This is a genomic window from Pseudomonas maioricensis, assembly GCF_022790535.1.
GTDB lineage: Bacteria > Pseudomonadota > Gammaproteobacteria > Pseudomonadales > Pseudomonadaceae > Aquipseudomonas > Aquipseudomonas maioricensis.
Genome location: NZ_LOHG01000012.1, coordinates 6,516 through 64,186, shown reverse-complemented (window position 1 = coordinate 64,186; position 57,671 = coordinate 6,516). Strand labels below are relative to the sequence as shown.

Sequence of the window (57,671 nt, the reverse complement as noted above, 5' to 3'; positions counted from 1 at the left end):
CAATGTTGCATGCCGGGCGCCGAGGGCGTCGCGGTTTTCGATGGCGGTAAGGATTGCCTTGTGACGCGGCAACGCCAGCTCATGCAGGTTAGGGCGCTGATTTGAGTGCTTAAGGGCTTCACGCAAGGCCAGCGAGAGCATGTTGCACAGGTGCGCGAGCAGATCGTTGTGAGTCGCGTCGGCAATCCTGCTGTGGAAGTCCAGGTCAGGCTGCAGCAACGCTTCCGGTGTTGGCGCAGCTTCCATCCGCTGGTAAGCCTCGCCGATTGATGCGATCTCCTCGTCGGTAGCATGTTGCGCGGCCAGGGCTGCGACGGCGGGTTCGATGACGGCGCGGACGCTGGTCAACAAATTGAAGAATTCATTTTGTGGCGTGCACTGCATGATCCAGTGCAACACATCCGGATCGAGCAAATGCCATTCACGACGGGCTTTGACCACAGTGCCGACCCGCGGGCGCGAGTAAACGAGACCTTTGGCCACCAGCACCCGGGTTGCTTCGCGCAACACTGGTCGACTGACAGCGTATTCCTCACATAGCAGGGCTTCAGCAGGCAACTTTTCATCCGGTTTGAAACGTCCGGAAACGATCTGCATGCCCAGCTCCTGGACAATGCGGGCGTGCATGCTTTTGCGGTCGGAAGGCTTTCGGTAATCCATGGGGACGCAAGTCGATCCTGAGCGATGAGTGCGGGGCATCATAGCATCGGCGCTGGGCCGTGGGAGACTGCACCACTGGGTCAGCGCAGAACCTGTGGGAGCAGAGCTTGCTCGCGATAAACGCTAACGCGGTGTGCCTTCTAGCCGCGTCTCATATATCGCGAGCAAGCTCTGCTCCCACAAGGAGTTGCGCCGCCTGTCAGAGCAGCGCTTGATCCATCAATGCGAATGCCTTGGCACTTCCGCCCCGCGCATGCCCACCAGGAAGTCGAAGTCGCAGCCCTGATCAGCCTGCAGCACATGCTTCACATACAGCTCGCGATAGCCACCCACCAACAGTTGTTGCTGTTGCGGCGGCTGCCAGTCGGCCAGTCGGGCGGCGAGTTCGGCGTCGGGAATGTCCAGATGCAGACGGCCGCTGGCACAATCAAGTTCGATCCAGTCGCCTTCCTGCACCACCGCCAATGGGCCACCCGCAGCCGCTTCGGGGGCCACGTGTAAAACCACCGTGCCGTAAGCCGTGCCGCTCATGCGGGCATCGGAAATGCGCACCATGTCAGTTACTCCCTGGGCGAGCAGTTTGGCTGGCAGGCCCATGTTGCCGACTTCGGCCATGCCCGGATAACCCTTGGGGCCGCAGTTTTTCATGACCATGATCGAGTTGGCATCAATGTCCAGATCCGGATCGTTGATCCGCGCCTTGTACATGTCGAAGTTCTCGAACACCACTGCGCGGCCACGGTGTTGCATCAATGAGGCGGTAGCAGCCGAAGGCTTGAGCACTGCACCTAGCGGCGCCAGGTTGCCGCGCAGCACACAAATGCCGCCGTCAGCGCGGATCGGGTTGTCCAGTGCGCGGATCACTTCATCTTCGCCATAGATCGGCGCGTTCTGAGTATTCTCGCGAATAGATTTACCGTTGACGGTCAAGGCGTCCGGATTAGGCAGCAGGCTGGCCTCGTCCATGCGTCGCAATACGGCGGGCAGGCCGCCCGAATAGTAGAACTCTTCCATCAGGAAGCGCCCGGACGGTTGCAGGTCGACGATAGTTGGCATGCCACGGCCGATACGGGTCCAGTCGTCCAGTTCCAGATCCACGCCGATGCGCCCGGCGATGGCTTTCAAATGGATGACGGCGTTGGTCGAGCCGCCGATGGCCGCGTTGACCCGAATGGCGTTTTCGAACGCGGCCTTAGTGAGAATCTTCGACAGACGCAAGTCTTCTTTGACCATCTCTACAGCGCGCATCCCGGACATATGCGCCAACACGTAACGCCGGGAATCCACGGCCGGAATCGCCGCGTTGTGGGGCAGGGAAGTACCGAGGGCTTCGGCCATACAGGCCATGGTCGATGCAGTACCCATGGTGTTGCAGGTACCCGCCGAGCGCGACATGCCGCCTTCTGCCGCGAGGAAGTCGTCGAGGGTGATTTGCCCGCCTTTATACGCCTCATGCATCTGCCAGACCACGGTGCCGGAACCGATGTCCTTGCCTTTGTGCTTGCCATTGAGCATCGGCCCGCCGGTCACGACGATCGCGGGCACGTCGCAGCTGGCCGCGCCCATCAGCAGAGCGGGGGTGGTTTTGTCACAGCCGGTGAGCAGCACCACGCCGTCGATGGGGTTGCCGCGAATCGCTTCTTCGACATCCATGCTGGTCAGGTTGCGGGTGAACATCGCGGTGGGGCGCAGGTTGGATTCGCCGTTGGAGAACACCGGGAATTCCACCGGCCAGCCGCCGGCTTCGATCACACCACGTTTGACGTGTTCGGCAATCTGTCTGAAGTGGGCGTTGCAGGGGGTCAGCTCCGACCAGGTGTTGCAGATGCCGATGATGGGCTTGCCCTGAAACTGGTGATCGGCGATGCCCTGATTCTTCATCCAGCTGCGGTACATGAAGCCGTTTTTGTCGGCAGTACCAAACCATTGGGCAGAACGCAGGGGCTTTTTATCGGAATCAGACATGATCAGGCTCTCTTATTGTAAGACTTAATGGCTTTTATGCTGGTTAAGTTAAGCGTAAATTCGGCTCATTGGAAGAGTTGTTCGCTAAATAGTATTACTATATAGTCGATTTTCAGTGAGGGACGACCGTGGCGGCAGCATGCAAATGCTTCAGGCCAGAGGCGATCTCCACTTCATAACAAGAACAATTGGAGATCGCACACATGAGCCAGGAACTCAGGCTTATTCGCCGCATCACCCTGAAACTGATTCCCTTCCTGATCCTGCTTTACCTGATCGCTTATGTGGACCGCTCCGCCGTGGGCTTCGCCAAGTTGCACATGGGCGCGGACATCGGTATCGGCGATGCGGCCTACGGGCTGGGTGCCGGGCTGTTTTTCATCGGCTACTTCCTGTTCGAAATCCCCAGCAACCTGATGCTTGAACGCTTCGGTGCCCGTCGCTGGTTCGCGCGGATCATGATCACGTGGGGCGCGATCACCATCGGCATGGCCTTCGTGCAGGGGCCGCACAGCTTCTATGTGATGCGCTTTCTGCTGGGTGCGGCGGAGGCGGGCTTCTTTCCGGGCGTGCTGTACTACATCACGCAGTGGTTCCCGGTTCGCCATCGCGGCAAGATTCTCGGGCTGTTTATCCTCTCCCAACCGATTGCGATGATGATCACCGGTCCTGTGTCCGGTGGTTTGCTCGGCATGGACGGCGTGCTCGGTCTGCATGGCTGGCAATGGCTGTTTATCGTCATCGGCACCCCGGCCATCCTGCTGACGTGGCCGGTTCTGCGCTGGTTGCCGGACGGCCCGCAACAAGTCAAATGGATGGACCAGACCGAGAAGGACTGGCTCACCGGCGAGTTGAAAAAGGATCTGGAGGAGTACGGTCAGACGCGTCACGGCAATCCGTTGCACGCCCTGAAGGACAAACGCGTCCTGCTGCTGGCGCTGTTCTACCTACCTGTGACGCTGAGCATTTATGGTCTGGGCCTGTGGCTGCCGACGCTGATCAAACAGTTTGGCGGTACTGATCTGGTCACCGGCTTTGTGTCCTCGGTGCCTTATATCTTCGGCATCATCGGCTTGCTGATCATCCCGCGCAGTTCCGACCGTCTTAACGACCGGTACGGGCACCTTGCCGTCCTTTATGTGCTGGGTGCGATGGGGCTGTTCCTCAGTGCCTGGCTGACCTTGCCTGTCGCGCAACTGGCGGCGTTGTGCCTGGTGGCGTTTGCGTTGTTCTCCTGCACCGCGGTGTTCTGGACCTTGCCGGGCCGCTTCTTTGCGGGTGCCAGTGCTGCGGCGGGGATAGCCCTGATCAACTCGGTGGGCAATCTGGGTGGCTACATCGGTCCGTTCGTGATCGGCGCGCTCAAGGAATACACCGGCAATCTGGCTTCGGGTCTGTACTTCCTGTCCGGTGTGATGGTTTTCGGGCTGGTGTTGACCGGCGTGGTTTACCACTTGCTGGAGCGCAAGCATGTGCTGCCCGCCAGCGATTTCGCCGCCAGTGCCCGCAGCCGTCATGTGTGAATAACTTGACCCTGTAGGAGCTGCCGAAGGCTGCGAAGGCGTTCGATCATGAGACCGATATCGCAGCCTTCGGCAGCTCCTACAGGTAAGTGAACGATCTGAAAAGGAGAAACCCATGAACCTGGTGCAATTCGAACTCAGCAATGGCCAGCGCCGCGTCGGTCTGGTCGACGGTGATCTGATCCGTGAAGTGCAGGGCGCGCAGAGTGTGCGTGATCTGGCGTTATCCGCTATCGACGCCGGGATCGGTCTGGCGCAGCAAGTCGACAAACAGGGCCTTGGCGACAGCCATGATTACGCGCAACTCTTGCAGGACCTGCGCATCCTGCCGCCGCTGGACCATCCCGATCCTTCGCACGTGCTGGTCAGCGGTACCGGTCTGACCCACTTGGGCAGCGCCTCGGCACGGGACAAGATGCACCAGCAGGCGGGCGATGAAGCTTCGATGACTGACACCATGCGCATCTTCAAATGGGGCGTGGAGGGGGGCAAACCAGCAGCCGGGCAGGCGGGTGTACAGCCGGAATGGTTTTACAAAGGCGATGGCAGCATCGTCGTGCGCCCCGGCAAAGCTTTTTCACTGCCGCCGTTCGCCGAAGACGGCGGCGAAGAACCCGAGCTTAGCGGTTTGTATGTGATCGGCAATGACGGTAAGCCGTATCGGCTGGGTTTCGCCATCGGCAATGAATACTCCGACCATGTCATGGAACGTCGTAATTACCTCTATCTAGCCCACTCGAAGTTGCGCGCCTGTTCCTTTGGCCCCGAGCTGCGCATTGGCGAGCTGCCGCAGAACCTGGCCGGGACCAGTCGGGTGCTGCGTGACGGTGAAGTGCTCTGGGAGAAGGAATTCCTCAGTGGTGAAGCCAACATGTGTCACAGCCTGGAAAACCTTGAATACCATCACTTCAAATACAGCCTGTTCCTGCGTCCGGGAGACGTGCATGTGCATTTCTTCGGCACCGCGACCCTGTCCTTTGCCGATGGCGTGCGCACCCAGCCGGGGGATCAGTTTCAGATCAGCCAGGCGGAGTTTGGCAAACCACTGGTGAACGGGATCGAGAAGACCGAAGCCGCGTTTTTGCCGGGCGGGATTGGGCAGTTGTGATGATCATCCATAGGAATGCGATTTAACCCTGTGGGAGCTGAGCTTGCTCGCGATACATGAGACGAGTCTAGAAGATACACCGCGTTATCGTTTATCGTCGGAATACCGCCCAGACCAAGCCTCGCTCCCACAGGGTTTGCTTGGCAGGATCAAATCGCATTTCAGTTCGACACCCACCAATAACAACAAGGAGGTGCGTACATGACCACCCACACTGCGCCAGTCGAATCGTTCGATGCGGACGCTTTCGAGGACAAGATCTACCGCAAGGTGAACTGGCGGATCATCCCGCTGTTCATTGTCTGCTTCCTGTTTGCCTATCTGGATCGCGTCAACATCAGCTTTGCCAAACTGCAGATGCAGAGCGATCTGGGTTTCAGCGAAACAGTCTATGGCCTTGGTGCCAGTCTGTTTTTCGTCGGTTACTTTCTTTTCGAAGTCCCCAGCAACATGCTCCTGCACAAGATCGGCGCCCGGGTATGGATTGCGCGGATCATGGTTACGTGGGGCATCACTTCCGCGTGCATGATGTTCGTGCAGACCGAGTTCTGGTTTTACACCCTGCGTTTTCTGATTGGTGTGATGGAGGCGGGCTTTGTGCCTGGCGTGCTGTACTTCTTCACCCAGTGGTACCCGAGTAACCGCCGCGCGCGGGTCAATTCCTACTTCAAGAGTTCCATCTGCCTGTGCGGTATCGTCGGCGGGCCGATTGCCGGGCTGATCCTCAACCACTTCGACGGTGTGCTGGGCATGCCGGGCTGGCGCTGGCTGTTCCTGCTGGAAGGCCTGCCGTCGGTATTGCTCGGCATCGTAGTGTTCTGGTTTGTCTGCGACCGCATTGAAGATGCCAAATGGCTGAACGACGCCGAGAAAAAAGTCGTTCTGGCGCGCATGGCCCGGGAAGTCCAGCCCGAGACGCCGCAAAGCTTCAAGGACATCTGGAAACACCCGACCACCTACGTGATGTCGGTGATTTACCTGTGTCTGGTCATGGCACTGACGGGCCTGCTGTTCTGGATGCCGCAACTGATCAAAAGCGCAGGCGTTGCCGACACTATGACCATTGGCTGGCTAACGGTGATTCCCTATGTGGGCGCAGTGGTTGGCAACCTGCTGATCGGTGCCAGCTCTGATCGACACGGTGAACGCCGTTGGCACATGGCAGCTTGCGCATTACTGACGGCGGCGGGCTATCTGGTCTGCGCGTTGCTTCCAGGGCAATTGCTGCCGTTGATGGTCGGCATGACCATGATCATGACGGGCATCATTGCCTGGATGCCGATTTTCTGGACCATTCCGCCGCGTTTCCTCAGTGGTCTGGCGGCAGCAGCGGGTATCGCGCTGATCAACTCCATCGGCCAGTTGGGCGGGATCATCGCGCCGTTCATGGTCGGCCGGGTCAAGGACCTGACTGGTGCGGCGACGCCTGCGCTCTACGTGCTGTGCGCGGTTTGCGTCCTGGCCGCTGCGTTGATTATCTGGGGGATTCCGAACCGGTATTACGTGCGCGAGACCACCCACGACAAACCCTCGTCGGCTGCCGTTGAAGCTACTGCTTAAACTTGCAGGTGGTTTTGGCCTATCATTCGCGCTTTTACACAGACGAAGACTGCCATGACCACCACCCCGACGACGATGAGTGCAGCCCTGAAAGACGCTACGATGCTAGAAATTGACGGGCTGCATGCCTGGGATTTCTTTCTGGGCGATTTCCTCACCCTCGAGTGCATGGACGGGCGCGAGCGCAAGACCTGGCGGTTCACCATGGAGCAGGTCAACGCCGCGACATTCGATGAAGCTCAGCAGTGCTGGCTGATCAGCGATGGCACCCATGATTACCGCATGAAGTGCCTCGAAGCGTTCACGCCGACCAAAGAAGACGATGAAGACGTGCAAGAGGATTGATCCGCATAAAACCAATCAGGGCAAAGCAGTGTCTTAGAGGTTGTTCGCGCGTCGATGGCGCCCAATAACAACCTGAAAAAAGAAGGCTCTGCCCATGACTCGTACATTTCTGCCTTGGCTGGCACTGGCCGGCGCAATGAGCGCTTTCCCGATACAGGCGCAAAGCATGACTGAATACGATGTACTGATTGGTTCTTATACCCAGGCCGCCAGCGAAGGTATCTATCGATACCGGTTCAACAGCCAGACTGGCCAGCTGGATGCCAAACCGTTGCAAGTGATCAAGACTGACAATCCGTCCTGGCTGACGCTGTCGAAAGATCAGCGCCACCTGTTCGTCGTCAACGAAAACGGCCCTGACGGCAAAGATGTGGTCGGCAAAGTGAGCAGCTTTGCCATTGATGCCAAGACCCACCAGGTCACGCCGATCAATCAGGTGAAGAGCCAGGGTGACGAGCCGACGCATTCGAGCCTCAGCCCGGACCAGCGTTTTCTTTTCGTTTCCAACTATGCCGTGCAACCCGATCCGGGTGGTGCGCTGGCAGTCATTCCGGTTGGCCAGGACGGCAAGCTGTCCGACGTTGTTCAGGTCAGCAATAATCACGGTGCAAGTAAGGTCAATCCGGAGCGTCAGGCGTCTTCCCATGTGCACTCGGCCATCCCGACGCCGGACGGCAAGTATGTGGTGACCAGTGATCTGGGCGCCGACAAGATGCTGGTGTTCAGCTACGACGGCAAGCGCGCCAAGCCTTTGCAGCCGGCGAAAACGCCAACCGTGCAATTGTCGGCAGGCAGTGGCCCGCGTCATCTGTTGTTCAGTCAGGATGGCAAACACGCCTGGTTAACCCTTGAGATGGTCGCGCAGGTCGCGGTGTTCGATTACCACGACGGTGAGTTCAAGCAGACCCAACTGGTGGATCTGAAGAACAAGGACCAGCAGCAGAAAGTCGGTGCCGGTGGCCTCCACACCTCGCCAAACGGCAAGTACCTCTACGTGGCCAATCGCGGTGAAGCCAACCAGTTGCTGGTATTTGCCATCGACGCGAAAGGGCAGCTCAGCGAAGTGCAGCGTCGCTCGGTTGAAGGCCTGGAGCCTCGTGAGTTCAGTTTCGACCCAAGCGGTCAGTTCATGCTGATCGCCAATCAGAAGAGCAATCAGATTGTGACGGTGAAAGTCGATCCGAAAACCGGTTTGCTCGGCGACACGGTGCAAAAGCTCGACTTTGATTCACCGTCGGACTTCCGTTTCCTGACGGGCAAGTGATTGTCCCGGAGCCTCAACCCCGCTATTTACGCGGGGTTGAGGTTCTATCAATTCAAGTGATATGAGCTAGTGCTACAAAACATTTCGGCTGAGCCGCCCTCGGGGGTAAGTTTGAGTCACGGCCAAGACGGTCAAGACTTGAAACGCAGTAAACAGACTCCGAGGGTTAACGCCATGAACTTCAATATCTTCTCCATCATTGCCGCGTCTGCCATCTCCGCCACTGTTGCATTGCCTGCACAGGCCAGTGTTGATGTCAGCGACAAAAAGAATCACGCCACTCAGACTTACACCCCTAAATACTTGCAGCAGAGTGCTAATTTCTACGCAGCACTGGATCACAAGACTCAACAATGAATAAGCGATTGAATCCATTCCCGGTTAACGAATAGAACATCGATACCCGGGAATGGATTCTTAAAGAAACAATCCTGTTTGATTAAACGCCGCTTTCGCGAGCATGTTCGCTTACCCAGGTTTTTGCGACCTTCTGATCATCGCGTATCAGAGCCATGCAAATTCTGCCAGTGAGCCTGCTCGCGAAAGCGCCGGATGAGTCCCTCTTGGCCCGCGTCTCTCATAGGATGCGGGCTTTTTTTTGCCACGATCTTTTAGGACCTGCCTCGGTGTCCCTGATGCTACGTTGTCGCACAGCAAATACGGGACCTGTAGGAGTGAGCTTGCTCGCGATTCGATTTATCAGTTGAAGATACACCTGGCCCACTAATGCTATCGCGAGCAAGCTCACTCCTACAGAAGGTTATCTATTGAATTGATAAACCGATTCAATAATCAACCCAGCTGATATTCGCTATCTCTAACCATCGTTTTTCAATACTCCGCTTTTTCGCGATCCTGTCGGCCAGGAAACACAACACTGCAACTGACGGAGTTACACCCATGGCCACTGCCATTCTTCATTCAATCAAACAAGGCGCTTATATCGCCATTTCGCTTTATGTGGTTTTTATTGCAGTAGTCACTGTTACCAGCATGAACCCGCAACTGACTTCTCCCTCAACTCAAACCGTAGTTGACCGCGCGGCTTTGAATACTCAGGAGCGTGCATCGTGAGTGGCGGCAAGATGTGGGTGACGGCGGGGCTGGCAGTCATGATCAATGGCAGTTCATTGTTGGGCATTGGCCAGAACTCGGTGGGCGGGGTCGCGCGTAATATCGAATGCCGGTATGAAATCGCTCAGGCTATCGAGTTGTCCAGAGCGCAGAAAGTGCAGGCAGGCACCCGGCCGGACAGGGTTGAGGTGGTTGTATCGGTTTAGGCTTGTTGGAGCGAGGCTTGCCCGCGAAGAACGCTGACGCGGTGTTTCTGTTGAATCCGGGTACCCGTTCGCGGGCAAGCCTGGCTCCAACAAGAACTGTGGTCACTTGGCTATCACTGCTTTAAACAATGCTGACTGAATGAACCGATCCAGCCAGCCACGTAACTTCGGATACGCACTTGTCGCAAACCAATCCGGATCCACTGCGCTGAATTGCCGTATGAATGGCGCGAGCGCGATGTCCGCCAGGCTCACTTGATCCGTTACCAGAAAGTCCCGGTGCTGCAGGCGATTTTCCAGTTTCTGCAAAAACTCCTCACCCAGTTGCCGGTAGTGTTCCTGCGGATGCTCTGGGTGGCGCACGAAGTATTTGTAGCGATCCAGATGCTGTTTGAACACCTGATCGTTTTCTTCGATGAGCGTTTGAATATCCCGACGACCATCACCGTTGTCGATCAATAGCCAGTTATGCGGATCATTGCAGGCCAACGCCCAATGCATGATATCCAGGCTTTGCTCCAATACCTGATCGTCCACTATCAGCACAGGCACCGTGCCTTTAGGCGAGCGTTCGAGCATCTCGGGCGGTTTTGCCTTGAGGCTGACTTCGTGGATTTGCACCAGGCAGCCCGCATACCGCAAAGCCATGCGAGCGCGCATGGCGTATGGGCAGCGGCGGAATGAGTAAAGCACTGCGCTCATCAGTGGCTGACCTCTACGGTACTCAGGCCATTGCCCTGACGCCGCACCTGAATTTGCACGGGAATGCGCTCGTGCATTTCCTGTACGTGGGATATCACGCCGACCTTGCGCCCCTGGGCCTGCAAACCATCCAGCGCATCCATGGCCAGTTGCAGGGATTCCGGGTCGAGGCTGCCGAAGCCTTCGTCGATAAACAATGATTCGATTTTCAAGGTGCTTGATGCCATGGATGCCAGTCCGAGGGCCAGCGCCAGCGAAACGAGAAAGGTCTCGCCACCAGACAGCGAATGCACCGAGCGCAGTTCGTCGCCCATTTCCGTGTCCATCACCAGCAACCCGAGCATGCTGCCGCCGCGCTTGAGACGATAACGTCGCACCAGTTGTTTTAGCTGGGCGTTGGCATGATGGACCAGCAAGTCGAGGTTGTAAGCCTGAGCGATCTTGCGGAATCGATCGCCTTCAGCCGAGCCGATCAACGCTGCCAGGCGAGCCCAGCGCAGGTACTCGCTGTGGGCCTTGGCGATCTGTTCCTGCAGGTCGCGGCTTGCGTTGTTACGGCGCTCGTCTTCGCTGAGTTGAGCGCGCAAGTCAGCGCATTGCTGTTCCTGATCGGTGCAGAGTTTTTGCGCCTCCAGCAACGCGGCGGCCAATTGCTCGGCATCGGTCACATCGCTGTGATGGGCCTGATGCAGTTGCAACTGCTTGTCGCGTTCCTGCAGCAAAATGCGACTCTGCTCCAGAGCCTTTTCGCTCTGTTGCAGTTGCTGACGCAGTTGAGTGATGCCCTCATCGTTGTAGGTGAGCAACACCTCCAGAGCGGCATCGTCCAGCTCGGCGTGGGTGCTGCGCCATTGCGTGATGTGCTGATTCAGCTCGGCCAGCTCCTGCTGCAAATCCTTCAGGCGGGACTGTTCGCTTTCAAGCCCTGTGGCCAGTTTGATCAGTTCGCTGCGTGCCTGTTGCAGCTCATCACTGGCGTTGGCTTGAGCCCGGCGAGCCTGTTCCAGCAGCGTCTCAAGCTGCTGTTGCCATTGTTCGGCACTGGTGTAATGGCCGAGCATTTCCGCCAGACATTGCTGGCTGGCCAGTTGCTGGGCTTGCAGGTCTGCCAGACGCTGCTGCTGTTTCAGTCGTTCCTGTTCCAGATTGTGCTGGCTGTCTTGCTCGCGCTCGATTTTGCGTGCTCGCTCGCTGTGTTCCTGTTGTTCTTCCTGCTGGCGATCCAGTTGTTCCAGGCGTTGTGCAATGTCGTTATCGAGTTGCATGAAGCTGTCGGTGGCTGCTTCACGCCAGCGCGGCAGGCTTTCGGCAGGCAATAGAGGTTCAAACTCTTGAAGTGCTGCTTCGAAGGCCTGATTGTCCAGGGCAATGTTGCGCTGCTGGTCGTCGAGCATTTTCATCGCGTTCTGGCTGGCGTCGCGGGCGATTTGCACGTGCTGCTGCAATTGCTCGGCGTCCTGCTGCACTTTGAGCAGTAGGCGCTGGCGTTGCTCGCTAGCGGCTATTTCTTCAGTCAGTGCATGCAGTCGTTCGCTGAGCCAGTCGCCGCGTTGCGACTCGGGTTGTTCCAGCAGGCGCGGGTAGAGCGGATGAGCCTCAAGCTCGGGGGCCAGTTTTTGCAACTGCTCTGTCAGTTGTTCCAGCTGTGGCCGGGCCTGTTTAAGACGAGTGTTGAGTTCCGTGACTTCGGCACGCAGTTCGGCGAGCTTTTCGCTTAGCTGGCTGACCTTTAGACGGGCGCTGTTTTCTTCGCTGTCATCATGGCCGGACAACGTTTGCAGCAAAGCATCCGACTGGTGATAAGGATGATCTTCGCTGCCGCAGACCGGGCAGGGTTGTTGATCAACCAACTGGCCGCGCAGCTCTTCGACGCTGGCGCTGCGGGCCAGGCGCTGGCGTTGCAACAGCTCGACGGTCACTTTCAGTGCCTGCTCGGCCGCGTCGTGTTCGGTTTTCAATTGCAGGCCGTGGGCGATGCTTTTGTTGCGCTGCTCATTGGCTTGCTGTTGCTGCACCTCGACATCTTGCAGGCGCTTTTCGATGTCCTGATGCCGTTGCCAGATGCGCTCTAGTGAATCGATGCCGCTGTGTTGCTGACGATTGTCCTGGAGCAGTTGCCCGAGGCGCTGAATCTCTGCATTGACTGCCTCGGCCTTTACCTGTGCTTCGTTGTACAGCGTTTGCAAGGCGTTACGTCGGTCGGTCAATTCCTGCTCGGCGCGAGTCGACTTTTTCTCCAGCTCGGGCAGTTCTTCACGCCCCTTGTTCAAGCGGGCGCTGAGTTTGACCGCTTCCTGCAAGCGCGGCCGGTAGGCAGTCCATGCCTGGCTCAACGGTGCAAGTACGGCACTCTTTTCCAGCTGCCCGGCGATGGCCTGCAAGCGTTCGTCGAGCAGGCGTTGTTGATCAAGCAGTTGATTCAATGCGGCCTGGCTGTTGGCTTTTGTCCGTTCTGCTGCCTCGGCATGAAGCGCGGCGTCCTGCACTTCCTTGTTCAGGTGGGTGAGGTTGCCTTGCTGTTCGAACGCCTGGCCAATGATCGGTGCGGCGGTTTTCTTCTGTTGCTCGGCCTGTTCGAGGGTGGCAGTGGCAGCCAGCAGTTTTTCTTCAAGCCCGTTTTGCCGTGCTTGCAGGTCATTCTGACGCTGGACGTGCTCGCTGATTTGCGCACTCAGCGGGCTCAGTTGGGCATCCAGCCGGTTACGCTGGGCGAACAGGTGGCGTTGTGGTGCGAGGCGTTCCAGTTGTCCCAGCAACTGACGCTGGCTGGCCTGGCTTTCCCAGTCCTGCTGGGCGCTCGCCAGTTGTTCATTGGCGCTCAGGTGTTCGTCACGCAAGCGCAATAGTTCGGTCAGCCACTGCTGTTTAAGCTCCAACTGACGCTGTTGCGCTTGCTGTGTCTTGAGCTGCTGCTGCGCTTCGCTAAAGTGTTGTTCCAGTTCTGCGCGTTGCTCCGGCTGCATGGGCGCGATGCCGGTGGCCAGCAACTTGAGGTCTTCGTGGACCTTTTCTGCTTCCTTGCTCTTGCTGAAAGCACGGCGACCCAGTTGGCTGTAGATTGCCGTATCGGTGAGCTTTTCCAGCAGTTCGCTGCGCTCTTTGTCGTCGGCTTTGAGGAAAGCGCTGAATTCACTTTGGGCGAGCATGACCGCCCGGGTGAACTGCTCGAAATTGAGACCCAGACGGGCTTCGAGCATGGTTTTGTATTCGGTTTTGTTTTGCGTGCTGAGGATCTGCTCGCTGTCCAGATCGGTCAGGGTCTGACGGCTGGCCTGGAGTTTTTTCGCGGCGTTGTCCCGCGCGCGGTTGGTTTCCCAGCGGGCGCGATATCGACGTTTGTCGATACCGACGAAGTCCACCTCGGCATAACCACTGCCCGTGCCACGCCGCAGTAAGGTGCGTGGGTCGTTGGTGCTGATGTCGCCGTCGATTTCCGGCACCCGCGACTGGCCGATATTGCTCAGGCGCGGAATCGCCCCGAACAGTGCCAGACACAATGCATCAAGCAAGGTGCTTTTGCCTGCGCCGGTGGGGCCGGTGATGGCGAACAGACCGGCGCTGGCCAGCGGCTCTGCGGTGAAATCCAGTTCAAAGGGCCCGGCCAGGGAGGCGAGGTTTTTCAGGCGGATGGCGAGGATTTTCATGGTTGTTCGCTCTCCAGCTGGACTTCCTGCAACAGCGTGGCGAAGTCACTCAGGGTTTGTTCGTCGACCTCGCTGCCATAGTTATCCAGCCATGCGCGGCTGAACAGCTCTTGTGGGCTGAGCTGATCCAGTTCGATCAGGCCTTCGTCACTGTCATCACCGTCACCGCTGCCTTTACCGGCATATTCGGCGCCGATCCGCACCAACCGCACGGCTTTGCCTTCCAGTGCGCCTTCTATCTGGTTACGCAGGTCCGGCTGGGGTTCATCCAGTCGCACGCGCACTTCCAGCCAGGGCTGGCGATCAATGTCGGCCAGCAGGTCGATGTCGGGCAGGTCTTTGAGTTGCAGCAGCAGCTCGGCCAGCGGTGCCGGGCCGATCCGTTGCAGGTTGACGGCGCGGGGAATCAGCAGTGTTTCGACGCTGCGCAGTTGATCGCCGTCGCAATCGATTTCGAGAATCTGATGCTGGTAGCCGATTTCCGAAAATGACAAGGGGATCGGCGAGCCGCAGTAACGAATGCGTTCTTCGCCGTTGACTCGCTGCGGCTTGTGCAAGTGGCCTAGGGCAACGTAGGTGATACTCGGCCCGAACAGGCTTGCAGGCAGCGCTTCGGCGTTACCAATGATCAGGCTGCGCTCGGAGTCTTCCGAGACCGAACCACCGGCCATGTGTGCGTGGCTGATGGCGATCAGCGCCTGTCCCGGTTGGCGCTTCAGATTGGCCGCTTCGATCAGCAGTTCATGCACGCGGCCAATGCCGCGCAAGTAGTCGTCGCCCAGAGTTGCGCCGGTGACTTCAGCAGGGCGCAGGAAAGGCAGGGCCAGGCACCACGCGCCGATTTCACCTGTGGCGTCGGGCAGTGGCAGTAACAGGCGTTCGACATCCAGAGTGCCGTCGTCGAGCCATAGCACCCGACCCAATGCGTGGGTGCGCAAACGCCGCATCAACGGCGCGGGCAGTTCGATACGCGAACCGGAGTCATGGTTACCGGCAATCATCACGATGGTCAGCAGCGGTTGTTGCTCGTGGGCGCTGACGATGAAGTCGTACAGCCGCTCCTGGGATTTAACCGGCGGGTTGACGGTGTCGAAGATGTCACCGGCAATCAGCAGCACATCAGGCTGCCGCTCGGCGAGCCGCGCCAGTAGCCAGGTCAGAAAGCTGGCGTGTTCGAAGTCCCGCTCCTGGCCATGAAGGTTCTGGCCGAGGTGCCAGTCGGAGGTGTGGAACAGTCGCATGTTTTTACCTTGTTTATTCGGCGCTATTGACCCTGTAGGAGCTGCCGAAGGCTGCGATATCGGTTTACCGATTCATTGCGGCGAGTACGAAGATGCCTTCGCAGCCTTCGGCAGCTCCTACAGGGTTAGCGGCGTGATTCTATTTTGGATACAACGGCGGCAGACTCTGCTCGCCCGTTGGGTCCTGAATGTGTTCGGCAGCGGGCAGGGTGCGTACTGCTCGCCATAGTTGTTCGCCCAGCCAGAGCTGGCCTGTTTCGCTGTACAGCGCGCCATTGAGACCATCCAGTGCGTCGGACAGCGGCACAAAGCGGGCAGCCATGTCGGCCAGGGTTTCCGGTTGCTGACGCGCCCAGGCGTCCAGTGCCTGACGGGTGGCTTGCGGGTCATTCGCCAGGCTGGCGCGCTTGAGATCATCCAGCACCGTGCGCGGGCTTGGTCCTGTTTGCACGGCGCGGGTGACGGCTGGCTGGCCACGAGCGCGCCACCAGAGGACAAAACCAATCAGCGTGGTGACGGCAAAAAACAGCGTGCTCATCTGCCATGGCCATACCGGCGGGCCTATGACCGTGACACCGTTAAGATCGCTGCTGACCGGTGTGTCCACCGCCAGGCTCGGGTTGATGCTGACCTGCAAGGTACGTGCGGGCAGGGTCGAGTGTTCAAGATGGTCTTCAAAGGTGTTCCACCAGACCACGTCAACACTTGGTAAATCAATCGCACCTGGACGAGTGGGCACCAGCGCTTCACGTTCTTCACGCGTGCCAATCAGGCCACGCTCGCTGGTCAGGTTGGCCAGCTTGGGCTGGTCGGGATAACGTCGCAAGGCGCTGACTTCTGTCGCTGGCAATGGCGGTAACTGTGCACTGGACAAGCCTTCGACCTTGAGGGTAATGGTCCGGGTCAGTGAGTCGCCTACCTGACTGCGGCCGGGCTCAGGGCTCCAGCTTTCGCTCAGGTTAATGCTGCGTGCGGGCAGCCAGGGCGCATCGGCCGGGTAGTTGGCAGGCTTGGCCTTGACCGTCAGTGGCAATTGCGCCGAACTGACACGCATCACTTTGCCTGGCTGTGGCCCGAACGGCGTGCCCGGTTCATTGCTCGAAGGCCCGTCGCTATTAGGCTGAACCAGCGTTGCGCTGAAGTGCTGCGGCGGTATCACCAGCGTGCCGCTTTGTTGCGGATAAATCGCGTAGCGCATTTCGATCACGCCGTGGCGGATACCGTTGATGAGCTTTTCGTAGGTTCGCGATTCGCCGAGTTTCTCGACCCGTGCTTCGGGGATTTCCAGCGGGCTCAGGGTACTGTCGTCGAACAGCGATACCGAATGGTAAACCCGCAGGGTCAATACGGCCTGGGCCTGGACGTAAACGGTGTCTTTATCCAGCGTCGCCTCGACGAATACGGGCGCCTGTTGGCTGGCATGATCCGGGTTGTCGCTTTGTATGACCTGCAGGCTGATCGGCTGGCTCTTCAGCGCGCCCAGCTGCAGCGAAGGAATTTCCACCGACCCTGTCTGTTTTGGCAGCAGGGTGATGATCCAGCGCGTGGTGGCCTGATTACCGCCATCGAGTGTGTTGAGGCGGTTGATCTGCCGCGTACCGCCCACGTCGAAGCTGTTTTCCAGAGCGCTCAGGTCCGGCTTGCCAAATTGAGTGACGTCGCTGGTTTCCAGGGTCAGCTCCACCGTTTCCCCGGAGTTGAGCCGCGTGCGGTCGACACTGGCTACCAGTTCCGCAGCCTGGCCCGGCAGCGCAACAAGGCTGAGCAGCAAGCCGAACAATAGGGAGTAGGCGCGACTCATTGAGTGTTTTCCTGACGCTGTTGCTGTTCATACCAGAATTTACGTCGCAACAGCTCGCCGGGATCATCCGGGATCTGCCGCAACCATTGCTCAAGCGCCTGGCGCCGTTCGCCATTTATATTGCCGTCAGCCGGCCGGATCGGTGGCCGGGTGGTTTCTTCGTCATCCATCGGCGAACCGGACTGCTGGTTAGCTTTGGGTTGAACTGTCGACTCACCGGGCGAGGGCTCACCGTCGGCAGTGCTGGCTTCGGCGGATTCGGCCGATTGCTGACTTTCGGTACGCTGATGGGGCGCAGCCTGATTCTGCGGGTTTTCGCCGTCACTGTTGTCGTCGCGGCTTTGAGCCTGATCGGACTCTTGAGGTTCCGCCGCTTTACTCTTCTCCAGCGCCTCTTCTACCAATGCCTTGTTCTGCAGGGCTGCCTGCAAGTCAGGCTGGCGCTCCAGTGCCTGCTCATAAGCGTCCAGCGCGGCTTCAAGTTCGCCATTGCGGGCCAGCGCATTCCCGCGATTGTAATGGTCGGCGGCGCTATTGCCCTCGGCAAAACGCTGGGCGGCGCTGGCGTAATCTCCGGCCTGGTACAGCGCGATGCCTTTCCACTGGGAATTTTCAAAGTGCTGAGCGGCTTCGGCGGGACGCTGCTGCTCAAGCAGTTGCTGACCCTGCTGATCGGGGCGCAACCACAGATCGGCGAACTCGAAGGCATAGCTGTTCTGCGGCAGCGCCATTAATAGCGGCAGGCACAGCAGCCAGCCGCGACGTCCGGCGCAAGCCGCCAGCAGCAACAGCGGCAGCAGGAACCAGTAGCCCTGGTCGGTCCAGCTGTCGAGTTGAATCAGTTGCCCATCGTTTTGTACTTGTTTCGGGCTGTCCAGCAAGCCCAGTTCGCGTAGATCGTGATCGTCCATGCGCAACTGCCGGTACTGACCGCCGACCTGCCCGGCAAAGTCCGTGAGGCTGGCACTGTCCAGACGTGGCAGCAGAATTGCGCCCTGGGCGTCTTTGAGCAGGCCGCCTTTTTCCTGCTCAACCGGTGCGCCTTCAGCGGTGCCAACCCCGAGAATCAGCAGCGGCGGTGACTGGCCGACCAGCGCCTGACGAATACCCTGGCGTTCCTGTTCGCTCAGCGATGAGCCGATGATCAACAAACGGCCACGTCCCAGCGCGCCTTGCTTGAGCAGGGCCAGCGCCTTGTGGACGGCCAGATCGGCGCGGTGCCCGGCCTGCGGCATGATCGACGGTTTGACCGCATCCAGCAGATTGCGAATAGTGATCTGATCATCGGACAGCGGCACCAGCGTATGGGCGCTACCGGAGTAGACGATGATCGCCGTTTGCGAATCGCTGCGGGCCTGCAACAGGTCCATCAGTTTACGACGGGCTTGTTCCAGTCGCGTCGGCGGGGCATCGGTGGCGAGCATTTCCGGGGTCAGTTCCAGCATCACCACCAGCGGATCAACAGGCTTCTGGCTCAACTGTTCGACCCGCTGCCAGCCAGGGCCGAGCAGCGCCAGCAAGCCCAGCAGCCAGGCAATGCCGAGCACGATCCACGGTTTTTTACTGTCGCGACCGCGGCCGCCGCTGAGCAGGACGGAATGGAACGCAGGGGGCAGAATCATTTGCCAGCGCCCGGCACGTTTCTGTCGATTCCAGAGTTGCCAAAGCAGCCAGCCCAGTAACGGCAGGAGCAACAACCACCAAGGGCGGAACCAGTGCGGCCACAGCGCAATCATCGGCGGCGCCCCAGACGTTTGACTTGTTGCCCGACCCGCTGACGCCAATGCTGACCATCACGAACAAAGCGTTGGCGGTTGAGCACGCGGTGCACCGGGTTGTTCGGCCAGCGTTCGTGCACAACCAGCAGCACGCTCAGCAGCATCGCCATCGCCAGTGGCCAGTGATAAAGCGCCTGAGCAGGGCGTGCCTGAGTCTGTTGTTGCGCAACCGGCTCAAGCGCGTCGAGGGTCTGACGAATTTTTTCCAACTGGTCGCCGTCCCTCGCACGGAAATACCGCCCGCCGGTCAACTGGGCGATTTCCTTGAGGGTCGGCTCATCCAGGTCCAGGCTGGGGTTGAGCCCAAGCATGCCCAGCGAGCCTTCTTTGTTTGGGTCAGAGCCGATGCCAATCGTGTAAATCTTCACCTGTTGTTCGGCCGCCAGACGCGCGGCGGTGACCGGATCAATCTGCCCGCCATTGTTGGCGCCGTCGGTGACCAGTACCAGCACGCGGCTCTGCGCCGGGCGAAGGCGCAAGCGTTTCAAGGCCAGGCCAATGGCATCGCCGATAGCGGTATTTTTCCCGGCGATGCCAATGCGTGCTTCATCCAGCCAGACGCGTACCGTGTGGCGGTCGAAGGTCAGCGGGGCTTGAACAAATGCCTGGCTGCCAAACAGGATCAGGCCGACTCGATCACCCTTGCGGCCTTGCAGAAAGTCACCCAGCAAATGCTGCACCAGAACCAGCCGGCTGACTTCGTCGCTTTTCCATTCCATGTCCGGGTAATCCATGGAGCCGGAAACATCCACGGCGACCAGAAGGTCCCGACCGCTGGACGGCAATGGCCGCGGCTCGCCCAGCCATTGCGGGCGGGCAGCCGCGACCAGCAGCAGTAACCAGATCAGGATAAACGGTAGTTGCTGGCGCCAGCCGGGCAGGGCGACTTTGGCGCGCCGCCCGACCAATTCCTCCAGATCACCGAGAAAGCTGACTTTGAGTGCCGCTTCGCCGCTGTCGGCACCGGGCAACAGCAGCCGCATCAGCCACGGCAAGGGCAGCAGGGCGAATACCCACGGCCAGGCGAACTCAAACATGTTTGCGAATCCAGGTTTCAACGGATTGCGTCAGACCATTGATGGCCTTGTCGTCGAGTTTGCATTCGGGCTTGTACACGCCTTCAACCAGCACCATCCAGCGCGTCAAGCCGGCGGCCGGGCAGCGGTTGTCGAGAAACGCCAGCCATTTGCGGCCATTCAGCGTATGGCTCTGGCTGTACGGATAGTGGTTGCGGCACAGTCTTTTCAGCAAACCATTGATTTGCTGCAACCAGGCACCGGCCGGAGCGCCGTCATAAGGCTTGGGCATGTTGGCGAGTTCGGCGAGGGCTGCAACGCGCACAGGGTCCAGCGGCAGTTCGGCACGGCGAACCCGGGTTTTCACTGGCAGCACATGCCGCACTCGCCACAACCCCCAACCGGCCAGCGGAACCAGCAGCAACAGTAGCCACCAGCCCGGAGCCAGCGGCCAGAAGCCCACGGCTTGCGGGGCAATCAGCGGTTGCAGTTGGTCCAGCGGGTTCATTTGCGTTTCACCGGGCGCTGAGCGTTCAGGTATTCACGGAGTTGTTCGACCATTTCCTGCTGGGTGCTCAGCGGCATCAACAGCACACGCAGTTTCTTCGCGAGCATTTCCCAACGGTCTTTACGCGCCTCGCCCTGGGCCCGATAGGCCTGGCGCAGTTCGGGGTTCAGGGTGTCCATTTCCAGCTGCGCGCCGCGTTCTGCAAAGCGCAGCAGGCCGGAGGCGGGAAGGGCATGATCCAGCGGGTCGGACAACGGCAACAACAGCAGGTCGCAATGCCGCGACAACAGGCTTAGTTGTTGTTCCGCGGCATCGGTCAGTGCGCGTTCATCACACAGGACAATCACCAGACTGCCCGGCCGCAGCACCTCGCGTGCTCGCCGCAAAGCGATGCCGAGTGCGTCGCGGTCGGCAGCAATTTCGGTGTGCAGCGACTGATTGACCCTGACCATCCGGTTGAGCAACTGCAGCAGGCTCTGCTTGCTGCGGCGCGGCTTGATCTCGTAATGCTCGTTGTCGCCGAACACCAGCCCGCCAACCCGATCGTTGTGGATCAACGCGGCCCAGCCGATCAGCGCCGCAGCCTGGGCGGCGAGCACGGACTTGAACATCAGCCCGGAGCCGAAGAACAGGCGACGGCTTTGCTCGACCAGAATGAAAATCGGTCGTTCGCGTTCTTCGTGAAACAGCTTGGTGTGCGGCTCCTGAGTACGGGCCGTCACACGCCAGTCGATGCTGCGCACGTCGTCGCCCGCCTGATAGACCCGCACCTGATCAAAATCCACACCCCGGCCGCGCAGCTTGGAATGGTGCAGGCCAATCAACGGGCTGCGCTGGCTCGGGGTGGAGAACAACTGGACTTCGCGGACGCGATGACGCATCTCGATCAGCTCGGTGAGGCTGACGCGAATACCCGGCTGGGGGATCAGGTAGGGTTGCATGGCTTCACGCAACAGCCACGACATCAAGAATGCGCTGGATCACCCGATCCTGATCAATCCCCGCGGCTTCAGCTTCGAACGACAGGATGATCCGGTGGCGCAGCACGTCGAACAGCACTGCCTGAATGTCTTCCGGGCTCACAAAATCACGCCCGGCGAGCCACGCATGAGCACGGGCGCAGCGATCAAGCGCAATGGAACCGCGAGGGCTGGCACCGTAGGAAATCCATTCAGCCATTTCCGCATCGAACTTGGCCGGGGTGCGAGTCGCCATAACCAACTGCACCAGGTATTCCTCCACCGCATCAGCCATGTACAGGCCGAGGATTTCCTTACGCGCGGCGAAAATCGCCTGCTGGCTGACCCGCCGCTCCGGCTTGGTTTCGCCGTTCAGCGCTTCACCACGGGCCTGAGCAAGAATCTTGCGTTCTACCGAGGCGTCAGGGAAGCCGATTTTGACGTGCATCAGGAAACGGTCGAGCTGGGCTTCAGGCAGCGGGTAGGTGCCTTCCTGCTCGATAGGGTTCTGGGTGGCCATGACCAGAAACAGTGGCGACAGGTCGTAGGTACTGCGACCGACGCTGACCTGGCGCTCGGCCATGGCTTCGAGCAGTGCCGACTGGACCTTGGCCGGTGCGCGGTTGATTTCGTCCGCCAGCACCAGGTTGTGGAAGATCGGCCCTTGCTGGAAGACGAAGCTGCCGGTTTCCGGACGATAAATCTCGGTGCCGGTGATGTCGGCGGGTAGCAGGTCGGGGGTGAATTGAATGCGATGGAATTGTGCTTCGATGCCTTCTGCCAGTTCTTTGATCGCTTTGGTCTTGGCCAGACCTGGGGCACCTTCGACCAGCATGTGGCCGTCGGCGAGCAGGGCGATCAGGAGACGTTCGATCAGTTTTTCCTGGCCGAGAATCTGCGTGGAAAGAAAGGTTCGCAGCGCAATCAGCGCTTCACGATGTTCCATCGGTGACTGTTCCTGGCAGGTAATCAGCGGCGTCATGTGACACCGAAGCTGGGGGCGATACTTTAATCCATTAGGGGGGCGGGAGACTAACGTGGATGGGGGAATTTTCCGCAAAACATGATGGTGTACCGTTTATCAGTCAAAGCTCAGAGTGCCAAGGCAGGTAAAAGCGTCCTGGAAGCCTCTAGGTCCGGCTCTTGTCAGCGATGACGGTTGAGGTGGGAGCGGGCGATGCAGGGGATCTGGGCGCCGTCGGTCATTTGCGGCTGTCAGGCTGTTCAGCATTTGCTTAGCTGAAGTATGTCGGGTCTTTTGCTGTGGCTCAGAGAGGAACATTCTCAGGATGAGTTTTCCGCCATGGCAAGCAAGAAAGGCAAAGCCGTCAAACCACTGTCGGCAATGGATGTGTTGCTAAGCAGTACCGGTCAGCACCGTAACGCCCCTTTAACCCTGTCCGAGCAATACCCTACGGTGTTGAGCGTGGCGCGCAGCGATGTGGTCGGGCTGCTGAACAACAACCCCGGTCTGCACATCACTGAAGCCCGTGAACTGGTCCAACGTGCTCGAGCGATGTCGGTAGTGATTGCCCGGCAATTTCGCGAGCAACGGCTGACAGCATCTGTGCGCCATGCCAACCGTCCGCCGACGGGGGTCAAAGGGCTGGTCGAGGGCCCGACCTATACCGACATGTTCAACCCGGACTGGGCGAATCAGTGCCCACCTGACGCCATTGAGGCGACCACCTCCCCCGTGGCTTACCTGGCTGACCTGTATCGCTATAGCCAGGAACTGGAAGCTACCGGTAAGCCAGCGGATGTCATCACCCTTGATGCTCGTCGACCCGACCTCAAAAATCTGGTGCTGGATCACACCGCCCTGAACCGAATCGAGCCAACTATCGTGCTGGTCAACGAGATTCTGGATTCATCGATCCGCAAACACCTGAATGACCATAACCTTAAAGACACGACCGTTGACGATGCGCTGCTTGAGGCTCGCTACCCCAATGCATTGCCGTTCGAGCGCTACACCAGCCAGATCAACTATGTGCTGGAGCGTAAAGGCCATTCACTGGGCGACGTGATTCGTCTGGCTGACCCGGCTTACCCGTACTTCAAAGAGCCGGGAGCACATTCGGTACTGTCCGATGTTGCGCTGATTCAGGACACCGGTTTCGGGCCGGCGCAGCAGTCGCTGCTGCTGGAGGCGCCGTACTTCCCGGACGCTGCAACCCGGACGCGCTCGCTTGTCGCCGGTAAATGGCGCATTGAGCCCCGCACTCGCTTGCTGGTAGAGGCGACAGAGGATGAACATCAGTTCAGCACTTTTTTCGAAGATAACTTCGGTGTGGGGGGACTCATTGATCTGCAAGACACCCAGACCTTCTGCCTGCGTACCGGGCTGAACACCGAAGAGCTTGAAGCCTTGCTGTCGGTTGGGGCTTTTGCCCCCAGCCGCTCGGTCAACGTGACCGCCGCTGCCGAAGCCGCCACAGTGGATGGCAGCCAGGCCGGTTCGGTGTACATCAATGCGGGCAAGGCACCGGCCATGGCGATAGAAACCCTGCCGGGTGAAAGCGTTGATGGCGTACTGGTCGAAGGGCCGCGCCATCATATTGTCAATGCCAGCCCAGACCGTTTCGACCGTATGAACCGCATGATAAGGCTGGCGCGCTGGCTGGACCTGCCGTTTGATGAAGTGGATCAGATCATCGTTGCCTGCATGCGGGCGGAAGTGCAGTCAGCAGCGGTGTTCCCGGTCATCACTGCGAACACTCTGCGTGCTATCGGTCTGTTTCAGACATTGCGGCGCAAGTACAAACTGCCCGCCGAGGATTTTGCGGCGCTGATTCAGGGCATCGGTGTTTATGGGCGCGGCAAGGAAGCGTCGCATTTCGACCGGGTCTTCAACAGCCAGGCGCTGTTTTCCGAACCGCTGAAACTCCATAACACACCCATGGTGGTGGCGCCTGCCACTGAGGCCCAGCGGCAGAAAGTGGATCATCTGTGCGCCTCGCTGGGCATGACCTATGAAAGCTTTCGTTATCTGGCGCGCATCGTTGTCCAGTCCCGCGGCGATCCAGAGGATCACCCGTTGCTGTGGTCGGTGGAGGTGGTGTCGACGTTTTATAGACTGACAAAACTGCCGCGCTATATGGGGGTGACCACCATTGAGGCCCTCGCGCTGATCGAGATTCTTGACAGCCGCGCGAGCCAGTTAACGTCGAAAGTGGCGGGGCGGGTGCGCATAGAAACCCATGCGGCGAGCACTGAAACCGACACGTTGAGCGTCCTCCATGCCTGGGTGGATTGCGTGGCCTGGATGCAGGAAACCGGCTGGCAGGTCGCGCAGCTGTACCCGCTATTGGGTGCGAGGTTTACCGACATCGTTGCGTCGGAGGCGGAGCTTGGTTTGCTTGATCAAATCAACCAGCGGCTGCAGGCAGCTTTGATCACGGACAGCAGCTTTGCAGAAATCGGCGCGCCCGTTTCTGAGGTCTTGTCGGTGCTCGATGGTGATGGGCAGGAGCGTCAGGTGCTGCAGGCGATTGACTGGTTTGAAAAGCTCGAGGCCTTCATTGACACCGTTGATGGGACCAGGGGACTGATCAGGCATCTGGGTGACAATGAGCCTAGCTTTGAAAACTACCTGATATCGAGAGTCAAAGAAGTCGTGTCGGACTTGAAGCCGAATGATGACGCTTTGGCTGACAAGATAATCAACCGGGTGATGCGCGCGCGGGCAGAGCAAGGCGCTTTATTGATGGAGGGTCTTGCGGGGTATTTGAACGTTTCTGCCGACCAGGCCGATGCACTTTTAGCCTGGGCGCAGGGCAATCGTTATGAGCTATTGAAGGAGGTATGCCGGATAGGTGGCGGGGGTAACACCATCAAGGTGGCTATAGGCGATGACATATTGTGGCTGTTAGTACAGCTGTCGCAGCGAGCGACAATCACCCGCCATCTGCACATGAGTTCGGCACTGATTCGACAGTTTTTGGGGCAACCAGACTGGTTTGGCCTGCCCGATACCAGCCTGTCATTTCAAGCTGTTTATACCCTGACCCAATACGCCACGGTTGTTCAGCGCAGTGAGCAGAGTGAAGACACTTTGCTGGACTATATCCGGCTGGTAAATACCCATACCGGGGAAAGTCCAGGGGATAAACGACTTATTCGCGAAAGCGCGGCACAGCGGCTGGGTGCTTACTTGCGCTGGGGTATTCGCGAGGTATTGGCGGTTGCGATGTATCTGGACAGCGATAGCGGTGTAAGTCGCACTGTGTCGAGCATAAACGTAATCAGTCGCCTGGCGCTCATGGGCCATCAGGCGAGCCTGGACGCCAAGTCATTGCTGGCCTTGGCCATGTTGCAACCGATCAGTCGGGTAGCGGAATATCGAGACGCTGCCGAGCAGGCACTCAGCACCATCAATAACTTGATGTCCCAAGTGCCGGAAAGCGAAGTAGGTCAGAGCCGGGCGCATACCATTACTGTGTCCAGGGATTATCTGGTTGCCAATAAACCGGATGGGCAAGCTGTTTTTACTCTTACCTTACGCTCGCTAACGGATGAGCCACTGGCGGATATAACCCTAGATTGGGAGACAAGCCTGGGTCAGTTGAGCGGTGGCGGTAACTCCGATGAGCAAGGCATAGCGACCGTGACGCTGGACGCGGGCAACGCGATGGGTATTGCGACTGTGCAAGTGCATTTTGGCCTGGGTGAAACCCAAAAGGCGCCTGCTGTAACGATTGGTTATGACAAGGTCACCATGAATTTTGTTAGCCGGCCCGGCGAACGAGAGCCCGACTCCGCTTTGGCTAACAGGCTTGAACCCATCTTCTTCAGGAATGAGCTGCAAGATGATTATGGCAATTGGGGGATCGATTACCCGGTGACGTGGGGAACAACCCTTGGCGAGTTCCGGCGTCATATCACCTTGGGTGACAGTAATGGCAAGGTCGAGGCAGAGCTGAGAAGCCTTTCTCCAAGCGAGGGGCCGGAAGTTGCAGTCGTCGCTGTGTGTGAGAATGGCAACGCCTGTCAATTCGTCGGCGTAGAGTTCACTGACGATCCCTACTTTCAATATATTCGCTTCGCCGATGCAGTAACGGTTGGCTATGAAGTCAGGGTCGAGTGTCGAGTTGTAAGAATAGATGGCAGCCCTATTGAGCCGGAGACGCTCGTTGGGTGGGCTACCGATAACGGTGAATTTGAAGTTTCCACCAGCAAAACGGATGAGGATGGGGTGGCCTTCGCACTTCTTACGCCAGCAACGGTTGGTAATGTGATTGTCACTGTAAGCTCTATCGATGTTAAAACTGATAAACAGAGTGAAAGCACTCCGGTGTACCCCGTCACGACACTGGCGCTCACGGTGTCCGACGAGACGTACCTTGTGGGTACAGCGCCATTGGTATTTACCAGCGAATTGAAAGTAGGTGCGGAGCCAGCAGTGAAGCGGGGTGTTAATTGGTATGTAGATAGAGAGCGAAAGCCCGACTCTTATACCAATGCAAGAGGTATGGCGATCTTTTCCTCCAAATTCGCAGTGGGCAATCATGTGGTTAGCGCTATCGTCGCCGGCACCGCCGTTGAGGACTCGGTCAGTGTCCAAGCTGTTAATTGCCGGTTTGAAGGGGCGGTCACTGGATACCTGCTGCCCGAGCAGGCGGCTGGTTTACTGTCGCGGTACGAGTCTTATACGTTAACTATCAAGGCCTTTGAAGAAGATAATGACGTGCCCTTGGAGGGTATTCCGTTCATCGTGCGTGCCAAAGGTGCTGCGGAGTTGGCGATGAGTGTAGCCAGGTTGGGTGAGCCTCAGCTGTCTCTTGCTGGGGGGGTAATATTTCCAGTCACTTTCGACCCTGTGGCGCTTACTGGATCCGTCACGCTTGAAGTTGAATGTGGTGGGGTGGTGATGTGGCGCGGCGTATTCAAGGTGGGTTACTACTATAAATTGGGTGTCGTCAATTTTGGAGTCAGGCCGTTTGCTTCGCTGTCTCCTCTTACAAAGGTTAAAGACATAAAGCCAATCCCTAATGTATTGAAAGGCGGGGCCATTAACGCTCGGATCTCGATTCCTTTAGAGAGCTGGTATAAAGAAGTTTTCTTTAGAAATCCACTGGCGGCGCCTGAAAATATTACAGCGGAGATTGTGGGGGGGAGTACCCCTTCTCACGGAGCTATTGCAACAGTAGAGTCACAGTTTTTATTAGGCGGTTATTTTTACCTGATCGCAAGTGGTGCTGATGTTTACGTGCCTTGAAAAGGCGCGGTGTTGGTTGTGTGGTTTGAATAGACTGCTGTGGCAGTAGTTCCATGTGTTGACACTAATAAATCAACTTTGGCAGAAAGTTTTAGGTGTGGGCAACGGACGCATTATTATGAAAAACACGCTCGTTTTCTCCTTGGAAGAACAGCGCAGAGACGCACTGGTCGCCTACTATATTGGCCAAATCGCCACGTCCGCTGACACAACCGTGCCCGAACAAGTCATCACTCCGGAAGACCTCTACGAATACCTGCTGATCGACAATCAGGTCAGCGCCCAGGTCGAGACCAGTCGAGTGGCCCAGGGCATTGCCAGCGTTCAGCAGCATATCCACGCCATTTATAACGGCATGGAGCCGGGCTTTGGTGAGCTTCCGGATGTCGCGCAACGTCGCGAATCGCTGCAGTTCTGGCAGGACGCTATGAGCCAGTACAGCACTTGGGCGGCTTATCAGATGCTGGTGGACTACCCGGAAAACTATCTTGATCCCTCATTGCGTATAGGCAAAACCGAGGCTTTCAAAGCCTTTGAAAGCGAGTTGGCCCAGGCACGGCTAACGCCCGACAATCTGCAGAAAGCCTTGGGTAATTACCTGACCCGTTTCGAGGAAGTGAGCAATCTTGCCACGTTGTCCTGCTACATCGACGGGGTGGATTTTCGCCATGCCAATTACTACTTCGTCGGCCGCCAACCTGTGGAACCGTTCGACTATTACTGGCGCAAAGCAGCGATTGATTTGAACCAGACCAGTACGCATGTACCGCCTGCGGCCTGGAGTGAATGGCAGCAGATCGATGCGCCCCTTGGCGCCATTGCCACTCACGTGCGCGCGGTAGTGGTGGAGGGGCGATTGTATCTGGTATGGCTGGAGCAGGTGCGCGAGGCGTTGGACGAGAAGGATGTACCTATCGCGGACAGGTATCTGTATCGCTTGAACACCAGCTATTTGCAGAGTAACGGTCAATGGAGTGTGCCCATAGCCCTGCAGGAATGCTCCATGCCATCGCTTGCTACGCTGGAAGCGGCTCATTACACCCTCGTCTCCACCCTGGATACCCGTCTGGCAAACGAGCCTCGGCTGGTGGTGGGTTTCATCACTCGCACCATCACCCTGCCGGAGTTCGCCTTTATCCATGTGCGAGACAAACGCTGGCAGGCGGTCACGTTGGGTTCTGAGTCGAAGCTTTCACTGGTGGTTGCATTGGTCAAGCAAATGGGCACCAACCCAGGTCGGGCGCAGCACTCTATTGAGGGGGCTGATACCAATCAAAAGGTGTGGACCCTCGAAAGTGTGGTCTGGAACAAGAGCGGCGATAACCATGCAGGGCCACTTAGCGATTACCTCGAACTGGACGCACGCATCAAAACCATCGATGGTGTTTGCAAACTGGAGACGGTCGGGGTTTGCAGCAAACCCAGGTATCAAGGCTCTGACTCGACGGCGCCATTGCGGGGCGAGTTTGGCCTATGGAAAAGCCAGCCGCGCTCCCCATATGCCTTGCTTCTCAATGGCTCTGCGCGCACGGCCGTGCAGGTTGATCCTTGGGGCGCCGGAGATGCCTTTCCAATGCGCTTTGGTATGTCCGACACCACGACTGGCCTCGGTTATAACGAATTCACGATTACCCGCAAGGAGCGTTCCAATGAGGTCCCCACATTGGTTGCCACCAGCGATGGCGGGCAGTTTCTTGATTTGCAGGCGCTGGGGATAACGCCCCTGCGCTATGTGCGCCTCAATACCGCCTTTGCCGGTGAGCTGGTGCGCAAAGCCGAGCGTTCACTGCAAGGCGCACTGGGTTGGGAAACCCAGCACACCCCCGAGAGCCCCGCACCGGGTAGCAGCACAGCAACCCCGGTGGATTTCAACGGTGCCAACGGGCGGTACTTCTGGGAGTTGTTCTTCCATGCGCCGCATCTGGCCGCATCCCGGCTGCATCAGTCGTTCGACTATGCCGGCACCGAACAATGGCTGCACTACCTGTTCAACCCGCAGGTGCGGGTAGCCCCTTTGTATCCGCCACCAGAGCACGTGAACTGGCTGCCTTATTGGACCAGTCGACCATTGGGTTTTGTCGACGACCGTTCGCGTGACCTTGCTGGCCCGCAGGATCCGGGCACGATTGCCTACGGCGCACCCTCGCATTATCGCAAGGCCATTTTCATGCTCTACGTGGATAACCTGATCGCGTGGGGCGACAGCCTCTATCGTCAGGTGACCCGCGACGCGTTGACCGAAGCCAAACTGCTCTACGTGCGTGCACTGTCCCTGTTGGGGCCACTTTCCAAGGGCCGGAGCATCAGCCAATGGGCACCGCAGTCATTGGCAAATGCGGCCCGCTACCAAACGGCATCTTTCGCGACGTTCGAAGCTTCGGTGGCTGACTCGCTGCAGCACGACACCTCGTACGCATTGAATGATCAGCCCTGGTTGCGGTTGATCGATGCGCCCTGGTTCCGCTTACCGGTCAATACCCGGCTGCTGGACCTGTGGGAACAGCTTGATCTGCGCCTGTATAACCTGCGTCACAACCTGACGCTGGATGGCAAACCCATGTTGCTGGGGTTGTACGAAGCCCCGTCCAATCCGCTGGACTTGCTACGCGCACAACTGGCCGGTAACAGCATGTCGCTGCGGCGCCTGGGCTCAATGTCGATCATCCCGCCATATCGATTCGCTGCCATGCTGCCCCGTGCCAGGGAGGCCGTGAACACCCTGATTCGGTTTGGCGAGCAGGTACGCTTGCAGATGGCGGCCCGCGATCGCGCCGCACAGGACCGCTTGCAGCAGCGTCATGTGCTGGAGTTGTCCGGTTTCGTCGAAACGCTTGATGACCTGGCCATCGAGCAGGGCGACCTTGCTATCAATGCGTTGCGTGACAGCCATTTACAGGTGAACAGGCAGGTAGCCACCTATGACACATGGCTGAAACAGGATGTCAGCGAGGCTGAGCTGCGCGCCGAAGAGATGTTTGGCACAGCCAGAGATGCACGTTTGGAGGCCGGTGATGATTATCGTGCCAGAGGGCATGGCGTTACTGCGGCCCCCAATCTCATCACGCTTCAGCCCGTACCATTCCCTCCTTTTATCATCCCTATCCCTGGCGGATTTAACTGGGCAGGGCCTGAGTTTCAGCAAGCCTCCAAGGCGGAAGGCGGTCAAATCAACTACACCGAGAATGCCGAGGTGCAATTGCGGGCTGACGGCTATAAGCGCAGGCGTCAAGAGTGGCAATTCCTCAAGGATCAGGCACAGGCACAGTTGAACGTTCTGGTCATTCAGGCCGGGCAACAAGAGTTGGTGAACATCTCGGCAAAACGCAAACGGCTCCGTTCGCAGCAGGCCCGCGAGCACGCGCAGGCACTCTATGCGTTCATCGAGAAGCGCGACACCAATACGGCCTTGTATCAGTGGCTGCTCGGGCAGATGTCGACCCTGTACTTCCAGGCCTATGACGCAGTGCTTTCATTGTGCCTGGCTAGCGAGGCCTGTTGGCAGTACGAGATTGGCGATAGCGATACCCGCTTCATTCCGGTCAATGCCTGGGTCGATGACCGCCACGGCCTGAGTTCGGGGGAAAGCCTGAGCCTTGGCTTGTTGCAGATGGAGTCGGCCTTTGTAGTGCGCCATGAGCGTCGCCTGGAGCTGGTAAAAACCGTGTCGTTGCGGCAACTGCTGCAGGATTATTCAGGTCTGAGTGACGAAAGCGGCTGGGCGGCGGTGATCGCCAGCCTGCGCAGCACGGGCACCCTCGAGTTTGCGCTGAAACCTTCGTTGTTCGATCAGGACTACCCCGGCCACTACCTGCGCCAACTGGTGCAGGTATCGATGTCGTTACCGGGCGTGCTCGGCCTCTATGAAAACAGCCGCGTGATGCTTGGCCAACTTGCCAGCAGTTATTTGCTCAAGCCCGACCTCGGTGGCTGCAAGCACATGTACCGACAGGCCAATGAGTTGCCGGACGAGCACGACGACATCAGCCCGCGATTTGTCATCGCCAACCCGCGCCCAAGCCAGCAAGTAGCGGTGTCGGGGGGCAGCGATGACCCCGGTCTGCACTTTGCGCAGATGGAGGATGCGCGCTATCTGCCTTTCGAAGGTACCGGCGCCGTTTCTACCTGGACGTTGAGTTTCCCCCGGTATGCCAGTGCCCTGCAGCAGGAACTGTTCGACCGTCTGCAGGAGAAGGACATCATCGTGCATCTGCGTTATCGCGCGATGGACGGTGGCAAACCGTTCGCCGCGCAAGTGAAAGCCTTGCAGCAAGACGCTGCCAAAACCAGCACAACGCTAACCAGACGACGGCCGGGTGACGGGGTGTCGCTTCACGCTTGAAGCTGTTCAAACACATCAATGGATGATAAGGGGCACAATCATGAGCCAGGCAGTCATCGGCACTCTGGAGCAGCAGCGCAGAGACGCGCTGGTTGCCTACTACCTCGGGAAACTGGTGGGACAAGGCAGTACGCCGAACCGGATTGCCACCGAGAACGACTTGTACGAATACCTGTTGATCGACAACCAAGTCAGCGCGCAAGTTGACACCAGTCGTGTAGCTCAGGGAATTGCCAGCGTTCAGCAGCACATTCATGCGATCTACAACGGCATGGAGCCTGGCTACAGCGGCGTCAGCGATGAACAGCTCACGCTGTGGCGCGAGGGCATGGCGCAATACAGCCTGTGGTCCGGTTACCAAATGCTACAGGACTACCCGGAAAACTACCTCGACCCGACCTTGCGTCTGGATAAAACCACGATGTTCAAGACGTTCGAATCGGAACTCGCTCAGGCCCGGCTATCCAAAGATGCGGTGCAAAGGGCTTTGGGCAATTATCTGCAGGCCTTTGAAACGGTCAGTAACCTGAAAATCACCGGTTGTTATGTCGATAGCCCCAACTTCCTCGATGCGGATTATTATTTTATTGGCCGCCAGAGTATTGAACCGTTTGCCTTTTATTGGCGTAAATCGCGTCTCTACAAAGGTGAGCCTGCAAACAAGTCGCAAATGCTGGGCTGGACCGAATGGCTGGCGATTGAGTCAATTGGTGGCGCGCAAATCAAATATTGTCGGCCCGTGGTCATGGACGGTCGCCTTTATGCGGTGTGGGTGGAAACCGGTAAGCCCTTGCTCAATGCAGAGGGGAGCAAAACGGGTCACTTCGAATATCACATGAAGTTGAGCTATCGGCGACTGGATGGCAGTTGGGGGGCACCGATCCTGCTGCATTCGGGGGAGGTTTATGACGATGTAATGGAGAGTGAGGTAGGGGCGGACGGGGTGATCAGCAAAGGGTATCGGCTGGCGGTTAGCACGGATCACGGTCACCATGGTAAGTCACGGTTGTTGGTGAGGTTCATGACGGTGGGGGAGTTCGGTGCGGATGCACCTCCTTTCGTTAGCCTGATGGTTCGTGATGTCCTGTTGAACCTGCTTTCAATTACCGATACCGAAAAGGTGCATGCGGCCTTGGCATTCATGCTCGGAACGGACAGTCGGCGCGTTCAGTTCTGCACGGACCAACTGGAGGGCGATCAAGTCAACGGGTGGAGAATATCTTCCGTGGTCAGAGATGAGAACGCTCCTCCATCGATGGTTTCAATGTCTGACTATTCTCTTAATGACAGTCTTGAGTTACAGGCTGAGTGGCAAAGTGGTCACCTGATGTTGCAAGGTTTTTGCGGCAAAACTCTAACGAGGAGGAAAGGGAGTACATTTAAATGCATGGCGACTATTCGTTACAGTGGTACTTTTGAGTATTACGTGCATGTGGATGCAACCCAGCCTGTCATGTGGTTTGGTGTCTACATTAGGCTGGCGCAAGCCGATCAGCCGGAACATATTAGTGCGAAGCTGATTTATAGGGGTGAAGAGCTTAAGTTAATTGAGTGGGAGGACTTTGAACTCGAGCCTCCGAGCGATAATTTTAAGCATTATAGTGCTAAAAAAATAATTGATCGGGACCCTGATTCTTTTGAAGATCCTCTCGGTAGTTTCAGTGTGTGGTTTTCAAATTCTCGGACCTGGGCTCTTAATGCTAGCGATAATTACTATACCCCTCGTTATGAACCGCTAACCATGACATGGGGAGTGGCACATTATGAAGATTCTTGGATCGCCCGCGAAGATACGGTCTTATTGAATGGTGCTGCTAAAACTCCTATGCTTTATCATCAATGGCCCGCTTCAGCCGGGAATCAAAGAACGTATCAATGGGGGGAGTATTTAGGCAATTCCGATGGTTTTGGATTAAACGGCTTCACTGTCATCCGAGAACCCATATCTGCTCCAGTCCCTTACATCTCCATCACCGCCACAGGTGCGCAATATCTGGACCTCACTGCTGCTGGCGTAGAAGCCAGTACCGCCAACGTCCGCCTCAACACCCTATTCGCCAAAGAGCTGACCCGCATGGCAAGCCTGTCCATGGAAAGTGCCTTGTCCTGGGAAACCCAACACACCGAAGAGCCGCTATTACCGGGGCAAACGGCGCCTGTATATGTAGATTTCGCCGGGGCCAACGGCTTGTACTTTTGGGAGTTGTTCTTTCATGCGGCGCACCTGGTGGCCTGGCGTCTGCAGAAAGAGTTCGATTATTCAGGCGCACAGCGCTGGTTGCATTACCTGTTCAATCCGCAAATGCGCGTAGCGCCTCAGTATCCACCGCCCACGGAGACCGAATGGCTACCGTATTGGAACTGTCGACCGCTGGGCATGGCGGATAACGTCATGCCCGAACTGGAAGGCCTGACCAATCCGGATGCCATTGCCCGTGGCGTGCCTTCGCATTACCGCAAAGCGATCTTCATGCTGTATCTGAATAACCTGATTGACTGGGGTGACATGCTTTACCGTCAGGTCACCCGCGACACGCTGAACGAGGCCAAGCTGCATTACGTCCGCGCCCTGTCGTTGCTGGGGCCATTGTCCAAGGGCCGCAGCATCAGCCTTTGGGCGCCCGTGACACTGGCGCAGGCGAGCCAGGGCGGCGGCACCTCTTTTGCCGCAGCCGAGTCTGCCAATGTCGACGTACTGCGAACGCTGGTCCCAATGGATAGCGCAACCCTGCCATGGCTGCGCCTGCTGGATACGCAGGTGTTCCGCTTGCCGGTCAACAGCCAGTTGCTCGATGTGTGGGATCGGCTTGAACAGCGCCTGTACAACCTGCGCAATAACCTGACTCTGGATGGCAAGCCTCTGCAAATGGCGCTGTATGAAGCCCCGGCCAATCCGCTGGATCTGTTGCGCGCGCAACTCAGTGGCAGCAGCCTCAGTCAGCGCCGACTGGGTTCATTGGCAATCATCCCGTCTTATCGTTTTCGCGCCATGCTGCCACGGGTACAAAACTCCGTGGACACCCTTATTCGCTATGGCCAGCAGGTGCTCGGCTATATGGAGCTCAGAGACCGGGCCCAGCAGGAAGAACTGCAACAGGGTCATGTGCTGGACGACCTGGTCCGTTTTGCCGAGCAGCTTCAGCAGGACGCCGTTGACCAGGCAAGCAAGGGGCTTGAAATGGTGAACGCCACGAAAGCGACCGTGCTGGCGCGCAAAAACTATTACGACGGGCTAGTGAGCGTTGATGTCAGCGAGTCAGAAAAATCAGCGCAAACCGCTCGTGGGGTTGCAAAGGACAAGATGGGGGTAGTTCGGAGCTGGTCGAAGGCAGGGCATTACGGGTCCTATGCACCTAATCTGTTTGGCATGACGTTCGGAGGGGTCAACTGGGGGGGCGCATTGTTCGCACAGGCAGAAGAAAATGAGCGCACAGCGGCAGATACGTTAGAAGCGGCGCAGCGAGAGCTGACCAGCGATATGCAGAGGCGCCGGCGTGAAGAATGGCAATACCAGGCGAAGCAGGCTGAGCTCGAAATGGGTGTAATCGATTGGCAAATCAGCGCACAAAAGGTCGCACTGCAGGCCGCCACTGCGAGTAGAGAGCAAGCCATCAAAACCCGCGAGCAGGCGCAGGAACTGTATGCCTTTATCAAGAACCGGGCGAGCGGGGCGGGGCTGTATCAATGGCTGTTGAGCCAGATGTCGACCCTGTACTTCCAGGCCTATGACGCGGTGCTCGGCATGTGCCTGGGCGCCGAGGCGTGTTGGCAATACGAAATAGGCGACCGCGACACGCGATTTATTTCCACCACGGCGTGGGTGGAGAACCGGTTTGGTTTGACGGCGGGAGAAACCCTCAAGCTAGGTTTGTTGCAGATGGAGTCGGCATTTCTGGCGCGCAACGAGCGGCGCCTGGAGTTGACCAAAACCATTTCCCTCAAAGCCTTGCTCAGTGATTACGACCCCAATACACAAGCTGGCGGGGCGCTGGCAACCGGCTGGGAAGGGGTGATTGAGATGTTGAAGGGCAATGGCGAAGTCGATTTTCAGCTAAAACCCTCTACCTTCGACAAGGACTATCCGGGCCACTACCTGCGGCAGTTGATTCGTGTGTCGATTTCTTTGCCAGGTTTACTCAAGCCGTATCAAGACATTCATGCGACGCTGAGTCAGCAGACCAGCAGCTACCTGCTGCAGCCGCAGATCGACAATGTTAAATATCTGTATGTACAGGCAGGTGATTTGCCCGAAGAGGAAGGCACTCGCCAGGACCAGATCGTCTCCAATCCACGGCCTAATCAGCAAATTGGCATCTCCACCGGGGTCGATGATGACGGCATGTTCATGCTCGATTTCGGTGATGAACGTTATTTACCGTTTGAAGGCACCGGCGCTGTGTCTCGGTGGACGCTGAGTTTCCCCAGTCATGAATCCGTTTCGGGGCAAACGATGCTGGAGAGCCTTCCCGACATCATCCTTCACATCCGCTACCTGGCCGTTGATGGCGGTCAGGTCTTCTCCCGCGAAGTAGAAGAGCTCGTCGCAGACGTCGAGGCCGGCGAGGAAACGCGTCGGCGTTCATTGGCGTCAATGTCAACGCAGAAGCTACTTAACTGATCTCGCTGACGTAAGCCCCGACGTCCTTGAGGATGAGCCGCAACGTCTCATCCAGCTCGCGCAGCTCGTTGGCGGGGGTGCTGTGGCGAATTTCGTAGAGAGTATCGCCACCCAGCGGCCGGGCATCGGCCGCATCGATTTCCACCAGCAGACGTTCGGCGCTGAAGGTTACTTTCAGGTTTGAACTGACGTTAATGGTGTCGTCGACGAAGGTTATGTCGACTTCGTCTTCATCCGGAAAGCGCGCCAGCAGAAACAAATCCCCGTTGTTGCCATGGCAGCAGACCAGCGCCATGTTGTCTTCTTCCTCATCGCAGGGGTTGAAGATGAAGTTGTCGGTGGTCATTTGCATGGTCGTGATTCTCGGGGAAAGAGGGCGGAGAGGGATTTTGCCAGCCCCGGACCGACTTTGCCGAAGCAATTATTTACAAGGGCTGTTACCTCTGGTTTTACGTGCATGCCGATGACCGAATATGTCGCAGCACGACAAGTAACTGCCCGTCGGCTGTCGTTAAGCTGGGTGGCGGATGAACGGTAGTGGGAGAAATCTTACCCTGCGTGTTGTTTTTTCCGGCAACGGATGCAGAAAGCAAATGTGACGAGTCGTTCGCGGCAAGCGTTAGTTCTTTGGCTTATGCTGTGCCTCTGCCGTTTCATCCAGGCACAGCATGTGCAGGCAACACTTCCTTCAAGCTTCCTTCTAAAAAAGCACAAGCGGAGTACCTCAGATGGCGTTCTTCACCGCAGCCAGCAAGTCTGACTTTCAGCATCAACTGCAAGCAGCACTGGCGCAGCACATCAGTGAACAGGCACTGCCACAAGTGGCGCTGTTCGCTGAGCAATTCTTCGGCATCATTTCCCTTGATGAACTCACTCAGCGTCGCTTGTCCGATCTCGCAGGCTGCACCTTGTCAGCCTGGCGTCTGCTTGAGCGTTTCGAACACGATACCCCGCAGGTCCGCGTTTATAACCCCGACTACGAACGTCACGGCTGGCAGTCGACGCACACTGCCGTCGAAGTGCTGCATCACGACCTGCCATTCCTGGTGGACTCGGTACGCACCGAACTGAACCGTCGTGGTTACAGCATCCATACGCTGCAAACCACCGTCCTGAGCGTGCGTCGTGGTAACAAAGGCGAGCTGCTGGAATTGCTGCCCAAAGGCACCAGCGGCGAAGGCGTGCTGCAAGAATCCCTGATGTACCTCGAAATCGACCGCTGCGCCAACGCCAGCGAGTTGAACGTGTTGGCTCGCGAGCTGGAGCAAGTGCTCGGCGAAGTGCGGGTTGCTGTAGAAGATTTCGAACCGATGAAAGCCAAGCTGCACGAGCTGCTGGCGGGCATCGATTCAGTGCAATACAGCGTTGAAGAAGGTGAAAAGTCCGAGGTCAAAGCGTTTCTGCAATGGCTGGTGGATAACCACTTCACCTTCCTGGGTTATGAAGAGTTTCAAGTCAGCAGCGAGGCCGACGGCGGCCAGCTGGTGTATGACGAATCGTCGTTCCTGGGCTTGACCAAGCGCCTGCGCGCCGGCTTGACCCGCGAAGACCTGCACATCGAAGACTACGCCGTCAGCTATCTGCAAGAGCCGATGTTGCTATCCTTCGCCAAGGCTGCGCACCCAAGTCGCGTGCATCGTCCGGCGTATCCTGACTATGTGTCGATCCGCCAGATCGACGCGTCGGGCAAGGTCATCAAAGAATGCCGTTTCATGGGCTTGTACACCTCGTCGGTGTATGGCGAAAGCGTACGTGTCATCCCGTATATCCGCCGCAAGGTGGCGGAGATCGAGCGTCGCTCCGGTTTCCATCCCAAGGCGCACCTTGGCAAGGAACTGGCTCAGGTGGTGGAAGTGCTGCCGCGTGATGACTTGTTCCAGACGCCGGTGGATGAACTGTTCAACACCGTGATGTCGATTGTGCAGATCCAGGAGCGCAACAAGATTCGCGTGTTCCTGCGCAAAGACCCTTATGGCCGCTTCTGCTACTGCCTGGCTTACGTGCCACGCGATGTCTACTCCACTGAAGTGCGACAGAAGATCCAGCAGGTCTTGATGGAGCGCCTCAAGGCCAGCGATTGTGAGTTCTGGACCTTCTTCTCCGAATCTGTGCTGGCCCGCGTGCAGTTGATTCTGCGGGTCGACCCGAAAGTCACCCTCAATATCGACCCGGTGCAGCTGGAAAACGAAGTCGTCCAGGCCTGCCGTTCGTGGAAAGACGACTACGCCAGCCTGGTCGTGGAAAGCTTCGGTGAAGCCCACGGCACCAATGTGCTGGCGGATTTCCCGAAAGGTTTCCCGGCTGGTTATCGCGAGCGTTTCGCCGCGCATTCGGCCGTGGTCGATATGCAGCACCTGTTGAACCTGAGCGAAGCCAAACCGTTGGTGATGAGCTTCTATCAGCCGCTGTCCGGCGACAAGGCGCAGCTGCATTGCAAGCTGTACCACGCGGATACGCCGCTGGCCCTGTCGGATGTACTGCCGATTCTGGAAAACCTTGGCCTGCGTGTACTGGGTGAATTCCCGTATCGTCTGCGTCACACCAATGGCCGCGAGTTCTGGATTCATGACTTCGCGTTCACGGCGGCCGAAGGTCTGGAAATCGACATCCAGCAACTCAACGACACCTTGCAGGATGCGTTCGTGCACATCGTGCGCGGCGACGCCGAAAACGATGCATTCAACCGTCTGGTGTTGACCGCTGGCCTGCCGTGGCGCGACGTGGCGCTGCTGCGTGCTTACGCCCGTTACCTGAAACAGATTCGTCTGGGCTTCGACCTTGGCTACATCGCCAGCACCCTGAACAACCACACGGATATCGCCCGTGAGCTGACCCGGCTGTTCAAAACCCGCTTCTATCTGGCGCGCAAACTGACCACCGAAGACCTGGACGACAAGCAATTGCGTCTGGAGCAGGCGATTCTGACCGCGCTGGACGATGTTCAGGTGCTCAACGAAGACCGCATCCTGCGTCGTTATCTGGACCTGATCAAAGCCACACAACGTACCAACTTCTACCAGACCGACGCCAACGGCCAGAACAAGAGCTACTTCAGCTTCAAGTTCAACCCGCGTCTGATCCCCGAGTTGCCCAAGCCGGTGCCGAAGTTTGAAATCTTCGTTTACTCACCGCGCGTTGAAGGCGTGCACCTGCGCTTCGGCAACGTAGCCCGTGGCGGCTTGCGTTGGTCTGACCGTGAAGAAGACTTCCGTACTGAAGTCCTTGGTCTGGTGAAAGCCCAGCACGTGAAGAACTCGGTAATCGTTCCTGTGGGCGCCAAAGGCGGCTTCCTGCCGCGTCGCTTGCCGTTGGGTGGCAGCCGTGACGATATCCAGGCCGAAGGTATCGCCTGCTATCGCATCTTCATTTCCGGCTTGCTGGACATCACCGACAACCTCAAGGAAGGCGAACTGGTTCCGCCCGCCAACGTGGTGCGTCATGACGACGATGACCCGTACCTGGTGGTGGCTGCGGACAAGGGCACTGCGACCTTCTCCGACATCGCCAACGGCATCGCCATCGATTACGGCTTCTGGCTGGGCGATGCCTTTGCGTCCGGTGGTTCGGCCGGTTATGACCACAAGAAGATGGGCATTACCGCCAAGGGCGCGTGGGTTGGCGTGCAACGTCATTTCCGCGAGCGTGACATCAATGTTCAGCAGGACAGCATCAGCGTCATCGGTATTGGTGACATGGCCGGGGACGTCTTCGGCAATGGCTTGCTGATGTCCGACAAGCTGCAACTGGTGGCGGCGTTCAACCACCTGCACATCTTTATCGATCCAAATCCCGAGCCAGCCAGCAGCTTCGTTGAGCGCAAGCGTCTGTACGACCTGCCACGTTCGGCCTGGACCGATTACGACACCAGCATCATGTCGGCGGGCGGCGGGATTTTTCCGCGCAGCGCGAAAAGCATCACTATCACGCCGCAGATGAAAGAACGCTTCGACATCAAGGCTGACAAGCTGACCCCGACCGAGCTGCTCAACGCGCTGCTCAAGGCACCGGTGGATCTGCTGTGGAACGGCGGCATCGGCACTTACGTCAAGTCCAGCGAAGAAAGCCACGCCGATGTGGGCGACAAGGCCAACGACGCGCACCGGGTCAACGGTGACGAGTTGCGCTGCAAAGTGGTGGGTGAGGGCGGCAACCTGGGCATGACCCAATTGGGTCGGGTCGAGTTCGCGCTCAATGGCGGCAGCTCCAACACTGACTTCATCGACAACGCGGCTGGCGTTGACTGCTCCGACCATGAAGTGAACATTAAAATCCTGCTCAACGAAGTGGTGCAGGCTGGCGACATGACTGAAAAGCAGCGTAACCAACTGCTGGAAAGCATGACCGACGAAGTCGGCAATCTTGTGTTGGGCAACAACTACAAGCAGACCCAGGCACTGTCTTTGGCAACGCGTCGTGCTTACGAGCGCATTGCCGAGTACAAGCGCCTGATGGCGGATCTGGAAGCTCGTGGCAAGTTGGACCGCGCCATTGAGTTCCTGCCTGCTGAAGAGCAGATCAGCGAGCGCGTAGCGGCCGGTCATGGCCTGACGCGTCCTGAGCTGTCGGTGTTGATCTCCTACAGCAAGATCGATCTGAACGAAGCGCTGTTGGAATCCCGCGTACCGGATGATGATTATCTGGCGCGTGATATGGAAACCGCGTTCCCGCCATCGCTGGGTGCCAAGTACTCCGGCGCCATGCGTCAGCACCGCCTCAAGCGCGAAATTGTCAGCACCCAGATTGCCAACGACCTGGTCAATCACATGGGCATCACCTTCGTGCAGCGACTCAAAGAGTCCACCGGCATGAGTGCGGCCAACGTGGCGGGCGCTTACGTGATCGTGCGGGACATCTTCCACCTGCCGCACTGGTTCCGTCAGATCGAAGCGCTGGACTACAAGGTCCCGGCTGAGATCCAGTTGGCATTGATGGACGAGTTGATGCGTCTGGGTCGTCGCGCAACACGCTGGTTCCTGCGCAGCCGTCGCAACGAGCTGGACGCGGGGCGTGATGTGGCGCACTTCGGTCCGCACATCGCCGCATTGGGTCTCAAACTCGACGAACTGCTGGAAGGCCCGACTCGTGAAGTCTGGCAGACCCGCTATCAGGCTTACGTCGAGGCCGGTGTGCCGGAGTTGCTCGCACGTATGGTTGCCGGTACGAGCCACTTGTACACGCTGTTGCCGATCATCGAAGCGTCTGACGTCACCGGGCAGAATGCTGCCGACGTGGCCAAGGCTTACTTCGCCGTGGGCAGTGCGCTGGACGTGACCTGGTACCTGCAACAGATCAGTAGCCTGCCGGTGGAAAACAACTGGCAAGCCCTGGCCCGTGAGGCGTTCCGTGATGACATCGACTGGCAGCAACGGGCGATCACCATCTCGGTTCTGCAGATGGCTGATGGTCCCGCCGACATCGAAGAGCGCCTGAACCTGTGGCTTGAACAGCACGGTGCAATGGTCGAACGCTGGCGCGCCATGTTGGTGGACATCCGCGCAGCCAGCGGCACGGACTACGCGATGTACGCCGTCGCCAACCGTGAACTGCTGGATTTGGCCATGAGTGGGCAGGCTATTACCGTTTGATGGTTTAGTCCGGCTGTAATGAAAAACCCTGCATCGTGAGATGTGGGGTTTTTTTATGGGTTGATACTGTCAGCGTCGCAAAGGTCCTGTGCGAGGCTTGCCCGCGATACATGAGAAGTAGCTACCAGTCACACCGCGTTATCGTTTATCGCGAGCAAGCTCAGCTCCCACAGATGACTGGGCATTCGCCCAATAAAAAACCCCGTCACAAGGACGGGGTTTTTTAACGCTGTATTTCGTTTTTACGCTTGAACAACCGGGATGTTGGCGCTCGCTGCGATGTCACGGAACTCGGCGATCTGATCGAAGCTCAGGTAGCGGTATACGTCCGCAGCCATGGTATCGATCTGTTTCGCGTACTCCATGTACTCCTCAACGGTCGGCAGGCGACCCAGGATCGAAGCAACGGATGCCAGTTCGGCCGAGGCCAGGTAGACGTTCGCGCCGTCGCCCAGACGGTTCGGGAAGTTACGGGTCGAAGTCGACACAACCGTCGAGTTCGGCTCAACACGTGCCTGGTTACCCATGCACAGCGAACAGCCCGGCATTTCCATGCGTGCGCCAGCCTTGCCGTAGATGCCGTAGTAGCCTTCTTCCGTCAGCTGGTGAGCATCCATTTTGGTCGGTGGCGACAGCCACAGACGTGTCGGCAACTGGCCTTTGACCTTGTCCAGCAACTTGCCCGCAGCGCGGAAGTGGCCGATGTTGGTCATGCACGAACCGATGAACACTTCGTCGATCTTCTCGCCAGCAACGCTGGACAGCAGACGGGCGTCGTCCGGATCGTTCGGCGCGCAGAGCACTGGCTCGTTAACGTCGTTCAGGTCGATTTCGATGATTTCAGCGTATTCCGCGTCAGCATCGGCAACCATCAGCTCAGGGTTGGCAACCCAGGCTTCCATCGCTTGAGCACGACGTTCCAGAGTACGCACATCGCCGTAACCTTCGCCGATCATCCAGCGCAGCAAGGTGATGTTGGAGTTCAGGTACTCGGTGATCGACTCTTTCGACAGCTTGATGGTGCAACCAGCGGCAGAGCGCTCGGCCGACGCGTCGGACAGTTCGAAAGCCTGTTCGATGCTCAGGTCATCAAGGCCTTCGATCTCCAGAATGCGGCCGGAGAAGGCGTTCTTCTTGCCTTTCTTCTCAACAGTCAGCAAGCCCGACTGAATGGCGAAGTAAGGAATCGCATGAACCAGGTCACGCAGGGTGATGCCAGGCTTCATCTTGCCTTTGAAACGCACCAGAATCGATTCCGGCATGTCCAGCGGCATAACGCCGGTGGCCGCAGCAAACGCAACCAGACCAGAACCGGCCGGGAACGAAATGCCCATCGGGAAACGGGTGTGGGAGTCACCACCGGTACCGACGGTATCCGGCAGCAGCATGCGGTTCAGCCAGCTGTGGATGATGCCGTCGCCCGGACGCAGGGAAACGCCGCCACGGGTCATGATGAAGTCAGGCAGCGTGTGGTGCGTGGTGACGTCGATCGGCTTTGGATAAGCAGCAGTGTGGCAGAAGGACTGCATGACCAGATCAGCGGAGAAGCCCAGGCATGCCAGGTCTTTCAGCTCGTCACGGGTCATCGGGCCAGTGGTGTCCTGGGAACCGACGGTAGTCATCTTCGGCTCGCAGTACGTGCCTGGACGCACGCCTTGGCCTTCCGGCAGGCCGCACGCCTTGCCGACCATTTTTTGCGCCAGGGTGTAGCCTTTGCCGGTATCGACAGGGGCTTCTGGCAGCTTGAACAAATCGGTAGGGCCCAGACCCAGCTCAGCACGAGCCTTGTCGGTCAGGCCACGGCCGATGATCAGCGGGATACGGCCGCCAGCACGAACTTCGTCCAACAGAACCGGCGTCTTCATTTCGAAGGTGGTCAGGACTTCGTCAGTGCCGTGTTTGCAGACTTTGCCAGCATGCGGATACAGGTCGATCACGTCGCCCATGTTCATGTTGCTGACATCGAACTCGATTGGCAGTGCGCCGGCATCTTCCATGGTGTTGTAGAAGATCGGAGCGATTTTGCTGCCGAAGCAGAAACCGCCAGCGCGCTTGTTCGGCACGTAAGGAACGTCGTCGCCGAAGAACCACAGCACCGAGTTGGTGGCTGATTTACGCGAAGAACCGGTACCGACCACGTCGCCAACATAGGCAATCGGGAAGCCCTGGCCGCGCATTTCTTCGATCTGCTTCATCGGGCCGATGGAGCCTTGTACGTCCGGAACGATCCCTTCACGGGCCATTTTCAGCATGGCCAGGGCGTGCAGAGGGATGTCAGGGCGCGACCATGCGTCTGGCGCAGGGGAGAGGTCGTCGGTGTTGGTTTCGCCAGTCACCTTGAAAACGCGCAGGCTGATTTTGTCGGCCAGGGTCGGGCGCTTCTTGAACCATTCGCCGTCAGCCCAGGACTGCATGACAGCCTTGGCGTGGGCGTTGCCGTTCTTGGCTTTTTCTGCAACGTCGTGGAAAGCATCGAACATCAGCAGCGTGTGCTTCAGTTGTTCGGCGGCCACCGGGGCCAGCGTTGCGTCATCCAGCAGGTCAACCATGGTGACGATGTTGTAGCCGCCCTGCATGGTGCCCAGCAGTTCAACGGCGCGCTTTTTGTCGATCAGGGGAGAAGTGGCTTCGCCCTTGGCCAGGGCAGACAGGAAACCGGCTTTGACGTAGGCAGCTTCGTCAACGCCAGGTGGAATGCGATTGGTGATCAGGTCAACGAGGAAAGCTTCTTCGCCAGCCGGGGGATTCTTCAGCAGTTCGATCAAGCCGGCAGTTTGTTCGGCGTTAAGCGGCTGGGGCACGATACCCTGGGCGGCACGCTCTTCGATGTGTTTACGGTAGGCTTCAAGCACAGTATTACCCTCATCAGTGGTCCCAAATGGGTGTCCGGGACGCTCATCCAGGAATTGCCCGAAAAACCTGCACGACGAAACTTTTTGAGTTCCTTGGCCAGGGTTTTCGGCAATTCCTTACAGAAGCTGTTTTCAAAGTTTTACGCCTGCAGGACGGCTGATGAGTGTTGACGAGGGCTTGAATCCTGCGTCAACACCGGACTGCGGGGTTACTTTGACTGTGCTCGTGACGCTTTGAAAACAGCTTCCAACGGACATTGGCGCCTTAAAAGGCTCGCTGATTCTACGGCAAATCTTCCGTAAAGGTAAGTTAGCCCTACACGTTCGGGGGTGATCGTTGTTAGACAAAGGGCTAATATGCGGGCTCGTTCTCGCCTGTCGTTGCCCTGCCTGCCATGCCCAATCAAATCATAAAAACGCCCTGCGTCGGCCTTTGCTCCACTGTTTACGGGGACCTGGTGTGCCGTGGCTGCAAGCGTTTCCACCATGAAGTGATCCACTGGAACGGTTACGACGAAGACCAGAAGCGGGCGGTGTGGCTAAGGCTCGAACAACTGCTGGTTCAGGTGATGACCGCCAAGCTGGAAGTATTCGACGCGGGCAAACTGCGTGCGCAACTGGAACTGCGAAAAATCCGCTTCGTGCCTGCCCAGTCGGAATATTGCTGGGCTTATCAACTGATTGCCCGAGGCGCACGGGTCATCACCAATATTGAAGCCTACGGTATGGTGCTGATGCCGGAGTTCCGCGATTGGGCATTGCCTGACTTGCGCGATGCCATTGATCGGGAATTTTTCCTCTTGTCCGAAGCGCACTATGAGCGCTACATCGCACCGGGCTTCCTGAAGGATGCGTTTGGCAGCTAGCGACATGCCCGCATACGCGGGATAATGCCCGCCAGTTCCTGGAGTGCTTATGTCTGAACCCATCCAAAGTCAGCCTGTCGACGCCGTTCTCGATGCTACCGGCCTCAATTGCCCCGAGCCGGTGATGATGCTGCATCAGAAAGTCCGCGACCTGCCCGCAGGCGGCCTGCTCAAGGTCATTGCCACGGACCCGTCCACACGCCGCGATATTCCCAAGTTCTGTGTTTTCCTGGGCCATGATCTGGTCGATCAAGAGGCTGCGGATGGGACGTTTCTGTATTGGATTCGCAAGAAGCTGGATTGATTCCGAAGGATTAGCATCTGGCACAGGACTTTTGTGGGAGCAACGACTGCATTCCACATCAACTTGCTCGTTGACCTTCCTATCCCTCCCGATCAATGCCTAAACTGCCGCCGACCCCTGGGAGTACACCATGCGAATTGTTGCTGACGAAAATATTCCGTTGCTCGACGCTTTCTTTGCCGGTTTTGGCGAGATTGAGCGTTTGCTCGGCCGTTCCATTGATCGGGCCGCGGTAGCCGAAGCCGATATTCTGTTGGTGCGTTCGGTAACGCCAGTCACCCGTGAAATGCTTGAAGGCAGCCCGATACGTTTCGTTGGCACCTGCACCATCGGCACTGATCACCTTGATCTGGAGTACATCCGCCAGGCTGGTATTCAGTGGTCCAGTGCGCCGGGTTGCAATGCCCGTGGCGTCGTGGATTACGTGCTCGGCAGCCTGTTGACCCTGGCGGAAATCGAAGGCGTGGATCTGGCGCAACGCACGTATGGCGTGGTTGGCGCCGGGCAGGTGGGCGGGCGGCTGGTCAAGGTGTTGAAGGCTTTGGGCTGGAACGTGCTGGTCTGCGATCCTCCCCGGCAGGCGGCGGAAGGCGGCGACTTCGTCAGCCTCGATGAAATTCTGCAGCGCTGCGATGTGATCAGCCTGCACACCCCGCTGGACAAGGGCGGTGAGCACCCTACGTGGCATCTGCTCGATAAATTACGCTTGCAGCAGCTTAAACACGGCAGTTGGTTGATCAATGCCAGCCGTGGTGCAGTCGTCGACAATGCAGCGTTGCACGACGTTCTGCTTGATCGCGAAGACCTGCAAGCCGTACTGGACGTATGGGAAGGCGAACCGGTGGTCAACACCGCGCTGGCCGATTTGTGCGTCATCGGCACCCCGCATATCGCGGGTTACAGCCTTGACGGGCGGCAGCGGGGTACTGCGCAGATTTATCAGGCTTTGTGTGGCTTTTTGGGGCAGGAGGCTCAGATCAGTCTTGCCGATCTGCTGCCTGCACCGTGGTTGGCCGAAGTCACCCTGGATGGGCGCACCGATCCGGTCTGGGCGTTGAACACGCTGTGTCGTGGCGTCTACGACCCGCGCCGTGACGATGCCGACTTCCGGCGTAGTCTCGTCGGTTCGGTGAGCCAGCCAGTGGCATTCGATCTGTTGCGCAAACACTATCCGCCGCGTCGCGAGATAGAAGGGCTGAAGGTGCGTATCAATGGCCAGTCCGATGCGCTGCAGCAACTGGTCACCGCGCTGGGCGCAGTGGTTGTCCCCGCCTGAATGGTCGAATTCCGGACAGAAAAAACCCGACGGTGACGTCGGGTTCTAAAAAATCGGGTTTTGCTTAATCTTGTTTTTCAGGTGTGACCCAGTTCTTGTCGCATTCCTGGCAGGCGGCCTGAACCATCTCTTCAGTAATCACGACTTCGCGCCCGTCCTTGTCCAGGATTGCGCCGCCCACGGGCAGCTGCGGGTTGGCTCGTACCACCGGAACTTCATTACTGTTTGCTTGCAAGCTCATGGCCTGTCTCCTTTCATCAGGTGTTTGTGCCTAGACTAATCGCGTTCAATGACTCTGCCGTGACATCCCTCGACAACATCAAGCGCGCTTTTAGTCCACCAGAAACCGCACGTAACCGCCAGCTTTCGCTTAGATCATTCCTCTCTAGGGGACTGTATCAGCGGTCATAACTATCCAGACTAAGGCTTATCGCCAGAGTTCATCAGGACCTGCCAGGCGGTAAAAGCACAGAAAAGCTTTCTTTACCGGTGTAGGCTCTGGCTTCAGCCTTTCATGCGGGTTCAGCTTTCATGGCTTCATTGCTTTCCAGCCGCCAGCGTCAGGCGATTCGCCTGGCGGCGCAGTTCATTGCCCCTTATCGCTGGCAAACCGTGGGTGCCTTGCTGGCATTGATCGTGACGGCGGGGATTACCCTGTCGATCGGGCAAGGCATCAAGATGCTGGTCGATCAGGGTTTCGTGACGCGTTCTCCGCATCTGCTCAACCAGTCCATTGGCCTGTTCATGCTGCTGGTGCTGGGGTTGGCAGCCGGCACCTTTGTGCGCTTCTATCTGGTGTCGTGGATTGGCGAGCGGGTGGTGGCAGACTTGCGTAAAAAAGTCTTCGATCACCTGATCAACCTGCATCCGGGGTTCTACGAAAATAATCGCAGTTCGGAAATCCAGTCCCGGCTGACCGCTGACACCACTTTGTTGCAGTCGGTGATCGGTTCGTCGCTGTCGATGTTCCTGCGTAATGCCCTGATGGTCATCGGCGGCATTGTCTTGCTGTTCATCACCAACCCCAAGCTCACTAGTATTGTGGTTGTGGCGCTGCCGTTAGTGGTCGCGCCAATCCTGATCTTTGGTCGTCGTGTGCGTAGCCTTTCCCGGGAAAGCCAGGACCGTGTCGCCGACGTCGGCAGTTACGTTTCCGAAGCATTGGGCCAGATCAAGACGGTTCAGGCCTACAACCATCAGCAGCAGGACAAGGCGCGCTTTGCGAAGACTGCCGAAGATGCTTTCCAGACCGCTCGCAAGCGCATCCTGCAGCGTTCGTGGCTGATCACTCTGGTGATCGTGCTGGTATTAGGCGCTGTGGCGGTGATGTTGTGGGTCGGCGGCATGGACGTTATCGACGGCACGATTTCCAGTGGTGAACTGGCGGCCTTCGTGTTTTACGCGCTGATTGTGGGGAGCGCGTTCGGCACGTTGAGCGAGGTGATTGGCGAACTCCAGCGAGCGGCGGGGGCGGCCGAGCGGATCTCTGAGTTGCTGCGGGCGAGAAGCGAGATCACGCCACCTGCCACTGATCTGCTGCAATTGCCGGAGCGGGTCACCGGGCGTCTGGACTTACAGGGCGTGAGCTTCAGCTATCCGTCTCGTCCGGAGCACAAGGCCGTGGATAACCTGACGCTGAGCATCGAGCCAGGAGAGACGCTGGCGCTGGTTGGCCCTTCAGGCGCGGGTAAATCGACGCTGTTTGATCTGCTGCTGCGCTTCTACGATCCGCAGCAAGGTCAGATCTTTATTGAAGGTATGCCCATCGCCCAGCTTGATCCGCTGGATTTGCGCCGTTGCTTTGCGTTGGTGTCGCAAACCCCAGCGCTGTTTTTCGGCAGTGTTGAAGACAATATCCGCTACGGGAATGCCAATGCCACGACAGAACAGGTAGAAGCCGCCGCGCGGATTGCTCATGCACACGAGTTCATTCTGCAGATGGCCGAGGGTTATCAGACCCATCTGGGCGATGGCGGGCTTGGATTGTCCGGAGGGCAGCGTCAACGTCTGGCGATCGCCCGGGCACTGCTGGTGGATGCGCCGATTCTGCTGCTGGATGAAGCGACCAGTGCCCTGGATGCCCAGAGTGAGCACCTGATTCAGGAAGCGTTACCTGGCTTGATGAAGGGCCGCACCACGCTGGTCATCGCCCATCGTCTGGCCACGGTGCAAAACGCCGACCGGATTGCGGTTATCGATCAAGGGAAGTTAGTGGCGGTGGGAACACATCAGCAATTGATTGTCAGCAACCCGCTGTATGCCCGGCTCGCTGCGTTGCAGTTCAATGCGCGGAGTGAGGAGGTGGTTTGATTCGTGTCGGGATTTAAACCGAGTCGACCTTATCGCGGGCAAGCCCTGCTCCCACAGGGGGATGCAATCTCATGTGGGAGCAGGGCTTGCCCGCGATAGGGTCGATACAAAAAAGTCGATATGTCTCAGCGGTACTCACACAGATAAGCAGTATCAACAGCCACTTTCAGCTGGAATTTGCTATTGGCCGGGACGTTGAACTGGCTGCCGGTCGCGAAGGTTTCCCAATCGGTGCTGTCTGGCAGTTTTACGCTCAGGCTGCCAGAGATGACGTGCATGATTTCCCGTTGTGCAGTACCGAATTCGTACTCGCCAGCGGCCATGACGCCAATTGTGGCTTGCCCTTCAGCTTGAGTGAAAGCAATGGATTTAACGGTGCCGTCGAAGTACTCGTTGACTTTGAACATGGCGATTCCTCAAAAAGGGCTGAAAAATGGGTCGGCCAGTATGCCGAAGCTGATTCGCCTCGTCACCCGCTTTAGAACGCGCGTACCACTCAGTTGGGCAGAATCAATGGCAGAAGCCGAGCAGTGTTGCGGGCATCCACCAGCGCGCGATGTTGCTGACCGTTAAACTGCATGCCAGCCAGTTGCAGAGCACCGTTCAACCCCATCGGGCGTTGCAGTTGGCGCTCTTTGGCGAAGCGTTGTTTGAGGTTCACGTGAGGCACGCTGCTGAGAAAACTCGTCAGTTGGTGCTGCCGCCATTCCTGCTCCAGTTGCTGACGATCATAATCACCCCAACTTGCCCAGCCGACGACTCGCGCCTGATGGTGACTGATCCAGCGTTCGAACGCCGGCCACACCGTCGTCAGCGGCGCTGCGCTGTCGATGTTGCTTTGGCTGATGTGGGTCAGTTCCTTGCAAAAGTGCGTCAGCAACGGCCGACGTACCGGGCGCACAAAACGCTCGAAATGGTCCAGTTCACGCCCGTCCTGATTGACCAGCGTCGCCCCGATTTCGATGATCTCCATTTCTGCTACCGGCCAGCCGCCTTCTTCGGTCGTGGCCTCCAGATCAATCACCAACCAGTGCGGCATCTGAAGCTCCTGTCCAAAATCATTGATCCATTTCGGATCAAGCGTAGCTACATTCAACCGGATACGTCCATCGGTGCGACTTCCAGCAATACTTGTCGCCCTTTGACCTGATCACCGGGTACCACTTGTATCTGGCGAATCACGCCGTCAATCGCAGCGTTGAGCGGGTGCTCCATTTTCATCGCTTCGAGCACCATCAGCAGTTGCCCCTGGCTGACGGTGGCGCCCTCACTGACTAATACATCGACAATCGATCCGTCCATCGGTGCCCTGATCGTGCCGGAACGGGCCACATTCGGACCGGCGACTGTGTCATGTGTGCGGTCGGTCAGCTGTAACGCTCCCGATTCATCGTGCAGCCACAGCATCTTGCCCAGTAGATAGCACGCCTGCTGGCTGCGTACCCCGTCGACCTCAACACAGGCTGAGCGTGCGTCGCAACTGAGTACATGGACGCTGACGCGGGTGTTTTGAACGAGGAGGTCCAGGCGTGCGCCATTGCGGGTGAGTTCTACCTCGTGAACCTGCTCGCCCAGCCCCAGCAGGTAGCGGCGCTGTTCCGGGCCAGTATTACTCCAGCCTGCCAGTTTGGAAGGATGGCTGCTGGCAGAGCCCTGATAGAACAACGCAGCGGCCACGGCCAGTTGGCTGGCTCGGGCAGTCGCGGGGCGCAGGCAAGGGTCGTTGTGCAGGTGCTGCGCGATGAAACCGGTGTCGACGTGAGCGTTAATAAACGCGGGGTGCTTGAGGATGCTGGTCAGCAACCGTTGATTGGTGTTTACGCCCAGCAGCACACAGCCCTGTATCGCCCGCAGCAGCTTGCGTCGAGCCTCTTCCCGCGTGGCGCCGTGGGCAATGATTTTGCCGAGCATGGGGTCGTAGAAAGGGCTGACAGTCTGGTCCTCGCTCAAGCCGTGATCGACCCTGATGCCGTCGAACTGCAAAGGCTGCCACCGCAACACCCGGCCAGTCTGGGGCAGAAAGCCCTGCGCCGGGTCTTCGGCATACAGGCGCGCTTCAATGGCGTGGCCGTTGAGCTGGATCTGCTCCTGCTGCAAGGGCAGGGCTTCACCGCAGGCCACCTTGATTTGCCAAGCCACCAGGTCCAGGCCAGTGATCATCTCCGTAACAGGGTGCTCCACCTGCAAGCGGGTGTTCATTTCCAGAAAGTAGAACTGGCCGTCACTGGCCAGCATGAACTCTACCGTGCCTGCGCCCAGATAATTGACCGCTCGCCCGGCTTGCAGGGCGGCCGCGCCCATGGCCTGGCGCAACCCTGCGTCGACCACGGGGCAGGGCGCCTCCTCGATGACTTTCTGGTGACGGCGCTGGACCGAGCAATCACGTTCGCCGAGGTAGACCAGGTTGCCGTGGCTGTCGCCGAAGATCTGCATTTCTACATGGCGCGGATCAACCAGGGCCTGCTCCAGTATCAGCTCGCCTGAACCGAAGGCGTTCTGCGCCTCGGAGCGCGCCGTGTTGATCCGTTCGAGCAACTGGTCCGGGTGCTCGACCAGTCGCATACCACGACCGCCGCCCCCGGCGCTGGCCTTGATCATCAGCGGGTAACCGATGCGTTCGGCTTCGCGGCTCAAGGTTGCGTCGTCCTGCTCTGCACCTTGGTAGCCAGCGATGCAGGGCACACCGGCGTCGAGCATGGCCAGCTTTGACAGGCGCTTGCTGCCCATCAGTTCGATGGCCTCAGCGCTGGGGCCGATGAACACCAGATTGGCCGCAGCACAGGCACGGGCGAACTCAGCGTTTTCTGAGAGAAAGCCGTAGCCGGGATGAATGGCATCGGCTCCGCTACGCCGGGCCGCGTCCAGGATGACGTCGATGTTCAGGTACGACTGCTGCACCGTAGGCGCGCCGATGCACACCGCTTCGTCGGCCATTTGCACGTGCCGGGCATCACCGTCGGCGGCGCTGAATACTGCCACCGTGCGATAGCCCAGATTGCGCGCAGTGCTGATCACGCGGCAGGCTATTTCGCCACGGTTGGCAATAAGAATCTTGTTGAGTTCGGGCATGGTGTGCTCCCTCGGTCGACGTCAGCATCGTTAGCGTTGGGGGATCCAGACGGGGTCGCGCTTTTGCATGAACGCCAGCGTCCCCTCCATTCCTTCCGGGGTGGCGACCGCTGCACTGAATGCCTCGGCGGCCTGATCCAGCAACTGCGTCATTGGCGTGTGTTCAGTCGCCAGCAGCAACGCCTTGGTAGCGGCATTGGCCCCTGGTGCACAGCGCAGCACTTGATCCAGTACCTCACTCAGACGTTCGGCCATGGCCTGATTATCGCGTTCCACAAAATGCACCAGTCCCAGACGTGCGGCCTGGTTCCCGTCGAAACGGGCGGCGGTCAGCGCCAGCCGTCGGGTTTGCGAAAGGCCGATGCGCTTGACCATGAACGGCGCGATTTGCGCAGGCAGCAGGCCGAGGCTGGTTTCCGGCAGGCCAAATTGCGCCTGTTGATGAGCAATCGCGATATCGCTGACGCACGCCAGCCCCATGCCGCCGCCCAGCACCGCACCGTCGAGCACGACGATCAAGGTTTGCGGCAGGTTTTGCGCGTCCTCAAGCAGGCTGCCAAATGCGCGATTCAGGCTTTTGTAGGCGTCCGCGCCGTGTTGTCGGGCCTGCGCCATGTCCTTGATGTCGGCCCCGGCGCAAAAATGCCCGCCCGCGCCTGCCATGACGATGACCCGGGTCTGGCCATCGTCGCGCACAGCGCTGAAGACCGCGCGTAACTCGCTGACCATTTGCAGGCTCATGGCATTACGGGCTTGAGGGCGGTTGAGGGTGATGTGTAAAACGCCTTTATGCCGATCGAGGATCAGCGTTTCGCACTCTGGCAGCAGGTTCATGGTTTTTTCCCCGGCAGAATGCCCATCAGCTTGCAGATGATGCCCAGCATGATTTCGTCAGCGCCACCGCCAATCGACACCAGACGTACATCGCGGTACGCCCGGGAAACCGGGTTGTCCCACATGAAGCCCATGCCGCCCCAGTATTGCAGGCAACTGTCGGTGACCTCCCGTCCCAGACGCCCGGCCTTGAGCTTGGCCATGGACGCCAGGCGAGTCACGTCGCGACCTTTGATGTACAGCTCGGTGGCTTGATAGACCAGCGCCCGCAAGCATTCGATCTCGGTTTGCAGCTCGGCCAGGCGGAAATGAATGACCTGATTGTCGATCAGCGCCTTGCCGAACGTGTGGCGCTCGCGGCAGTACTCGATGGTGCTGTCTACACAATGCTCTAGGCCTTTGAGCATGTTCGCGGCACCGAACAGGCGTTCTTCCTGAAACTGCAGCATCTGCATCATGAACCCGGCACCCTCGTGACCGATCCGGTTACGTTGCGGGATGCGCACGTCATCGAAAAACACCTGAGCGGTTTCCGAACTGCGCATGCCCAGTTTGTCCAGAGGCTGGCTCAGGCTGATGCCGGGAGTGTTCATGGGCAGCATGATCAGCGACTTGTTGACGTGGGGTTTGTCATCTGAAGTGTTGGCCAGCAGGCAGATGAAGTCGGCACTGGGCGAATTGGTGATCCACATCTTGCTGCCATTGATCACATAGTCGTCGCCGTCTTTACGGGCGGTAGTCTTGAGGCCCGCAACATCCGAACCCGCCCCGACTTCGGATACGCCGATGCAACCGACCTGTTCGCCCGCGATGGCGGGGCGCAGGAATTCGTCACGCAACTCGTCGGAGCCGAAGCGGGCCAGTGCCGGGGTGCACATGTCAGTCTGCACGCCAATCGCCATAGGGATGCCACCGCAATGCACCGTGCCGAATTCTTCGGCAGCGACGATCGAGTAGCTGTAATCCAGTGCCATGCCGCCGAACTGTTCGGGCTTGGAAATCCCCAGCAACCCCAGCTCGCCGGCTTTACGGAAAATCTCGTGGATGGGAAAACGCCCGGCCTTCTCCCATTCATCAACATGGGGGTTGATTTCGTTATCGACAAAACTGCGCACCGTGCGGCGCAGGGCTTCGTGTTCGGATGTGATGAGCATTTTTTATTGTTCTCCTTACGATTGTTTTCACAGCAGTGGCTGACAAACAACTCATCCAATGAACAGCTCTCTCTCCCTGTAGGAGATCGACCTTGGTCCCTGATCCGAACACTGGGCCTGTAGGAGCTGCCGAAGGCTGCGATGGCGGTGTGGCAGGATCAATGTCTCGCAGCCTTCGGCAGCTCCTACAGAAAATGCATTTCAATTCAGTGGTTAGTATGTTGTTTGTCTGGCGCGATTCCAGAGCGGTTCTAAAACCGCGCCACCCCAAAACTATTGCCCTGCAATGGCCTTGCCGCCGCTTCTTCACAGATATCCAGCAGGAAACCCAGCAGCGTGCGGCTGTCTCGTGGGTCGATCAGGCCGTCGTCCCACAGGCTGGCGGTGCCGTAAAGCGCGCTGGACTGGCTGTCGAGCTTCTGCGCCGTGACCTGTTCCAGCATATCGAGCATCTTGGGATCAACTTCGATACCGGCCTTGAGCTGCTTGGCCTCGGTGACGATGCGCAGCACCTTGCCCGCCTGTGCGCCGCCCATGACGGCCGTACGGCTGTTGGGCCAGGCGAAGATGAACCGTGGGTCCAGCCCCCGGCCACACATGGCGTAATTGCCCGCCCCGTAGGAACCGCCGACCACCAGCGTCAGTTTCGGCACCCTTGCGTTGGCCACCGCCTGAATCATCTTCGCCCCGTGCTTGATCACGCCTTGCTGCTCGGACTCGGTACCGACCATGAACCCCGTGGTGTTATGCAGAAATAACAATGGCGTCTGACTCTGGTCGCACAACTGAATGAACTGCGCTGCTTTGCTTGCGCCCTTGGCGGTGATCGGGCCGTTGTTGCCGATCACACCGCAAGGCCGACCCTGGATGTGCAAATGGCCGCACATCGTCTGGCTGTCGTACTCGCCCTTGAACTCCAGAAACTGCGAACCATCGGCCAGCCGGGCAAGTATTTCCCGGACGTCGTAAGGCTTTTTCGGGTCGTTGGGGATCAAACCGAGCAGGTCATCGATGGGGTACAGCGGCTCCTGATAGACCTTGGGCGGACGCAGTGGCAACTGTGCATTCCACGGTAGCAGGCTAATGATTTCGCGCACGATGCGCAGACCGTCGGCATCGTCTTCTGCCAGATACTCTGCGGTGCCCGCTACCTGAGCGTGCATCTCGGCGCCGCCCAGCTCTTCATCCGTGGCGATTTCTCCGGTGGCAGCCTTGAGCAACGGCGGCCCCGCCAAAAAAAGGCGAGCCTTGCCACGTACCACCACGACGTAATCGGACAGCCCCGGCTGATAAGCACCGCCCGCCGTGGACGAGCCGTGAACCACGGTGATCTGTGGCAAACCCATGGCCGACATGCGCGCCTGATTGGCAAAGCCTCGCGCACCTTCAACGAAAATCTCGGCGGCATAGTTAAGGTTGGCGCCGCCACTTTCCGCCAGCGTGACCACTGGCAGACGGTTTTCGACAGCGATTTGCTGCAGCCGCAGGGATTTTTTCAGGCCGCTTGGGGAGATGGTTCCGCCCCGAATCGCGCTGTTATTAGCCACCACCAACACCCGCACTCCGGACACGTAACCAATCCCGGCGATCAGGCCGCCGCCTGCCTGGCTGCCGTCCTTGTCGTCATGCAGCTTGTAGCCCGCCAGTGAGGACAGCTCCAGAAATGGCGCGCCGGGGTCCAGCAGCAGGTTCAGGCGCTCGCGCGGCAACAGCTGGCCGCGCTGGCGGAATTTGTCTTTGGCAGCAGCGGCTTTATCCAGCAGCACTTGCTCCAGTTGCCTGACTTGGTCAATCCCGAGCAGCATTGCCTCGCGGTTGGTGGCGAAGCTTGAACTGTGGGTGTCCAGTTGCGACTCAATTACCGGCATGGCTTATTCCTCCCCTTTGAGCACGTCAGGCAAGGTGGCACGATGAAAACCGTTGTAAGCCTCGGTACGGGCCGCTGGATAAAGCGGCCAGGTGCGATTGCCCAGGCTGGCACCGCCGTCGATACGCAACGTGCTGCCGTTGATAAACGCGGCTGCCGGGCTGAGCAGAAAGACGATGGCGGCACTGACTTCTGATTCGCTGCCGATGCGTTTGAGCGGCACGTGCTCGCGCAAGGTCGGGATCACTGCTTTGAACGCCCCTTGGTAGGTGTCCATGCCACTGGAAGCAATCCAGCCCGGCGCGACTGCATTCACTCGCACCCCCGCGTGGCCCCATTCGAAGGCGGCGGTTTTGGTCAGGTTGTCCATGCCTGAGCGCGCTGCACCCGAGTGGCCCATGCCCGGCATGCCGCCCCACATGTCGGCCAGCATGTTGACGATGGCGCCGCCGTGCTTGCTCATGCTCTGGTTGAAGACTTCCCGGGCCATCAGAAAACCGCCCACCAGATTGCTGCGCAATACGGTTTCAAAACCTTTTTGATTGATCGCCGCCAGCGGGGAGGGGAACTGGCCGCCTGCATTATTGACCAGACCATGCAGCGGGCCGTGGGCGTCGATGAGGGTGCTGATCAGCGCTTGTACCGAGGCCTCCTCGCGGATGTCACAGCTGTAGCCGTGAGCCTGACCACCGTCCTGCTGAATTTCCGCGCAGACCTGCTCGAGCTTTTCCGGCTTGCGCCCGACCAGCAAGACATGAGCACCCAGCGCGGCCAGTTCGTGGGCGGTGCAGCGACCAATGCCACTGCCACCACCGGTGATCAAAATCGTCCGCCCGGCGAAGAGGTCAGGTTTGAACACCGAGTTGTAAGCCATTGATCACCTCTTTTTATGGTTCTCTGTGGGAACTGAGCTTGCTCGCGACAAGAGCACTGCAGATGGCAGGTCAATCACGTCTGGCCTTCTGGATTGAAAGGCATTTTCTGTAGGAGCTGCCGAAGGCTGCGAAGCATTTATCCTGATAC

At 58.3% G+C, this 57,671-nt stretch carries 37 protein-coding genes (1 of these 37 only partly in view); 16 read left to right on the top strand and 21 right to left on the bottom strand.

From position 1 onward, the window contains the following. Positions 1-660: the 5' portion of a FadR/GntR family transcriptional regulator gene (locus tag AUC61_RS18695; protein WP_087265582.1), read on the bottom strand. It extends 63 nt beyond the left edge of the window; 660 of the gene's 723 nt are visible here — the first part of the coding sequence; it begins with the start codon at positions 658-660; the stop codon falls past the left edge of the window. A gap of 219 nt (positions 661-879) precedes the next feature. Further along, positions 880-2,625, bottom strand: a complete 1,746-nt coding sequence (locus tag AUC61_RS18690; protein ID WP_243247664.1) for an IlvD/Edd family dehydratase — start codon at positions 2,623-2,625, stop codon at positions 880-882. A gap of 203 nt (positions 2,626-2,828) precedes the next feature. On the opposite strand from AUC61_RS18690, the gene AUC61_RS18685 reads away from it, so the two are divergent. The 8 genes from AUC61_RS18685 (at position 2,829) to AUC61_RS18650 (ending at position 9,705) form a co-directional block, all read left to right on the top strand. After that, a complete protein-coding gene (locus AUC61_RS18685) occupies positions 2,829-4,148 on the top strand; it encodes an MFS transporter (protein WP_243247663.1) in 1,320 nt (439 codons plus the stop codon). 115 nt (positions 4,149-4,263) lie between these two features. Next, positions 4,264-5,256 (top strand): AraD1 family protein, encoded by a 993-nt coding sequence (gene araD1, locus AUC61_RS18680; RefSeq protein ID WP_243247662.1) that lies wholly within the window; start codon positions 4,264-4,266, stop codon positions 5,254-5,256. A gap of 201 nt (positions 5,257-5,457) precedes the next feature. Next, positions 5,458-6,816 (top strand): MFS transporter, encoded by a 1,359-nt coding sequence (locus tag AUC61_RS18675; protein WP_243247661.1) that lies wholly within the window; start codon positions 5,458-5,460, stop codon positions 6,814-6,816. A 54-nt stretch (positions 6,817-6,870) separates the two neighbouring features. Further along, positions 6,871-7,161, top strand: a complete 291-nt coding sequence (locus AUC61_RS18670) for a DUF5629 family protein (RefSeq protein ID WP_243247660.1) — start codon at positions 6,871-6,873, stop codon at positions 7,159-7,161. Between the two features lie 94 nt (positions 7,162-7,255). Beyond that, entirely contained in the window at positions 7,256-8,425 is a 1,170-nt protein-coding gene (locus AUC61_RS18665) for a lactonase family protein (protein WP_243247659.1), read from the top strand. Positions 8,426-8,599: 174 nt separating this feature from the next. Then, positions 8,600-8,782, top strand: coding sequence for a hypothetical protein (locus tag AUC61_RS18660; protein WP_122664873.1), 183 nt, complete (start codon positions 8,600-8,602; stop codon positions 8,780-8,782). Positions 8,783-9,325: 543 nt separating this feature from the next. Continuing rightward, positions 9,326-9,499 carry a hypothetical protein gene (locus AUC61_RS18655; protein ID WP_162874461.1) on the top strand — a complete coding sequence of 58 codons (174 nt, stop codon included), beginning with the start codon at positions 9,326-9,328 and terminating at the stop codon, positions 9,497-9,499. Then, entirely contained in the window at positions 9,496-9,705 is a 210-nt protein-coding gene (locus AUC61_RS18650) for a hypothetical protein (RefSeq protein WP_243247658.1), read from the top strand. Before AUC61_RS18655 ends, AUC61_RS18650 begins: the two co-directional genes overlap by 4 nt. Before the next feature lie 102 nt (positions 9,706-9,807). On the opposite strand, the gene AUC61_RS18645 is transcribed toward AUC61_RS18650, so the two are convergent. From AUC61_RS18645 to AUC61_RS18605, 9 genes are all read right to left on the bottom strand, one after another. Further along, positions 9,808-10,410: a glutathione S-transferase gene (locus tag AUC61_RS18645; protein ID WP_243247755.1), complete on the bottom strand. Its 603-nt coding sequence runs from the start codon at positions 10,408-10,410 to the stop codon at positions 9,808-9,810. Next, entirely contained in the window at positions 10,407-14,051 is a 3,645-nt protein-coding gene (locus AUC61_RS18640) for an AAA family ATPase (protein WP_243247657.1), read from the bottom strand. Before AUC61_RS18640 ends, AUC61_RS18645 begins: the two co-directional genes overlap by 4 nt. Continuing rightward, entirely contained in the window at positions 14,048-15,292 is a 1,245-nt protein-coding gene (locus AUC61_RS18635) for an exonuclease SbcCD subunit D C-terminal domain-containing protein (protein WP_243247656.1), read from the bottom strand. Before AUC61_RS18635 ends, AUC61_RS18640 begins: the two co-directional genes overlap by 4 nt. 139 nt (positions 15,293-15,431) lie before the next feature. Further along, positions 15,432-17,093 (bottom strand): BatD family protein, encoded by a 1,662-nt coding sequence (locus AUC61_RS18630; RefSeq protein ID WP_243247655.1) that lies wholly within the window; start codon positions 17,091-17,093, stop codon positions 15,432-15,434. Next, a complete protein-coding gene (locus AUC61_RS18625) occupies positions 17,090-18,829 on the bottom strand; it encodes a VWA domain-containing protein (RefSeq protein ID WP_243247654.1) in 1,740 nt (579 codons plus the stop codon). Before AUC61_RS18625 ends, AUC61_RS18630 begins: the two co-directional genes overlap by 4 nt. Beyond that, positions 18,826-19,908, bottom strand: coding sequence for a vWA domain-containing protein (locus AUC61_RS18620; protein WP_243247653.1), 1,083 nt, complete (start codon positions 19,906-19,908; stop codon positions 18,826-18,828). Before AUC61_RS18620 ends, AUC61_RS18625 begins: the two co-directional genes overlap by 4 nt. Beyond that, positions 19,901-20,395 carry a DUF4381 domain-containing protein gene (locus tag AUC61_RS18615; RefSeq protein ID WP_243247652.1) on the bottom strand — a complete coding sequence of 165 codons (495 nt, stop codon included), beginning with the start codon at positions 20,393-20,395 and terminating at the stop codon, positions 19,901-19,903. The genes AUC61_RS18620 and AUC61_RS18615 overlap by 8 nt, the downstream gene beginning before the upstream one ends. After that, on the bottom strand, positions 20,392-21,336 hold the full coding sequence (locus tag AUC61_RS18610; protein ID WP_243247754.1) for a DUF58 domain-containing protein: 945 nt from the start codon (positions 21,334-21,336) through the stop codon (positions 20,392-20,394). Before AUC61_RS18610 ends, AUC61_RS18615 begins: the two co-directional genes overlap by 4 nt. 4 nt (positions 21,337-21,340) lie before the next feature. Then, positions 21,341-22,300, bottom strand: coding sequence for an AAA family ATPase (locus AUC61_RS18605; RefSeq protein ID WP_027900522.1), 960 nt, complete (start codon positions 22,298-22,300; stop codon positions 21,341-21,343). Positions 22,301-22,600: 300 nt separating this feature from the next. Between AUC61_RS18605 and AUC61_RS18600 the strand changes: the two genes are divergently transcribed. The 3 genes from AUC61_RS18600 to AUC61_RS18590 all read left to right on the top strand — a co-directional run bounded on the left by AUC61_RS18600 (position 22,601) and on the right by AUC61_RS18590 (position 36,531). Next, a complete protein-coding gene (locus AUC61_RS18600) occupies positions 22,601-27,574 on the top strand; it encodes a Tc toxin subunit A (RefSeq protein ID WP_243247651.1) in 4,974 nt (1,657 codons plus the stop codon). A 118-nt stretch (positions 27,575-27,692) separates the two neighbouring features. Continuing rightward, positions 27,693-31,913 (top strand): Tc toxin subunit A-related protein, encoded by a 4,221-nt coding sequence (locus tag AUC61_RS18595; protein WP_243247650.1) that lies wholly within the window; start codon positions 27,693-27,695, stop codon positions 31,911-31,913. Continuing rightward, positions 31,888-36,531, top strand: a complete 4,644-nt coding sequence (locus AUC61_RS18590; protein ID WP_243247649.1) for a Tc toxin subunit A-related protein — start codon at positions 31,888-31,890, stop codon at positions 36,529-36,531. Before AUC61_RS18595 ends, AUC61_RS18590 begins: the two co-directional genes overlap by 26 nt. Here AUC61_RS18590 and AUC61_RS18585 read toward each other — a convergent pair. Continuing rightward, on the bottom strand, positions 36,524-36,883 hold the full coding sequence (locus AUC61_RS18585; protein WP_243247648.1) for a hypothetical protein: 360 nt from the start codon (positions 36,881-36,883) through the stop codon (positions 36,524-36,526). The two genes, AUC61_RS18590 and AUC61_RS18585, sit on opposite strands and share 8 nt — an antisense overlap. A gap of 376 nt (positions 36,884-37,259) precedes the next feature. On the opposite strand from AUC61_RS18585, the gene AUC61_RS18580 reads away from it, so the two are divergent. After that, positions 37,260-42,116 (top strand): NAD-glutamate dehydrogenase, encoded by a 4,857-nt coding sequence (locus AUC61_RS18580; RefSeq protein ID WP_243247647.1) that lies wholly within the window; start codon positions 37,260-37,262, stop codon positions 42,114-42,116. A gap of 242 nt (positions 42,117-42,358) precedes the next feature. Here the strand turns inward: AUC61_RS18580 and acnB are convergent, their stop codons facing one another. Beyond that, a complete protein-coding gene (gene acnB / locus AUC61_RS18575; protein WP_243247646.1) occupies positions 42,359-44,968 on the bottom strand; it encodes a bifunctional aconitate hydratase 2/2-methylisocitrate dehydratase in 2,610 nt (869 codons plus the stop codon). A 395-nt stretch (positions 44,969-45,363) separates the two neighbouring features. On the opposite strand from acnB, the gene AUC61_RS18570 reads away from it, so the two are divergent. The 3 genes from AUC61_RS18570 to pdxB all read left to right on the top strand — a co-directional run bounded on the left by AUC61_RS18570 (position 45,364) and on the right by pdxB (position 47,414). Continuing rightward, on the top strand, positions 45,364-45,834 hold the full coding sequence (locus AUC61_RS18570; protein WP_095093317.1) for a DUF1289 domain-containing protein: 471 nt from the start codon (positions 45,364-45,366) through the stop codon (positions 45,832-45,834). A gap of 49 nt (positions 45,835-45,883) precedes the next feature. Beyond that, complete coding sequence (tusA, locus tag AUC61_RS18565) at positions 45,884-46,138, top strand: sulfurtransferase TusA (RefSeq protein WP_122664859.1); 255 nt, start codon at positions 45,884-45,886, stop codon at positions 46,136-46,138. Between the two features lie 130 nt (positions 46,139-46,268). Next, positions 46,269-47,414, top strand: coding sequence for a 4-phosphoerythronate dehydrogenase PdxB (pdxB, locus tag AUC61_RS18560; protein ID WP_243247645.1), 1,146 nt, complete (start codon positions 46,269-46,271; stop codon positions 47,412-47,414). Between the two features lie 64 nt (positions 47,415-47,478). Here pdxB and AUC61_RS18555 read toward each other — a convergent pair whose 3' ends face one another. After that, positions 47,479-47,655: a PA1571 family protein gene (locus tag AUC61_RS18555; RefSeq protein ID WP_164581703.1), complete on the bottom strand. Its 177-nt coding sequence runs from the start codon at positions 47,653-47,655 to the stop codon at positions 47,479-47,481. A 290-nt stretch (positions 47,656-47,945) separates the two neighbouring features. On the opposite strand from AUC61_RS18555, the gene AUC61_RS18550 reads away from it, so the two are divergent. After that, positions 47,946-49,724: an ABC transporter transmembrane domain-containing protein gene (locus AUC61_RS18550; RefSeq protein WP_243247644.1), complete on the top strand. Its 1,779-nt coding sequence runs from the start codon at positions 47,946-47,948 to the stop codon at positions 49,722-49,724. A gap of 125 nt (positions 49,725-49,849) precedes the next feature. Here the strand turns inward: AUC61_RS18550 and ppnP are convergent, their stop codons facing one another. From ppnP to AUC61_RS18515, 7 genes are all read right to left on the bottom strand, one after another. Next, entirely contained in the window at positions 49,850-50,131 is a 282-nt protein-coding gene (gene ppnP / locus AUC61_RS18545; protein ID WP_122664856.1) for a pyrimidine/purine nucleoside phosphorylase, read from the bottom strand. 89 nt (positions 50,132-50,220) lie between these two features. Then, positions 50,221-50,763 (bottom strand): 3'-5' exonuclease, encoded by a 543-nt coding sequence (locus tag AUC61_RS18540; RefSeq protein WP_243247643.1) that lies wholly within the window; start codon positions 50,761-50,763, stop codon positions 50,221-50,223. A gap of 53 nt (positions 50,764-50,816) precedes the next feature. Then, entirely contained in the window at positions 50,817-52,793 is a 1,977-nt protein-coding gene (locus AUC61_RS18535; protein WP_243247642.1) for an acetyl/propionyl/methylcrotonyl-CoA carboxylase subunit alpha, read from the bottom strand. A 30-nt stretch (positions 52,794-52,823) separates the two neighbouring features. Beyond that, positions 52,824-53,627, bottom strand: a complete 804-nt coding sequence (locus tag AUC61_RS18530) for an enoyl-CoA hydratase/isomerase family protein (RefSeq protein ID WP_243247641.1) — start codon at positions 53,625-53,627, stop codon at positions 52,824-52,826. Then, positions 53,624-54,781 carry a citronellyl-CoA dehydrogenase gene (gene atuD, locus AUC61_RS18525; RefSeq protein ID WP_243247640.1) on the bottom strand — a complete coding sequence of 386 codons (1,158 nt, stop codon included), beginning with the start codon at positions 54,779-54,781 and terminating at the stop codon, positions 53,624-53,626. The genes AUC61_RS18530 and atuD overlap by 4 nt, the downstream gene beginning before the upstream one ends. A 251-nt stretch (positions 54,782-55,032) precedes the next feature. Continuing rightward, a complete protein-coding gene (gene atuC / locus AUC61_RS18520) occupies positions 55,033-56,649 on the bottom strand; it encodes an acyl-CoA carboxylase subunit beta (RefSeq protein ID WP_243247639.1) in 1,617 nt (538 codons plus the stop codon). Between the two features lie 3 nt (positions 56,650-56,652). Continuing rightward, positions 56,653-57,522, bottom strand: coding sequence for an SDR family oxidoreductase (locus AUC61_RS18515; protein WP_243247638.1), 870 nt, complete (start codon positions 57,520-57,522; stop codon positions 56,653-56,655). Positions 57,523-57,671 lie beyond the last annotated feature (149 nt).

Coding starts and splice junctions, on each gene's coding strand:
- AUC61_RS18620 (WP_243247653.1), bottom strand. CDS start 19,908: ATGTTTGAGTTCGCCTGGCCGTGGGTATTCGCCCTGCTGCCCTTGCCG.
- AUC61_RS18610 (WP_243247754.1), bottom strand. CDS start 21,336: ATGCAACCCTACCTGATCCCCCAGCCGGGTATTCGCGTCAGCCTCACC.
- AUC61_RS18605 (WP_027900522.1), bottom strand. CDS start 22,300: ATGGAACATCGTGAAGCGCTGATTGCGCTGCGAACCTTTCTTTCCACG.
- AUC61_RS18675 (WP_243247661.1), top strand. CDS start 5,458: ATGACCACCCACACTGCGCCAGTCGAATCGTTCGATGCGGACGCTTTC.
- AUC61_RS18660 (WP_122664873.1), top strand. CDS start 8,600: ATGAACTTCAATATCTTCTCCATCATTGCCGCGTCTGCCATCTCCGCC.
- AUC61_RS18595 (WP_243247650.1), top strand. CDS start 27,693: ATGAAAAACACGCTCGTTTTCTCCTTGGAAGAACAGCGCAGAGACGCA.
- AUC61_RS18640 (WP_243247657.1), bottom strand. CDS start 14,051: ATGAAAATCCTCGCCATCCGCCTGAAAAACCTCGCCTCCCTGGCCGGG.
- ppnP (WP_122664856.1), bottom strand. CDS start 50,131: ATGTTCAAAGTCAACGAGTACTTCGACGGCACCGTTAAATCCATTGCT.
- AUC61_RS18630 (WP_243247655.1), bottom strand. CDS start 17,093: ATGAGTCGCGCCTACTCCCTATTGTTCGGCTTGCTGCTCAGCCTTGTT.
- AUC61_RS18515 (WP_243247638.1), bottom strand. CDS start 57,522: ATGGCTTACAACTCGGTGTTCAAACCTGACCTCTTCGCCGGGCGGACG.
- AUC61_RS18600 (WP_243247651.1), top strand. CDS start 22,601: ATGTCGGGTCTTTTGCTGTGGCTCAGAGAGGAACATTCTCAGGATGAG.
- atuC (WP_243247639.1), bottom strand. CDS start 56,649: ATGCCGGTAATTGAGTCGCAACTGGACACCCACAGTTCAAGCTTCGCC.
- AUC61_RS18555 (WP_164581703.1), bottom strand. CDS start 47,655: ATGAGCTTGCAAGCAAACAGTAATGAAGTTCCGGTGGTACGAGCCAAC.
- AUC61_RS18690 (WP_243247664.1), bottom strand. CDS start 2,625: ATGTCTGATTCCGATAAAAAGCCCCTGCGTTCTGCCCAATGGTTTGGT.
- AUC61_RS18655 (WP_162874461.1), top strand. CDS start 9,326: ATGGCCACTGCCATTCTTCATTCAATCAAACAAGGCGCTTATATCGCC.
- AUC61_RS18685 (WP_243247663.1), top strand. CDS start 2,829: ATGAGCCAGGAACTCAGGCTTATTCGCCGCATCACCCTGAAACTGATT.
- AUC61_RS18625 (WP_243247654.1), bottom strand. CDS start 18,829: ATGATTGCGCTGTGGCCGCACTGGTTCCGCCCTTGGTGGTTGTTGCTC.
- AUC61_RS18540 (WP_243247643.1), bottom strand. CDS start 50,763: ATGCCGCACTGGTTGGTGATTGATCTGGAGGCCACGACCGAAGAAGGC.
- pdxB (WP_243247645.1), top strand. CDS start 46,269: ATGCGAATTGTTGCTGACGAAAATATTCCGTTGCTCGACGCTTTCTTT.
- AUC61_RS18535 (WP_243247642.1), bottom strand. CDS start 52,793: ATGCCCGAACTCAACAAGATTCTTATTGCCAACCGTGGCGAAATAGCC.
- tusA (WP_122664859.1), top strand. CDS start 45,884: ATGTCTGAACCCATCCAAAGTCAGCCTGTCGACGCCGTTCTCGATGCT.
- AUC61_RS18530 (WP_243247641.1), bottom strand. CDS start 53,627: ATGAACCTGCTGCCAGAGTGCGAAACGCTGATCCTCGATCGGCATAAA.
- araD1 (WP_243247662.1), top strand. CDS start 4,264: ATGAACCTGGTGCAATTCGAACTCAGCAATGGCCAGCGCCGCGTCGGT.
- AUC61_RS18570 (WP_095093317.1), top strand. CDS start 45,364: ATGCCCAATCAAATCATAAAAACGCCCTGCGTCGGCCTTTGCTCCACT.
- AUC61_RS18665 (WP_243247659.1), top strand. CDS start 7,256: ATGACTCGTACATTTCTGCCTTGGCTGGCACTGGCCGGCGCAATGAGC.
- AUC61_RS18635 (WP_243247656.1), bottom strand. CDS start 15,292: ATGCGACTGTTCCACACCTCCGACTGGCACCTCGGCCAGAACCTTCAT.
- AUC61_RS18580 (WP_243247647.1), top strand. CDS start 37,260: ATGGCGTTCTTCACCGCAGCCAGCAAGTCTGACTTTCAGCATCAACTG.
- AUC61_RS18585 (WP_243247648.1), bottom strand. CDS start 36,883: ATGCAAATGACCACCGACAACTTCATCTTCAACCCCTGCGATGAGGAA.
- AUC61_RS18550 (WP_243247644.1), top strand. CDS start 47,946: ATGGCTTCATTGCTTTCCAGCCGCCAGCGTCAGGCGATTCGCCTGGCG.
- AUC61_RS18670 (WP_243247660.1), top strand. CDS start 6,871: ATGACCACCACCCCGACGACGATGAGTGCAGCCCTGAAAGACGCTACG.
- AUC61_RS18615 (WP_243247652.1), bottom strand. CDS start 20,395: ATGAACCCGCTGGACCAACTGCAACCGCTGATTGCCCCGCAAGCCGTG.
- atuD (WP_243247640.1), bottom strand. CDS start 54,781: ATGCTCATCACATCCGAACACGAAGCCCTGCGCCGCACGGTGCGCAGT.